The organism is Nitrincola alkalilacustris (assembly GCF_008973755.1).
Classification (GTDB): domain Bacteria; phylum Pseudomonadota; class Gammaproteobacteria; order Pseudomonadales; family Balneatricaceae; genus Nitrincola; species Nitrincola alkalilacustris.
The window spans coordinates 1-57,671 of the sequence record NZ_WBOM01000006.1; the positions used below are offsets into that span (position 1 = coordinate 1).

The 57,671-nt window shown below is 52.4% G+C and carries 55 protein-coding genes (1 of these 55 running past the window's edge); 41 read left to right on the forward strand and 14 right to left on the reverse strand.

Annotation, left to right across the window (positions count from 1 at the left end):
* Positions 1–236 precede the first annotated feature (236 nt).
* The 13 genes from F7R27_RS18610 (at position 237) to F7R27_RS11915 (ending at position 6,889) form a co-directional block, all read left to right on the forward strand.
* Positions 237–410, forward strand: coding sequence for a hypothetical protein (locus F7R27_RS18610; RefSeq protein WP_168927491.1), 174 nt, complete (start codon positions 237–239; stop codon positions 408–410).
* Positions 411–585: 175 nt separating this feature from the next.
* On the forward strand, positions 586–867 hold the full coding sequence (locus F7R27_RS11860) for a type II toxin-antitoxin system Phd/YefM family antitoxin (protein WP_151704488.1): 282 nt from the start codon (positions 586–588) through the stop codon (positions 865–867).
* A complete protein-coding gene (locus F7R27_RS11865; protein ID WP_151704489.1) occupies positions 864–1,175 on the forward strand; it encodes a type II toxin-antitoxin system RelE/ParE family toxin in 312 nt (103 codons plus the stop codon). The genes F7R27_RS11860 and F7R27_RS11865 overlap by 4 nt, the downstream gene beginning before the upstream one ends.
* Positions 1,176–1,312: 137 nt before the next feature.
* Positions 1,313–1,582: a type II toxin-antitoxin system Phd/YefM family antitoxin gene (locus F7R27_RS11870; protein ID WP_151704490.1), complete on the forward strand. Its 270-nt coding sequence runs from the start codon at positions 1,313–1,315 to the stop codon at positions 1,580–1,582.
* Complete coding sequence (locus F7R27_RS11875; RefSeq protein ID WP_151704491.1) at positions 1,583–1,822, forward strand: type II toxin-antitoxin system RelE/ParE family toxin; 240 nt, start codon at positions 1,583–1,585, stop codon at positions 1,820–1,822. It abuts the gene before it with no gap.
* Between the two features lie 94 nt (positions 1,823–1,916).
* The gene (gene rho, locus F7R27_RS11880) at positions 1,917–2,894 is read left to right on the forward strand and encodes a transcription termination factor Rho (protein ID WP_240776374.1); all 978 of its coding nucleotides are present in this window, start codon (positions 1,917–1,919) and stop codon (positions 2,892–2,894) included.
* A 270-nt stretch (positions 2,895–3,164) separates the two neighbouring features.
* Complete coding sequence (locus tag F7R27_RS18975; protein ID WP_338088403.1) at positions 3,165–3,272, forward strand: VOC family protein; 108 nt, start codon at positions 3,165–3,167, stop codon at positions 3,270–3,272.
* 54 nt (positions 3,273–3,326) lie between these two features.
* On the forward strand, positions 3,327–3,800 hold the full coding sequence (locus F7R27_RS11890) for a GNAT family N-acetyltransferase (RefSeq protein ID WP_206060497.1): 474 nt from the start codon (positions 3,327–3,329) through the stop codon (positions 3,798–3,800).
* A gap of 145 nt (positions 3,801–3,945) precedes the next feature.
* A complete protein-coding gene (locus F7R27_RS11895; RefSeq protein WP_012139018.1) occupies positions 3,946–4,227 on the forward strand; it encodes a type II toxin-antitoxin system RelE/ParE family toxin in 282 nt (93 codons plus the stop codon).
* A gap of 14 nt (positions 4,228–4,241) precedes the next feature.
* Positions 4,242–4,556 (forward strand): HigA family addiction module antitoxin, encoded by a 315-nt coding sequence (locus F7R27_RS11900; RefSeq protein ID WP_151704493.1) that lies wholly within the window; start codon positions 4,242–4,244, stop codon positions 4,554–4,556.
* A gap of 72 nt (positions 4,557–4,628) precedes the next feature.
* The gene (locus F7R27_RS11905; RefSeq protein ID WP_240776358.1) at positions 4,629–4,907 is read left to right on the forward strand and encodes a hypothetical protein; all 279 of its coding nucleotides are present in this window, start codon (positions 4,629–4,631) and stop codon (positions 4,905–4,907) included.
* 522 nt (positions 4,908–5,429) lie between these two features.
* Entirely contained in the window at positions 5,430–5,774 is a 345-nt protein-coding gene (locus F7R27_RS11910) for a cupin domain-containing protein (RefSeq protein ID WP_151704494.1), read from the forward strand.
* A gap of 329 nt (positions 5,775–6,103) precedes the next feature.
* Positions 6,104–6,889 carry a Crp/Fnr family transcriptional regulator gene (locus F7R27_RS11915; RefSeq protein ID WP_151704495.1) on the forward strand — a complete coding sequence of 262 codons (786 nt, stop codon included), beginning with the start codon at positions 6,104–6,106 and terminating at the stop codon, positions 6,887–6,889.
* Between the two features lie 98 nt (positions 6,890–6,987).
* Here the strand turns inward: F7R27_RS11915 and mfd are convergent, their stop codons facing one another.
* Positions 6,988–10,437: a transcription-repair coupling factor gene (gene mfd, locus F7R27_RS11920; protein WP_151704736.1), complete on the reverse strand. Its 3,450-nt coding sequence runs from the start codon at positions 10,435–10,437 to the stop codon at positions 6,988–6,990.
* Between the two features lie 123 nt (positions 10,438–10,560).
* A complete protein-coding gene (locus F7R27_RS11925; RefSeq protein WP_168927492.1) occupies positions 10,561–12,546 on the reverse strand; it encodes a sensor histidine kinase in 1,986 nt (661 codons plus the stop codon).
* 397 nt (positions 12,547–12,943) lie between these two features.
* Here F7R27_RS11925 and F7R27_RS11930 point away from each other — a divergent pair, with 397 nt between their 5' ends.
* Both F7R27_RS11930 and F7R27_RS11935 read left to right on the forward strand, forming a co-directional pair.
* The gene (locus tag F7R27_RS11930; RefSeq protein WP_276612563.1) at positions 12,944–13,639 is read left to right on the forward strand and encodes a DUF6498-containing protein; all 696 of its coding nucleotides are present in this window, start codon (positions 12,944–12,946) and stop codon (positions 13,637–13,639) included.
* Between the two features lie 27 nt (positions 13,640–13,666).
* Positions 13,667–14,716 carry a DUF3137 domain-containing protein gene (locus tag F7R27_RS11935; RefSeq protein ID WP_151704498.1) on the forward strand — a complete coding sequence of 350 codons (1,050 nt, stop codon included), beginning with the start codon at positions 13,667–13,669 and terminating at the stop codon, positions 14,714–14,716.
* 41 nt (positions 14,717–14,757) lie between these two features.
* Here the strand turns inward: F7R27_RS11935 and dapA are convergent, their stop codons facing one another.
* Entirely contained in the window at positions 14,758–15,621 is an 864-nt protein-coding gene (gene dapA, locus F7R27_RS11940) for a 4-hydroxy-tetrahydrodipicolinate synthase (RefSeq protein ID WP_151704499.1), read from the reverse strand.
* A gap of 394 nt (positions 15,622–16,015) precedes the next feature.
* On the opposite strand from dapA, the gene F7R27_RS11945 reads away from it, so the two are divergent.
* Positions 16,016–16,729 carry a CTP synthase C-terminal region-related (seleno)protein gene (locus F7R27_RS11945; protein WP_151704500.1) on the forward strand — a complete coding sequence of 238 codons (714 nt, stop codon included), beginning with the start codon at positions 16,016–16,018 and terminating at the stop codon, positions 16,727–16,729.
* Positions 16,730–16,737: 8 nt separating this feature from the next.
* Here F7R27_RS11945 and F7R27_RS11950 read toward each other — a convergent pair whose 3' ends face one another.
* Together F7R27_RS11950 and F7R27_RS18615 are read right to left on the reverse strand one after the other, a co-directional pair.
* Positions 16,738–17,769 (reverse strand): metal-dependent hydrolase, encoded by a 1,032-nt coding sequence (locus tag F7R27_RS11950; protein ID WP_168927493.1) that lies wholly within the window; start codon positions 17,767–17,769, stop codon positions 16,738–16,740.
* A 7-nt stretch (positions 17,770–17,776) separates the two neighbouring features.
* Complete coding sequence (locus F7R27_RS18615) at positions 17,777–18,388, reverse strand: TetR/AcrR family transcriptional regulator (RefSeq protein ID WP_168927494.1); 612 nt, start codon at positions 18,386–18,388, stop codon at positions 17,777–17,779.
* Between the two features lie 303 nt (positions 18,389–18,691).
* Between F7R27_RS18615 and F7R27_RS11955 the strand changes: the two genes are divergently transcribed.
* Together F7R27_RS11955 and F7R27_RS11960 are read left to right on the forward strand one after the other, a co-directional pair.
* Complete coding sequence (locus tag F7R27_RS11955; protein ID WP_151704502.1) at positions 18,692–19,159, forward strand: OsmC family protein; 468 nt, start codon at positions 18,692–18,694, stop codon at positions 19,157–19,159.
* Between the two features lie 108 nt (positions 19,160–19,267).
* Entirely contained in the window at positions 19,268–21,217 is a 1,950-nt protein-coding gene (locus F7R27_RS11960) for an SLC13 family permease (RefSeq protein ID WP_151704503.1), read from the forward strand.
* 2 nt (positions 21,218–21,219) lie between these two features.
* Here the strand turns inward: F7R27_RS11960 and secD are convergent, their stop codons facing one another.
* Together secD and F7R27_RS11970 are read right to left on the reverse strand one after the other, a co-directional pair.
* Entirely contained in the window at positions 21,220–23,550 is a 2,331-nt protein-coding gene (gene secD, locus F7R27_RS11965) for a protein translocase subunit SecD (RefSeq protein WP_151704504.1), read from the reverse strand.
* A 96-nt stretch (positions 23,551–23,646) separates the two neighbouring features.
* Positions 23,647–24,096 (reverse strand): hypothetical protein, encoded by a 450-nt coding sequence (locus F7R27_RS11970; RefSeq protein ID WP_151704505.1) that lies wholly within the window; start codon positions 24,094–24,096, stop codon positions 23,647–23,649.
* Between the two features lie 210 nt (positions 24,097–24,306).
* Here F7R27_RS11970 and F7R27_RS11975 point away from each other — a divergent pair, with 210 nt between their 5' ends.
* The 9 genes from F7R27_RS11975 (at position 24,307) to sthA (ending at position 33,950) form a co-directional block, all read left to right on the forward strand.
* A complete protein-coding gene (locus F7R27_RS11975) occupies positions 24,307–25,743 on the forward strand; it encodes a glyceraldehyde-3-phosphate dehydrogenase (RefSeq protein ID WP_206060498.1) in 1,437 nt (478 codons plus the stop codon).
* 271 nt (positions 25,744–26,014) lie between these two features.
* A complete protein-coding gene (locus F7R27_RS11980) occupies positions 26,015–27,355 on the forward strand; it encodes a Na(+)-translocating NADH-quinone reductase subunit A (RefSeq protein ID WP_151704507.1) in 1,341 nt (446 codons plus the stop codon).
* An 11-nt stretch (positions 27,356–27,366) separates the two neighbouring features.
* A complete protein-coding gene (locus F7R27_RS11985; RefSeq protein ID WP_151704508.1) occupies positions 27,367–28,575 on the forward strand; it encodes an NADH:ubiquinone reductase (Na(+)-transporting) subunit B in 1,209 nt (402 codons plus the stop codon).
* Positions 28,565–29,413 carry a Na(+)-translocating NADH-quinone reductase subunit C gene (locus F7R27_RS11990; protein ID WP_151704509.1) on the forward strand — a complete coding sequence of 283 codons (849 nt, stop codon included), beginning with the start codon at positions 28,565–28,567 and terminating at the stop codon, positions 29,411–29,413. Before F7R27_RS11985 ends, F7R27_RS11990 begins: the two co-directional genes overlap by 11 nt.
* A gap of 2 nt (positions 29,414–29,415) precedes the next feature.
* Positions 29,416–30,075 carry an NADH:ubiquinone reductase (Na(+)-transporting) subunit D gene (locus F7R27_RS11995; RefSeq protein ID WP_151704510.1) on the forward strand — a complete coding sequence of 220 codons (660 nt, stop codon included), beginning with the start codon at positions 29,416–29,418 and terminating at the stop codon, positions 30,073–30,075.
* Positions 30,076–30,078: 3 nt separating this feature from the next.
* Positions 30,079–30,687 carry an NADH:ubiquinone reductase (Na(+)-transporting) subunit E gene (gene nqrE, locus F7R27_RS12000; protein WP_151704511.1) on the forward strand — a complete coding sequence of 203 codons (609 nt, stop codon included), beginning with the start codon at positions 30,079–30,081 and terminating at the stop codon, positions 30,685–30,687.
* 36 nt (positions 30,688–30,723) lie between these two features.
* On the forward strand, positions 30,724–31,950 hold the full coding sequence (gene nqrF / locus F7R27_RS12005; RefSeq protein WP_151704512.1) for an NADH:ubiquinone reductase (Na(+)-transporting) subunit F: 1,227 nt from the start codon (positions 30,724–30,726) through the stop codon (positions 31,948–31,950).
* Between the two features lie 220 nt (positions 31,951–32,170).
* Positions 32,171–32,416, forward strand: coding sequence for a (Na+)-NQR maturation NqrM (nqrM, locus tag F7R27_RS12010; RefSeq protein WP_151704513.1), 246 nt, complete (start codon positions 32,171–32,173; stop codon positions 32,414–32,416).
* A 133-nt stretch (positions 32,417–32,549) separates the two neighbouring features.
* A complete protein-coding gene (gene sthA, locus F7R27_RS12015; RefSeq protein WP_151704514.1) occupies positions 32,550–33,950 on the forward strand; it encodes a Si-specific NAD(P)(+) transhydrogenase in 1,401 nt (466 codons plus the stop codon).
* Positions 33,951–33,974: 24 nt separating this feature from the next.
* Here sthA and F7R27_RS12020 read toward each other — a convergent pair whose 3' ends face one another.
* Positions 33,975–34,310, reverse strand: coding sequence for a hypothetical protein (locus tag F7R27_RS12020; protein ID WP_151704515.1), 336 nt, complete (start codon positions 34,308–34,310; stop codon positions 33,975–33,977).
* Positions 34,303–34,866: a PilZ domain-containing protein gene (locus F7R27_RS12025; protein WP_151704516.1), complete on the reverse strand. Its 564-nt coding sequence runs from the start codon at positions 34,864–34,866 to the stop codon at positions 34,303–34,305. The genes F7R27_RS12020 and F7R27_RS12025 overlap by 8 nt, the downstream gene beginning before the upstream one ends.
* Before the next feature lie 99 nt (positions 34,867–34,965).
* Here F7R27_RS12025 and F7R27_RS12030 point away from each other — a divergent pair, with 99 nt between their 5' ends.
* Positions 34,966–36,213, forward strand: a complete 1,248-nt coding sequence (locus F7R27_RS12030; RefSeq protein ID WP_151704517.1) for a lipoprotein-releasing ABC transporter permease subunit — start codon at positions 34,966–34,968, stop codon at positions 36,211–36,213.
* A complete protein-coding gene (locus tag F7R27_RS12035; RefSeq protein ID WP_151704518.1) occupies positions 36,206–36,892 on the forward strand; it encodes an ABC transporter ATP-binding protein in 687 nt (228 codons plus the stop codon). Before F7R27_RS12030 ends, F7R27_RS12035 begins: the two co-directional genes overlap by 8 nt.
* Here F7R27_RS12035 and F7R27_RS12040 read toward each other — a convergent pair.
* Positions 36,884–37,435 (reverse strand): DUF2062 domain-containing protein, encoded by a 552-nt coding sequence (locus F7R27_RS12040; RefSeq protein ID WP_151704519.1) that lies wholly within the window; start codon positions 37,433–37,435, stop codon positions 36,884–36,886. The two genes, F7R27_RS12035 and F7R27_RS12040, sit on opposite strands and share 9 nt — an antisense overlap.
* Positions 37,436–37,543: 108 nt before the next feature.
* Here F7R27_RS12040 and F7R27_RS12045 point away from each other — a divergent pair, with 108 nt between their 5' ends.
* From F7R27_RS12045 to murB, 8 genes are all read left to right on the forward strand, one after another.
* Positions 37,544–39,787: a DNA internalization-related competence protein ComEC/Rec2 gene (locus F7R27_RS12045; RefSeq protein ID WP_151704520.1), complete on the forward strand. Its 2,244-nt coding sequence runs from the start codon at positions 37,544–37,546 to the stop codon at positions 39,785–39,787.
* Positions 39,788–39,873: 86 nt separating this feature from the next.
* The gene (locus F7R27_RS12050) at positions 39,874–40,494 is read left to right on the forward strand and encodes a MotA/TolQ/ExbB proton channel family protein (protein WP_151704521.1); all 621 of its coding nucleotides are present in this window, start codon (positions 39,874–39,876) and stop codon (positions 40,492–40,494) included.
* Positions 40,495–40,509: 15 nt separating this feature from the next.
* On the forward strand, positions 40,510–40,932 hold the full coding sequence (locus F7R27_RS12055) for an ExbD/TolR family protein (RefSeq protein WP_151704522.1): 423 nt from the start codon (positions 40,510–40,512) through the stop codon (positions 40,930–40,932).
* Complete coding sequence (lpxK, locus tag F7R27_RS12060) at positions 40,932–41,939, forward strand: tetraacyldisaccharide 4'-kinase (protein WP_151704523.1); 1,008 nt, start codon at positions 40,932–40,934, stop codon at positions 41,937–41,939. The genes F7R27_RS12055 and lpxK overlap by 1 nt, the downstream gene beginning before the upstream one ends.
* A 2-nt stretch (positions 41,940–41,941) precedes the next feature.
* Complete coding sequence (locus tag F7R27_RS12065; protein ID WP_151704524.1) at positions 41,942–42,133, forward strand: Trm112 family protein; 192 nt, start codon at positions 41,942–41,944, stop codon at positions 42,131–42,133.
* Positions 42,133–42,900, forward strand: a complete 768-nt coding sequence (gene kdsB, locus F7R27_RS12070) for a 3-deoxy-manno-octulosonate cytidylyltransferase (RefSeq protein ID WP_151704525.1) — start codon at positions 42,133–42,135, stop codon at positions 42,898–42,900. The genes F7R27_RS12065 and kdsB overlap by 1 nt, the downstream gene beginning before the upstream one ends.
* A gap of 57 nt (positions 42,901–42,957) precedes the next feature.
* On the forward strand, positions 42,958–43,452 hold the full coding sequence (locus tag F7R27_RS12075; RefSeq protein WP_338088400.1) for a low molecular weight protein-tyrosine-phosphatase: 495 nt from the start codon (positions 42,958–42,960) through the stop codon (positions 43,450–43,452).
* Positions 43,452–44,489, forward strand: coding sequence for a UDP-N-acetylmuramate dehydrogenase (murB, locus tag F7R27_RS12080; RefSeq protein WP_151704527.1), 1,038 nt, complete (start codon positions 43,452–43,454; stop codon positions 44,487–44,489). Before F7R27_RS12075 ends, murB begins: the two co-directional genes overlap by 1 nt.
* A 19-nt stretch (positions 44,490–44,508) precedes the next feature.
* Here the strand turns inward: murB and F7R27_RS12085 are convergent, their stop codons facing one another.
* From F7R27_RS12085 to rne, 3 genes are all read right to left on the reverse strand, one after another.
* The gene (locus F7R27_RS12085) at positions 44,509–46,692 is read right to left on the reverse strand and encodes an EAL domain-containing protein (protein ID WP_151704528.1); all 2,184 of its coding nucleotides are present in this window, start codon (positions 46,690–46,692) and stop codon (positions 44,509–44,511) included.
* Positions 46,689–48,026 (reverse strand): response regulator c-di-GMP phosphodiesterase, NosR family, encoded by a 1,338-nt coding sequence (gene nosR, locus F7R27_RS12090; RefSeq protein WP_151704529.1) that lies wholly within the window; start codon positions 48,024–48,026, stop codon positions 46,689–46,691. The genes F7R27_RS12085 and nosR overlap by 4 nt, the downstream gene beginning before the upstream one ends.
* A gap of 233 nt (positions 48,027–48,259) precedes the next feature.
* Entirely contained in the window at positions 48,260–51,466 is a 3,207-nt protein-coding gene (gene rne / locus F7R27_RS12095; protein WP_151704530.1) for a ribonuclease E, read from the reverse strand.
* Between the two features lie 464 nt (positions 51,467–51,930).
* Here rne and rluC point away from each other — a divergent pair, with 464 nt between their 5' ends.
* Positions 51,931–52,902, forward strand: a complete 972-nt coding sequence (gene rluC / locus F7R27_RS12100) for a 23S rRNA pseudouridine(955/2504/2580) synthase RluC (protein WP_151704531.1) — start codon at positions 51,931–51,933, stop codon at positions 52,900–52,902.
* 45 nt (positions 52,903–52,947) lie between these two features.
* On the opposite strand, the gene F7R27_RS12105 is transcribed toward rluC, so the two are convergent.
* The gene (locus F7R27_RS12105) at positions 52,948–54,705 is read right to left on the reverse strand and encodes a methyl-accepting chemotaxis protein (RefSeq protein WP_168927495.1); all 1,758 of its coding nucleotides are present in this window, start codon (positions 54,703–54,705) and stop codon (positions 52,948–52,950) included.
* 348 nt (positions 54,706–55,053) lie between these two features.
* Here F7R27_RS12105 and F7R27_RS12110 point away from each other — a divergent pair, with 348 nt between their 5' ends.
* The 3 genes from F7R27_RS12110 to thrH all read left to right on the forward strand — a co-directional run.
* Positions 55,054–56,157, forward strand: coding sequence for a DNA-binding protein (locus F7R27_RS12110; RefSeq protein WP_151704533.1), 1,104 nt, complete (start codon positions 55,054–55,056; stop codon positions 56,155–56,157).
* A 122-nt stretch (positions 56,158–56,279) separates the two neighbouring features.
* The gene (gene cysB / locus F7R27_RS12115; RefSeq protein ID WP_151704534.1) at positions 56,280–57,254 is read left to right on the forward strand and encodes an HTH-type transcriptional regulator CysB; all 975 of its coding nucleotides are present in this window, start codon (positions 56,280–56,282) and stop codon (positions 57,252–57,254) included.
* Positions 57,255–57,327: 73 nt separating this feature from the next.
* Positions 57,328–57,671 carry the 5' portion of a bifunctional phosphoserine phosphatase/homoserine phosphotransferase ThrH gene (thrH, locus tag F7R27_RS12120; RefSeq protein WP_151704535.1) on the forward strand. Its footprint extends 274 nt past the window's final position, so only the first 344 of its 618 coding nucleotides appear in the window; the start codon lies at positions 57,328–57,330; the stop codon falls past the right edge of the window.

Here is a 57,671-nt window from a genome sequence, read left to right on the forward strand (position 1 = left end):
TGAATACAGGCTGTTTGAATGGGTGATTGAGTTTATCAGTTCGAGCAGAAAATAATCATCAGAATAAAGGGCGGGCTGTTGATGCTGGGGATTTTGATTTCAAAATGTCTAATCCGACAGGCTCGTTATAAGTGCTCAACGAGGTGCCAACTTTGATTCACAATTGCTCTTCCTGTTAGCTCGTGGAGATATGGTTTGAAGAAGACGGATCCGATGTTTATTTAAACCTGAATAGGGTGGCGACAGAAGAAGATCTTGAAAGCGACCATTATCTTGAGTACGAGGGGCAGACCATTGAGGCAGTTCAGATACAGGTGGCATTCTGCCCTTACTGCGGCCAAAAGCTTGCAAGCGGTAAGGAGGCTGTTGTGCCACAGTTCCGGCACTACTCCTTTGGTGGCAGGAAGTGAGCACTTATAACCAGGCCAATCACGGTGACGGCTACTACATTGTGGCTTCACCTCCATTCCATAGCCGCGTGTGCTGAACGGCGTTATGTGCACAGCGGGGCTCCCTGAGAATCTTGCCAAGCGGTCATCATGGTAGTACGCTGTGCTGTACAGTTAAACGTACGTGGAGAATATTATGACACAATTGCGAGCAGTAGAGGACATCCGTCCTTTATCAGATTTTCGGGCTAGTGTTGCTGCTTTTGTGAAGCAGGTTAATGAATCCCGCCGTCCAATGGTGTTGACTCAGCGCGGGCGGGGGGTTGCGGTGCTTGTCGGGGCTCATGAATACCAAAATATGCAGGAACGACTGGAATTACTGGAAGACCTCTATACAGCGGAAGCGCAAATAGAAGCCGGTGAAGGCATCTCTCACGATCAGGCAAAGGACATGATCCTGAGGAAACTGGGTAAGTGAGAGTGGAATGGTCCCCTCTTGCATTGGAGCGAGTCAGTGATATTGCTGAGCATATAGCCCTTGATAATCTTGTGGCGGCAGAAGCATGGGTAGAAGGTATTTTCCAGTGCGTGGATCGATTGCGGCCACACCCACGAAGCGGACGGAAGATGCCTGAGCTTGGCATCGACCGCATTAGAGAAGTTATCTATGGTGCATACCGGGTGATTTACGGAATAGATGAGTGTAAAAATAAAGTTACTGTATTGACCGTTCGCCGTGGCAGTGAATTGATCAAACCCGATGAACTGAAATCAGAAGGCGCATAACCAAGTCATAAACTACGCGCCTTTGGCACCGGACGTCTCCTTCGTAGTCGCCTGTTATGAACGGCGTTGTTATGTTTTTGATCGCACCTGTTAACTGGTGCTATTAATAGCACTAAATTGCTGGCTAGGTAACCACTATGCAAGTGAAATTTTCCGAGGATGTCATTCCTCTATCAGACCTGAAGATCAATCCCGGAAAGGTGATTGGTCGATTCCAGGACACGCATCGCCCAATCCTGCTAACCAGCCGCGGCCGCGGCGTAGCGGTTGTGCAGGGGCTCGAGGATTATGAGAGAACCGCAGAGGAATTGCGGTTTGTAAAGGCGGTGGCACAGGGGCTTATGGATGTTCGCGAGGGTAACACCGTATCGTTGGAGGACGCCAGGAAAACGTTGGGCATCAAGTAAATGGAATTACGCATCGCACAGTCCGCTCTTGAGGACTTACAGTATTACAAAGAGCAGGATGTGCCACATATCGGTGATGATTTCGTGGCTGCTATCCTGGAGCATAGTGAAATGCTTCAGCTCCACCCAGATGCTGGCCGTATTGTTCCTGAATTCAACCTGGATCATATTCGCGAATTGATTCACGCGCCATTTCGAGTCGTCTATCTCAGGCAAGCTAAAGAGGTTGTGCTCATATGAGTCTGGCGAAGTGAGAGGCAGCTTGAATTACCAGCAAACGAAAAAACATAACCAGGCCATGCACCGGATGCCAAACAAGAGCTATCAAACAGCTATGACGAGAAAGATATTAGGATTAACCCGGAAACCAAATAAAGACGCCAAACCAGTGGATAAGGAAGCCGAAGCTATAGTTGAGGTTGAAGGTGAGGCTGATCCACAAAAACGTTTTTTAAACGGTGTGGCTATCAATCCAACGCCGGGGATTCGCTTGGAGTCAGGTTCAGAAAAGCTCACGGTGCGCGCGATGGATTTGATCACGCCGATTGGAATGGGGCAGCGGGGTTTGATAGTTGCACCGCCGGGGTCTGGAAAGTCGACGATTTTAAAAGATATTTGTCAGGCGGTGGGAAAGGCGTATCCCGATATTAAACTTTACGCGTTATTGATAGATGAGCGACCCGAAGAGGTGACTGATTTCAAGCGTAGCGTCCCGGCTGAGGTACACGCTTCTTCTTCGGATGAAAGTTATGCTCATCACGCTCGCGTTGCCGATGAGCTTCTTGATATCGCTCGCCAACAAGCTGGAGAGGGTCACAACGTCATGATTGTGATTGATTCTCTCACGAGGCTTGCGCGTGTGCACAATGCGGAACGAAAGAGCAGCGGTCGTACTATGTCTGGCGGGGTTGATGCTCGAGCGATGGAGATTCCGCGGAGGTTGTTTGGCTCTGCACGAAACCTTGAGAATGGCGGCTCGCTTACCATTTTGGCAACCGTTTTGGTTGATACCGGCAGCCGTATGGATCAGGTTATATTTGAGGAATTTAAGGGTACGGGGAACATGGAGCTGGTTTTATCAAGAGACGTTGCGAATCAGAGAATCTTCCCCGCGCTGGACATTTCGAAAAGCAGTACACGCCGTGAAGAACTGCTGTTGGATCCGAAAGATTTGGGCAAAATAAGAGCATTGCGCCGGGCGCTTAGCGGTCTCAAACCGCTAGAGGGCACAAAAAAGCTGGTTGAGCTGCTTGAGAAGTACCCAACAAATGCCGAGCTTCTGGAAAACATCCCTGGGACGCCCATCGATTGAATCCGCGCTACGGGGGGCAGACCCTGGTTGAAGTTGATGGGTCATGGTGGCCGATATGCGTCGTCTGGCGCAATTGCCGGGCCGATCACCACCATCTGCGCAACAGGAAATTCTCAAGAAGACGCATTTTGGAAACTTTGTACTGGTGCCTGCTGGCGTTGTACCTCAAAGGAGGATTCTGAATGAAGCCAAGGGTCAGCATGATCACGCTGCGTCAGTGATCTGGAAGTGTCGGTACGCTTCTATGAGCAGGGGCTTGGCCTGCCGAGGATGGATTCACCGCCAGAGGTCGCGTTCTTCACACTCAATGGCAGCTGGCTCGGACTATACGGGCGGAAATCGTTGGCGGAAGACGCGGGGATACCTGCCGAAGGCTGATTTCAGTGTCCGTAATCATTGAACCACTACAGAGATAACTAGAATGGAGTGTTGATGAATTTAGATGGATTGATTTTGCGGGAAGCAAGCGTTGACGACTATCGTTCTCTCGCGGCATTGGAACAAAAAGTGATTGACGCTGAGCGTCCGTATAATGCGTCTCTGAAAGAAAAAGGCGCCTACTACTATGACATCGAAAAGCTGATTTCTGATCGTGATAGCAGGTTGGTCGTTGGCGAAGTTTCTGGCGACATTGTTGCTACTGGGTACGTTCAGCTCCGCCACTCGAAGCCTGCCTTGGATCACGACAACCATGGGTATTTGGGTTTCATGTATGTGGCAGAGGAGTACAGAGGGCTCGGGTTAAACAAGGTGATCTTGAATGATCTGGTCAGTTGGGGTCAACAACGAGGGGTCACCGACTTCTATCTTGATGTGTATGCGGAGAATAAATCCGCTGTTCGAGCGTATGAGAAGTTTGGCTTTCGAGGTTCGCTGCTAGAAATGAAGTTGCAGCTGGAGAGTTGATTCAAAACATAGCCAAGCCAGTCACGGAGACGTCTACTACATTGCGGCTTCGCCTCCATTTCGTAGCCGCGCGTGATGAGCGACGTTAGACAGTCAATCCCTGATCATGTTGACAAGTGTCACGTGACAGAATACACTTCTTTTTATGATCAAATCCTTCGCTGATAAACGAACCCAAGAGCTCTACTCCAAAGGCAAGTCAAAGAAATTTCCTGCGGATGTTGCACCGAGAGCCGCCAGAAAACTTGAATATGTGGATCTGGCTGTGCAACTGGAGGATTTGAAGGTGCCGCCCGGTAATCGCCTTCACCCGCTGTCGGGAAACAGGCAGGGGCAGCACGCAATATCAATAAATGATCAGTGGCGTATCTGTTTTCGTTTCGAAGATGGCGATGCGTACGAGGTCGAAGTGTGTGACTACCACTGAGTGAGGTGATAACTATGGCTATTCTTAACACTGCCGGCATGCAGCGCAAACCGACTCATCCTGGCGAAATGCTTAGAGAAGATTTTCTTCCGGATTACGGTTTGACCGTTGCTGGGTTGGCTGAATCTTTGGGTGTCTCACGCCAGTCAGTTAATGAATTACTGCGCGAACGTCGTGCTGTCAGCCCTGAAATGGCGCTCCGGCTTGCCCGTTTGTTTGGTAACTCGCCGGAATTCTGGCTGAATGCGCAGCGATCTGTTGATCTATGGACTGCCGCTCAGTCGGTCAAGGAAGAAGTGGAGCGGATCAAGCCGCTGAATGCTGCATAACCAGGCCATGCACCGGGTGACAAACCCTCCACTTCACTGTGGTTTTATCACCGGTGATGGCGCGCGTTATAAGTGCTCAACGAGGTGCCTACTTTGATTCACAATTGCTCTTCCTGTTCGCTGGCGGAGATATGGTTTGAAGAAGACGGATCCGATGTTTATTTAAACCTGAATAGGGTGGCGACAGAAGAAGATCTAGAAAGCGACCATTATCTTGAGTACGAGGGGCAGACCATTGAGACAGTTCAGATACAGGTGGCATTCTGCCCTTACTGTGGCCAGAAGCTTGTAAGCGGTAAGGAGGCCGTTGTGCCACAGTTCCAGCACTACAACTTTGGTGGCAGGAGGTGAGCGCTTATAACTAGGCCAGTCACGGCGACGACTACTACTTTGTGGCTTCGCCTCCATCCTATAGCCGTACGTGCTGATCGGCGTTAACACTCGCATTCATCTAAATTTCTTATGACTCGAAAAGATCAGTTGAAAACACAAATCAGATTTGCATTTGGAAAGGTGGCTTTTCCTAGCCATTGTGGATGGAATGCGGCTATTGCGAAGGATGATTGGATTTCGGACCCAAAGGCCTTGCTGCAAATAACGAACGCAAGAGACATTTAGGGAGATTGGTGGGATATTCCCTTCGAAAGACTCAAGGACTGTTCAATGGCACAGTGCTATTTAGATGCCACGGCCCTGCGAGCGTGGCTGGACAGCCAAACCAATATCAAGCCCCTGCGCCAGTGCAGACAGTGCAGACAGTGCTTTACCTTTAGTCATGCGCTTCCAGACGAGTCCGAGTCGGTGGTAGGCAAGCCCATGTAGGGTGATGGACTTAAGGTAGAGGCCTCTTTTACCCGATTGTTTGGAGCTTACATGTCCGACTTCATTACCGTTTTGCGCGAAACCTGCCCCACCCCGGTTGTTGATGCTACCAAGTGGAAGCGTATAGCAGGCGACCCGCACACTGTGAACCTCAATGCGTACCTCTCCAAGGATGGCAGCAAGATCATGGGCACGTGGATCTGCACCCCGGGCAAGTTTGAGGTGGACTATGATAAGTGGGAGTACTGCCATTTCCTTGATGGCTACTGCATCATCACTCCGGAAGGCGAGCAACCGGTGCACCTGAAGGCTGGGGATGTGTTCGTGATTGAACCCGGCATGAAGGGGACGTGGGAAGTGGTAGAAACGGTGCGCAAGTACTTCGTCTTCGCCTGAGTCACCGACCGGTGGGATGCTGGTGATGGTTCGCCGTCACCGTTCCCACGGGATTAGCGATGCCTCAGATGAATCTCCAGGCAATACCCTCGTAATATTATTTCCCCGCTTCATCTCTATTTCCCGTATACCAGTCCCTGAGCCAGAGATCCTACCTCATCTGTTATCGTTGGCTGTTGGTGATTTACAGCAAACATCTATTGAGGCTCACTTAATGTGCGGGATCTGTACTGTTAATTGAACTGACTCAGATAACAGTATCTACGTGTTACGCAGGACAGAAGTGCTATGATGACGTAACCTCTACCTAGCCTGTTCCAAAGGAATAAATGTCCACCAAATCAAAACCCAAGCCTAAGCCAGAGGATAACCATCTCCTGGCAGCCTTAACACCTGAAGTTCAAGGCCGTTTGTTTCCTCATCTGGAGCTGGTGCCATTGCCTTTACGTGCAGTCCTGTATGAATCCAGAAAGCCCATGCGTCATGTATATTTCCCCACCGATTCTATTGTCTCGCTGCAGTATCTGTTGGCAAATGGGACGTCGACTGCACTATCGGTTGTGGGTAACGAGGGGTTGCTAGGCATCACTTTGTTCCTCGGTGGAGAAAACGTATCCAGCCGGTCGTTGGTACAGAGCGCTGGCTACGCATATCGGCTTCCCAGATCAAAAGTGAAAGAGGAGTTCAACCGCCACGGCCAGTTGTTGCTGCTGATGTTGCGCTACACGCAGGCCCTGATCACCCAGGTTTCTCAAACTGCCGTTTGCAACCGACATCATACGATCGCCCAGCAGCTCTGTCGCTGGCTCCTGCTATCCATGGATCGCCTGCCGAATAGCAACCACTTGACGTTGACGCAGGAGTTCATCAGCAACATGCTCGGTGTTCGCCGCGAGGGCGTCACGCAAGCTGCGTTAAAGTTACAGGAGCTGGGTGTAATTGCATATTCGCGTGGGTTGATCAAGGTACTGGATCGGGATCAGCTTGAATCACTGGCTTGTGAGTGCTATAGCGTGGTCAAGAAGGAAACAGATCTGCTCCTTGATTACCTGCCGCAGCGTCAGGTAATCAAGAATGTAGACGAGATCCCTACTGCGAAGCTTGAAACGCAGTAGGTGTGAGGGTGATGGCTTAGTGCCGCGCCCTTGGCTGTCGCGGCAGATAACGGTTAAAACAGGACTACAGAGCTTTACCGCACAGTGAAAGAGGGCTATCAGCCACTCCTCCCAGCCAGATGATCCAGCAGCTTATCAACGATTCTGATACGTACTTCGTTCTGTTCCATCTTCAGGTTGAATCTGAGCGCATTGGCACCGTCCAGCTTATAAGCGCCCGGCTGTTGCTGTACCAGCCTCACCAGTATCATCGGCTCGACCAGTGGCTCGGTGTCAAACTCGATCTTGCCTGATTTTGCACCGGCATCCAGCTTGACGATACCCAGTGCCTGAGCCTTGAGTTTCAGCTCAGTGATGGCGATCAGGTTTTTCACTGGATCGGGCATCATGCCGAAGCGATCGATCATCTCCACTTGCAACTCATGCAGCGCCTTTGAGTCCTGTGCGTTGGAGATACGCTTGTACAGAATCAGGCGGTTATGCACATCCGGCAGATACTCCTCAGGAATCAGGGCAGGCAGGTGCAGGTTAACCTCACAGCCATGCTGCAAAGGTTTGTCCAGATTCGGTGTTTTGCCTTCACGGATCGATTTGATCGCCTCTTCAAGCATCTCCATGTAAAGCCCGAAGCCGATTGTCTGCATCTGGCCGCTCTGCTCCTCGCCCAGCAGTTCGCCGGCGCCACGAATCTCAAGATCATGTGTGGCCAGGGTAAAGCCTGCGCCCAGGGTGTTGGCTTGGCTGAGGGCCTCCAGGCGCTTGCGGGCATCTTCGGTCATGGCGCGGGCAGGGGGCGTCAACAGATAGGCATAGGCCTGATGATGCGAGCGCCCGACACGGCCACGTAGCTGATGAAGCTGTGCGAGGCCGAACTTGTCGGCGCGCTCGATGATGATGGTGTTGGCGTTGGGAATATCGATACCGGTCTCAATGATCGTGGTGCAGACCAGTACATTGAAGCGCTTGTGATAGAAATCGCCCATCACCTGTTCCAGCTCGCGCTCGCGCATCTGGCCGTGGCCGATAGCGACACGGGCCTCTGGCACCAACTCCGACACCTCTCGTGCCAGCTTCTCGATGCTCTTGACCTCATTGTGCAGGTAATAGACCTGACCACCACGTAATAGCTCACGTAGAATCGCCTCTTTCAGCAGTGGTGCAGTGGATTCACGAATAAAGGTCTTCACCGACAGGCGTCTTGCCGGTGGTGTGGCGATGATCGACAGATCGCGCATGCCCGACATCGCCATATTCAGCGTGCGCGGAATCGGTGTGGCGGTCATGGTCAGGATATCGATCTCGGCGCGCAGCGATTTGATCCGCTCCTTCTGCTGTACACCAAAGCGGTGCTCTTCATCGATAATCAACAGGCCCAGATTCTTGAACTTGATATTGCCCTGCAGCAGCTTGTGCGTGCCGATCAGGATATCCACCTGCCCGGACTCCACAGCAGTGGTAATCTCTTGCTGCTGTTTGGCGCTACGAAAACGTGAGATCAGTTCGACATTGACCGGCCAGTCGGCAAAGCGATCACAGAAGTTATCATAGTGCTGCTGTGCCAGCAGGGTGGTGGGCACCAGAATGGCAACCTGTTTGCCCGACTGCACGGCGACAAACGCAGCGCGCATGGCGACTTCCGTCTTGCCAAAGCCGACATCACCACAGACCAACCGATCCATCGGCGTCGGGGCGCGCATATCATCCAGTACCGCCTGTATCGAGCTGGCCTGATCCGGTGTTTCTTCAAACGGGAAGGCGGCGGCAAAGCGGCGGTAATCATCTTCTGGGCACTCAAACGCAAACCCCTTGCGGGCAGCCCTTCGTGCATAGATATCCAGCAGCTCGGCTGCGGCATCTCTGACTCGCTCAGCGGCTTTGCGACGGGCCTTGAGCCACTGCTCGGTACCAAGTTTCTGCAATGGCGCGGCATCCTCACTGCCGCCGGTATAGCGGCTGATCAGATGCAGTGACGAGACAGGCACATAGAGTTTGGCCTGGTTGGCGTACTCCAGCATCAGGAACTCACTGCTCTGGCCATCCACGGAGATCGTCTGCAGGCCACGATACCGGCCCACACCATGATCAAGATGGACAACCGGTGCATCGATATACAACTCAGACAGATGGCGAATAACCTGATCCGATTGCTCTTTCTCACGCTGTCGACGACGGCGCTGGAACACCTGACGCCCGAATAACTGAGTCTCGGTGACGATATGGAACTGGCCCGGTATCGACAGACCGGTTTCCAGCGGGTAAACCGTAATCGCTAAGCCTGCTGGTGCTTGCAGGAAACTGGCCCAGTTATCATGTTCCTCAGCTTTCAGGTTACTTTTGCGCAGCAGATCCAGCAGCGCCTCGCGGCGGCCTGCCGATTCTGCGCAAAGTAGCACCGGTGTTTTACTTTCAGTGACAAAACGGTGGAAGTGAACCAGCGCATCCGCAGCCCCAGGTTCTGCCGTCAGGTCCGGTGGCGCCACGCAGGGCAGGTTGTCGCGCCCGGGCTTGACCTCTTCTGCCTCACTGTTGAGGCGCAGTCTGGGGTATTGCTTGAGCGCAGCCTGCAGTATATCCACCGGCAGATAAAGCTGCTCGGGTGACAGGATAGGGCGCTCGACATCATGGGCGCGCTCACTGAAGCGATCCTGTATCTCCTCCCAGAAGTGTTTGGCCGAAGCCTCAAGCCCTGACTGTTCCAGCAGAAGTGTGGATGCCGGCAGATAATCAAAAAGCGTGGCGGTCGCTTCAAAGAACAGGGGCAGGTAATACTCGATCCCGGCCGGTGTCAGACCCGCCGACACATCCTGGTAAACCGAACAGCGTTTGACATCGACATCAAATTTCTCTCGCCAACGCTGCTTGAAATCACGCAGTGCCTGCTCGGTAAAGGGAAACTCTTTGGCTGGCAATAGCCGGATGCGCTCTATCTGCTCGACCGAGCGCTGGGTATCAGGATCGAAGGTGCGAAGGGTATCTATCTCATCATCAAACAGATCTATGCGATAAGGGGTGTCGCTGCCCATCGGGAAGATGTCGATAATCGCACCGCGAATCGCGAATTCACCATGCTCATAAACCGTATCCACTGCCTGATAACCGGCACTGGTCAGTTGGGTACGCAGTGTCTCCGGCACCAGCTTCTGGCCCAGCTCCAGATGCAGGCAATTACCGGAAATGAACTGTACCGGCGCCACGCGCTGCATCAGTGTGGTGGCAGGCACGATGACGATGCCCTGCTCAAGCCCGGGCAGCTTGTACAGAGACTCTATGCGCTGCGAGATGATGTCCTGATGCGGCGAAAAGGTGTCATAGGGCAGGGTTTCCCAGTCTGGGAACAGCATCACCGGCAGTGAATCACCTATGTAAAAGCCTATCTCCTGATGGGCTCTGAGCGCGGTTTCATTGTCATTACAGACCAGCAGAATCGGCCCACGGCGGTACTCACGTGCTATCTGCTCCAGCAATAACCCTGTTGCACTGCCCACTACCTGTCCCAGACGTTTGAGATCACCCGGACGTTGCGGCAGTGAATAGGAAAATGAGCTCAGCACCTTGTTGCTCCCTGAAGCTGTTCATACCATGACTAAGACAAGCCGCATATGGTACCTGCTTGGGCTGGAAAAGGCAGCTTGTTCAGTCGCTTGTTGGTGGGGGTTTTGTAATTTCTGGAGTCATTTCATCTCGGGAGAATCCAACGGAATATTGATAAGTACCCGACAACCTTGATTATTATCGCTCTGTACGCAGATTTTCCCACCCAGCACGTGAGTGACAAGGTTGAAGACGACATACATCCCTAAACCGGATCCGCCTTGCCCAAATCGTGAAGAGTAAAAAGGTTCGAAAACTCGGGGTAAGGTATCAGCAGAAATACCTCTGCCTTGATCACATACGGTGATCAAAACCTGGCTGTTTTGCTTCATGGTGCTGATTGTCACGATACCACCCTCACTGTCATAGGCGTGGGTAGCTGCGTTTTCGAGAACAGATGTTATCACTTTGGTAAGACAGGCAGGGAAGGAGTTCATCTCTATGTTTGGCTCCAGTTGCAAGTCTATCGTGCAGTTTCTTGCCTTGCAGTTGCTCTCAACCAGCATCACGGCGTGGTGTATTGAGTCTTGTAGATTAAATTGGCGACGTATTTCGTGGTTTTGAGCGGTGGCTATCTGTCTGAAGTCATGCACGAGCTTTGTGGCTTTATCAAGATTTGTGCTCAGAATGGTCTTGACTCTTATCAGCTCGTTGAGATGTTTTTCAAGACTTGAACGCCTCATGTTTCCTGACTGCAGCTCATCACCGAGCTTGGCTGCCTGTTGCTCCAGCGTGGAGCTGACCAGAAGGCAGTTGCCCAAAGGGGTGTTCAGCTCATGTGAAATACCGGCTACCAGCGAGCCCAGCGCAGCAAGTTTTTCCGCTTCTATCAGCTCATTCTGTGCAGCGGTCAAACGATCAATTGCTTCTTCTAATTCCTGATTGGAGTTTTCAAGCTCAGATGTCCGTTGCTTAACCAGCAGTTCCAGGTTGTGGTTAAGATTTCGTATTTCGGCCTCTACCTGCGCCTGTTTTTTCTGCTGTGCATCGATGTGTGCGATCATCTCATTAAAAGATGAAACCAGTTGACCTGCCTCTCCGGTTGCCTTGAGCTGAATCTGGCGGCTACCTTTGATCCTCGGAAGTCTTGTCAGGTGCTCTGAAAGTGTTGTCAGTGGGGTCAGTGCACGATGAGATACCAGCCAGACACCAATAGACAGTATTCCCCCAAGCAGAGCAGTCATCCAGTAAAGGCCATGCAGGGCTGATTTGAAGGGTCTTTCTGCCTCATCATGTGGATAGTTGGCCGCAAGGATCCAGCCAGCATGCCTTACCTGGTGGAAAGCTACCAGCATATCCACTCCGGAAGAGTTGATGGTTCTTCCATATCCCTCATAGTTATCTGATAAGGCTCTATCAAGCAGGTAGTTTGCGCCTGGCTGGGCTGCAATTTTCATCACTCTGTCCTGATCAGGATGCATCAACATGATGCGATCTGTCGTGACCAGATACAGGTAGCCATTGTCTCCTACTTGTACATCACTGAGGGAGGAGAGTAGGTTATCACCATTCAACTTCAGGGCACCGGCGAGATATCCTCTGAAGGTGTCTGACTCATCAAAAACAGCCATTATCATCACTATGGCAGGGCATCCTCCACAGGCCGGTGAGGCATAGGGTTTGGAGATCTCGACCTGACGTGTCTGCTGGGCAAGAAAGTTTGTTTCAGAGGCTGTGCTTTTGCCTCCTCTGCGTTGTTTGGCTGCTTCTGGGTCTGTCAGGAATACGCCATACAGTAGCTCATCTGCAGAGGCAATGAATAAGCCAAGATCAAAAATAGTCAAAGCACTTTTTTGCTCTTCGAGATAACCTTGAGCAATGTCCGGATCCAGGTAGCTTTGCATCGGCACCGACTCAGCAATCGCCTGAAGAGCCAATTTTGCCGCACTCAGGCGGTTATCGAGCACTTTTGCATGTGTCGATACCAGTAGGGTGATATTTTCCCCGATAGTCTGCTCAAAGCGCTTTTCAAGTGATGATAGGACGACTATCAATGTTGTCAGAAGTGTCATAACGAAAATGGCTGATACACCCAGCGCAAATCGTGTCTTGATAGACCAGTTCATCACAGTATTCCTGAAATAAGTGCCCCACCGCCGGATTCTCAGATGCATTCCGGTTTCATGCGTCCTGCACTATCAGTCAAGCGAACGTTGATCTTTATCTACTGATCAACATTAGTGTTCTGCCATGACTCATACAAGATGTGATTTGAGTTAGATCACATGCACAACTGAAGATAGAAACATTTGTGATACATTCGTCGTCAACTGTGCTGATGAACAGCTCCATTTAACCTTCCGAAGATTTTGCGTTGGATCTTGCATGGACGTAATTAGCGATGATGGCGCTTGTAAATGGCACCATACAGGTCTAAAACTCAAAGGATACTGGAGGATTAGCTATGATCAGCAAAGGAGTCTATATGCAGTTGCCTGTCTGGAAGCCTGAGCAGGCCTCAGAATGTTGGTAGTAACGGGTAATAAGTCCCTCTCTGTTTTGTTCCTTGTTCTCATGAACCTTATACCGATAGGGGGCGTGCTGTTTTTTGGCTGGTCGGTTTATGAGGTGCTTTTTCTCTTCTGGGCCGAGAGTCTGATTATCGGCGGCTTTAATTTGGCCAGGTTCTGGACGCTGTACAAGCGTCGCAATGACGGCATGATGCTGATCATGATCCCTTTTTTCTGCATGCACTATGGCACCTTCCTGTTGGTGCATCTGGTTTTCCTCAACACCTTCTTTTCACCTGATGACTCAGTCGAACGACTGCCATTCTATGGTTACCTTTTGCCGTTACTTGGGTTGATTGCCAGTCATGCCTACTCCTACTCGGTTAACTTTCTGCGTGCAGGAGAGTATCAGAAGGCATCCTGGAAGGAGCTGATGGTGGCTCCTTATCAGAGAATTTTAGCCATGCAGGCCACTTTGCTGGTAGGTGGTGCGTTGGTGATGTTTCTTGGTGAACAGGTTATTGCATTGGCTATCCTCGTGGCGATCAAGATTGTTATTGATATTTCAGCGCATCGAAAGGAGCACCTGAACAAGGCCAGTCAGGAGTTAAATACAGCAGAGCAAGGGGAAGCGGCTGAGCGCTCATCTGTTTTTCCCGGTTGGGAGTCTGACACTACCTCAAAAAGCCGCGCAGATAAGCGTGAGTAGATAATCTGTTCAGAAGGGCCGTTCATCATGTCAACATCTACAGCTGTAAAGGGTTCGCGAGCTGAAGCAGTTCTGCATGCCACAGCGGGCCGTTTTCCTGCGTTGGAAGCCGAGCGCGAGGCATTGCGTCAAAGGGTAAAACAGCAACTGAAGGTGATAGGGACAGCTGCGGTGCTGATCTCATTGATCCTTTGGGTACTGTTAGGCGAACCGGGTGAGGGGCTGGCGATATTGGTGATTGTGATGGCTACCGCCTATGCAGCGTATCTGTTGTATCGTGGCCAGAAACAATGGGAACAGCGGGTGTTGGATGAGGTGATACCCGAGGTCTGCTCGGCTTTGCACGGGCTCGAGTATCAGGCGGTTGTTACATCTAAGGATTACCTGGCTCCCTATGAAACGCTTGGGCTAGTGGGTGAGTCGAATGATCCAAAGTTGACTCATTACTTTAAAGGCAGTCATCACGGTGTCGGTTTTGAGTGTGTTCACGCGAACCTGCAAAACACTAGTGGTAAGAGTAAACATACAACGCCTGTTTTCGAGGGGTTACTGTTCCGAATACAGGTGCCAGTCAATATTGATGCCAGAATATTGATCCTGCCTAATGCGGGAGTATTCTCGAAGCGCCGTGACATGGCCATTGTTCCTTTGGGCAATCCAGCTTTTGATGAAAAGTTTGTCGTCAGTCATGAGATGTCCAACTCTCATGGCGAGGCGCTTATCCGCTCTGTCATTACCCCGGAGTTCCAGTCAGCCTTGCTCCGAATCAACGCTCGTGAGAGCGATCTTGCCTATGGCCGTTCTGCAATCACTGCCGGGATGATTTATGACAGCCTTTACCTGGCGTTGACTCGGTTTAAACTCAGCTCATCCATCGGTCCTGTCAAAATCGAGCGTCCACAAGCCTTTCTGAGTATGGGGTTTTTCATGCGCGCAAACTCTGGCCTTGAAACGTCGGTCAGTGAGATGGTCAAGGATATAGAGACGGTTTACAGAATTATCGAAGAGTTGGACGCCGCTTTTGCTGTACCAGATATCCACGTTGCCGGTGAGTCAGTTCAGTGGCCGGAGAGGTAGTCATAGACTATGAGTCTACCTCCCCCTCTCAACCGCCTCTGTCAGCGCAATTGCAACGCTTGCCTGATGGCCTCACGTGTGACATCGCTCAGCGGCACCATCGGCAGACGGCACTCCTCTTCACAAAGCTCCATCAGCGATGCGGCATACTTGATACCCGCCGGATTCGGCTCACGAAACAGCGCCGTATAGAACGGAACCAGCTGTTCATGGATGGTCAGTGCAGCAGCAAAATCATTATCCGCACACAGCTCCTGGATACGTGAACATTCGGCTGGCAGTACGTTGGATGCCACCGAAATACAGCCATGACCACCGCTGGCATTGTAAGCCAGAGCGGTGATGTCATCGCCCGACAGATAGCTGAAGGGCTTCTGAATCCGGCTGCGCTCATGGTTGATTCTTCCCAGTTCTCCAGTGGCATCCTTGACCCCGATCACTCTGGGCAGTTCTGCCAGTCTTGCCATGGTATCCGGCAGTACATCGACTATGCAGCGGGGCGGTATGTTATAGATCACGATCGGGATATCGGTGCTGTCATGCAGGGCACGAAAGTGCTGATACAACCCCTCCTGAGACGGGCGATTATAGTAGCCGGCCACCGCAAGCACTGCATCTGCACCCACTGACTGAGCGTGACGAGCATAAGCGATCGCTTCTGTCGGGTTGTTGGAGCCTGCACCCGCCACGACCGGTACCTGGCCAGCGGTTTCCTGCACCACCAGATCCACTACCCGTTTATGCTCGCGCTCTGACAGAGTGGGAGACTCGCCAGTAGTACCGACTACAACCAGCCCGTGAATACCGCCATCAAGCTGATGACGGATCAGCTTGCTCAGGGCGGCCTCATCCAACTGACCATTTCTAAACGGGGTAATCAGGGCCGTCAGGCATCCGGCTAACATGGTATTTCCTCTTGTGTGAATTGCAGGCAATAAAAAACCCGGTGGCGAGTGTCGCGACCGGGTTTAGGAGTGTTCGAATCTTACGTTCTACACACGCACCACCAAGCCGCAGACAGGTTTCTTCTGTTTGCGGTTTTTGAGAGCTTTGGTGTTGACGGTGTAGTTCACGTAACAATCCTGAATCAGATATGTAGTATCAGAGATACTGTATAAGTTAGGCATCGAAGTTAGCACGCAGTATTCTACTGGTCAATCCAGTATTTCAATTATTTTTTTGTTTAAAAGTGCCTACCAGGAAATATGACTTTTTGATGTATGTCTATGGCGATTTACAAATTAAAGATCATACTCATACATTAAAGGAATGATCTTCAGCGCATATCAAGGAGCATATATGAGCTGTGCCATAGGACTGATAGGGGAGTTTGATCCCACAATACCCGCTCATCAAGGCATCCCGCCCTCGCTCGAGCGAGCATCGAAAAAACTGGGTAAAGTCGTTCGTTATGAATGGGTGCCCACGACAGAAATCACCACTGTTAAACGCCTTTGTGCCTATGATGGTATCTGGTGCACGCCGGTTACACCCTATCAAAACATGGAAGGTGCATTGCTGGCGATAAACTGGGCCAGGGAACGACATATTCCGTTTCTGGGCACCTGTGGCGGCTTTCAGCATGCAATTGTCGAGTTTGCCCGCCATGTGCTGGGCTGGGAGGATGCGGATCATGCTGAATCCAATCCCGGTGCAACCCGCGCTGTGATAGCACCACTATCTTGTGCACTGGTCGAAACCACCGAGTCAGTGAGTCTGTTTCCGGATACGATGATATTCAGAGAGTATGGGGTATCTGAGATACTGGAAGGCTACCGTTGCCGCTATGGCTTGAATCCCGACTTCCGGCAGGCGCTGCTGAAAGGGCCCATGAGGGCCAGTGCAGATGATAAGACAGGCGAAGTCCGAGCCATCGAGTTGGATAATCATCCCTTTTTTGCAGCCACTCTGTTTCAGCCTGAGCGACAGGCGCTGAAAGGCGATGAAGTATCGCCTCTGGTGACGGCATTTGTCAGAGCCTGTATCGGGCGAGGAGCTGGTGCAGCTTCGTAATACGCTAACTACCAGAATCCGGCGCGTGTGTCGTACCAGTGCCCGCTGGGATCACGGCAGATGCCGAATCGAAACGGAGGGGCATCGAAGCCCTCTGTTCTGAAGCGCAGGTCGCTGAACAGCGCGCATGGGTTTCCATCCTGTTGCTGCAGCTGCCAGAGGTAGGGCAGGGTTGCGAAGTCACGAAACTGTTTGAGCTCGGGTTGCAACCAGGCCTCCTGCACGAAGGCTGATTGTGAGTCGTCACCATAGCGCGGGTATGCCTGCCAGTGAAGACTGTCGGGTGGCCGAAATGCCTGCCAGTGCCTTAAAACCGGATTGGCTGATGTGGGTTTCTCACCTGTGCCGCGAAAAAGTCCAACATGTGCCTCCAGTTGCGTGGTGTCGGTGGTGATGATGATCCGCCTGTGTAAGGGGTTGATGGGGGCGGGCAATATCTGTACCTGTCTGGCTGGTTTGCTGAGACTTTTTGCTGCCGCCTTGCCAATATCCAGTACATGCAGATGGATGACACCATAAAACAAGATGACAACTGCTACCGCACCCAGGCTGATACTCGCTCCGGTTCGACTGCTGCTGAGCCAGGCAGAGATCACACCAGCCAGCAGGATGGCCGTTATCCAGGGATCAACCAGAAAGACAACTGGGAAGGAGTACCTGGCATCCGACAGCGGCGACAGGATACGGGTGCCGTAGTTGGTGATCAGATCACCGGCGATATGCATGCCGATACCTATGGCGATGATGCAGGCAGCGTCGCGCCAGTCTCGCTTATGTTTCCACAGTGGCGTGATGATCCAGCTCAGTATCAGCGCCCAGATGGGGAGCATGATGATGGAGTGTGTGATCCCCTGATGCAGCTCAAGAAACACCAGCGTGTCAACAAAGGGACGGGTGAGCCAGTCACTGTCCGGGAACATGGCGGCACCGGCCCCCAGCAACAGGCGCTCATGATGAGTGAACTGTTGTGGGCCGGGGTGTTTGGGCGACACTAAATGACAGGCAACGGCACCACTGAGCGCATGTGTTATGAGATCCATGGGTGGGTCATCTGTTATCAGAACTGTTATCGACAGTGCTATCAGGCCACAGGCGCCCCAGTCTGACGGCCTGGCGGATGGCAAAGGCCAGATTGTGTCGAGTGCGACGGGCATCCTCACTGTCATCATTGATCCAGCCGGCGGCACTGGTGACAAAGATCGTGGAGAGTGCAATCTCTTCGGAGGCGCGTTTCAGGAAGGTGGCTTCACGCCCGCAGAGTTCACGCATCCACTGGACGGTGCGGCTGATGCGTAACAGTGTCGGTAGCTGTATATGCAGATGCCCCGGCTCAAGTCGAACCTGCAGCATCTGCCTGACGGTTCGTCTGTGTGGCGCCAGACAGGCCAGCCAGCTCATCACACACTGCTCGTACTGAGCAGGAAAATCGAGTGCATCAAACTCTGTGCCCCGGCAGGTTGCAAGCATATGCGCGTCTGCTCTGTCCCAGAGGAGGTCAATCAGGTTTTCCTTTTCGCTTATCAGCTCATGCACCTCAGCAAGGCTGATATTCAAATGGCGTGCCACATCGTATAGGCGCACCGCTTCCCAGTGCCGATCTGCAGCCAACATGAGCGCAGCGTCGAGAAGGGTATCCGGCGTGAGTGTGTTGCCCTTCATGAGTGCCTCCATATCCCCACAATTGAGACTCCATGTCCACTCTGCTGCAGAAGTGAAGGTTTCCGGTGCGAGTCGAACAGTGGAGTCAGATAATTGATATCTCTACTCACAGTGTAGTTGCTCAGATCGCCTTGTCCCGTTCCACTATCACTTATTCTAATACTAGCGCTTAAGCGTTTGTGATGGTGTTTGCCTGGCTGGTCGGCTGGAACTAGTATCGGCGCTGAAAGGTTCCTTGTGTCATCAGCAGGAACAACAGAATTTCCGTGCTATTCACAGCCAATAGGTGTTCGGGAGGGATGTATGTCGGATTATTTTGCCAGGGTTGTCTGGACGCGCAAAGCAGGGGAGCACTTCACGGACAACAAGTACAGTCGCGGTCATCTGTGGATGTTTGATGGTGGCGTCACGGTACCTGCTTCCTCATCGCCTCACGTCGTGCCTTTACCCTATTCCGTTGAAGAGAACGTCGATCCTGAGGAGGCGTTCATTGCCTCTCTCTCAAGCTGCCATATGTTGTTTTTTCTGGCAATTGCAGCCAAACGCAAATTCCAGGTGGATGAGTATATTGATAATGCCGTGGGTATCATGGCGAAAGGGGATGATGGCAAGGTCGCGATGACACGCGTGACTCTCCGTCCGAGGATCACCTTTTCGGGTGAGCATCAGCCCGAAATTGAACTACTGGAGCAGATGCACCATGAATCACATGAGCTATGCTTTATTGCGAATTCGGTTAAAACTGAAGTGGTGACAGAAATCGTGACATAATCAGTCGGGAAGGTTAGCCGCTCTGGTCTGATCAGCACTCAAGGAGAGCCACATGAATGAACGGGATACATCAATCATGTCATTCAGATCCTCTGTGAAAAGCACTGCATGAATCTGGATCAGCTGGCTGTTTTTCTGATACTTGGAGCATCCATCACGCTGTTCCTGTCTGGCAAGCTGCGGCATGATGTTGTAGCGCTGATGGCCTTGCTGGCCTGTGTACTGACGGGTTTGATTCCTCACCAGCAGGCTTTCAACGGGTTTGCGCAGCCAGCGGTGATCACAGTCGCTGCCGTCCTTATCCTCAGCTACGGCCTGCAAACCACCGGCGCGGTTGAAACCTTGGCGCAGAAAGTCTTGCCACGAAATGGTGGCGTGCTTCTGGGTATTGCTGTGCTCGTTCTGTTGGGCGCCACGCTGTCTGCCTTCATGAATAACGTCGGTGCGATGGCACTGTTGATGCCAATTGCGATACAGATGGCTCAGCGTAAGGGCATTCCTCCCGGCAAAGTGCTGATGCCTCTGGCGTTCGGTACGATTCTCGGTGGCATGACCACCTTGATCGGTACGCCCCCCAACCTGATCGTTTCCGACTTCAGGGCTGTCGAAACAGGCAGCGGCTTCTCTATGTTTGACTTCACTGCTGTGGGTATTGCCGTTGCTCTGATTGGCATCGTGTTTGCGGTTCTTGCCGGACGCTGGCTGGTGCCGACACGTGAAAAGCAGGATGCCGAGAGTTTTGATACCGGCACCTACCTTACAGAGATCAGGGTGGACGACAAAGCGAAAGTGGTTGGCAAACGATTACGTGATATTGAGTCGCTGTTGGATGACGAGGATGTTCAGATAGTCGGCATGGTGCGCAATGAGTTTCGTGTCATGACGCCGCTGGCCGGGCGTATCATTCAGGCAGGGGACATTCTGGTGATCGAGGCCGAGCCTGAGTCCCTGGGTTCTGCCTTATCCAGACTGGGGTTGCGCCTGGAGGAGGCGGGCAGCGCCGAGTCTGAATCAGATGAGGCTGAAACGGATGAGTCTGAAAGAGAGGAGCCTGAGGTCGATGAGTCTGATGATAAGGCTACCGATGCCGATCAGCGTGACGAAACAGATCAGGGGGCTGTTGTTGAGGAGTCTGCAGGTGAGGCGTCAGAGTCGTCAGGTCCCACCGAAGAGATCAGTAAAAGCGAAGAAAAGTCTGATGGTGAGGTGGTTTTGCTTGAACTGGTGGTTCAGCCGAGTAGCCATCTGATCTCACAGAATGCGACGACCCTGGATATCCGCAGCCGCTTTGGTATCAATCTGCTGGCGATATCCCGCCAGGGGCGTCGCTCCATTCGGCGCTTGCGCCAGACAGATCTGGAGGCTGGAGATGTGTTGTTGATGCAGGGTACGCAGGAGGCGATTCATGGCTTCAGTTCATTGTATAACTGCATTCCACTTGCACAGCGCTCCATCATGATTCCAGACAAACGTAAGGCTTATACAGCACTGGGCATTATGTTTATTGCCGTCATTCTAGCTGCGACCGGTGTGTTGCCTGCAGCCATTGCCTTCACTCTGGGTGTGCTGGGCTACATGCTGACCAGCGTGATAGCGCTGAGAAGAATCTACGAAGCCATCGATTGGCCAATCATCGTATTGCTGGGGGCATTGATGCCGATAGCGGTTGCGATGTCCGAAACCGGTGCGGCAGACCTGCTGGCGGGGACACTGCTGGATCAGGTGGCTCAGGGGCATCCTGTTATTGCCCTGGCGATGGTACTGGTGATCACCATGACGCTGTCGGATTTCATGAACAATGCGGCTACTGCTGCGGTAATGTGCCCAATTGCGCTGAGCATTTCAGTGCAATTGGGCGTGAGTCCGGACAGCTTTCTGATGGCGGTTGCGATCGGTGCATCCTGCGCTTTTCTCACACCGATCGGGCACCAGAACAATACTCTGATCCTGGGGCCCGGTGGCTTTCGCTTCTCGGATTACTGGCGACTCGGCCTGCCGATGGAGCTGCTGGTTGTTCTGGTCAGTATCCCCATGCTCCTCCTCGTCTGGCCGCTGTAATGTCAGGCGGCAGCCTGAGTCTGAGTCTGAGTTTGAGTCCAGCCTTTTCTGATGGCTCGCTCGTGCAGCCTCTGAAGAATCGGGGCAGCAATGAAAAGGGATGAGCTGGTGCCGGCAACTATTCCGAACAGCATCGGCAGTGCAAAGCTGGCCACTGCATCCCCTCCGGCGATCCCCATGGGCAAAATAGCCAGAAAGGTAGTCACTGATGTGAACAGGGTGCGTGTCAGAGTCGAGGTCAGGCTCTGATTTATCAGCTCTTTGAACGGCATATCCGGGGTCTGGCGAAGGCTCTCACGTATGCGATCAAAAATGACCACCTTGTCATTTACTGAGTAACCGATCAGCGCTAATAGTGCGGCAATCGCGGTGAGATTGAACTCAATGCCGGCCAGCACAAAGAAGCCCAGTGTCTTGCTCAGATCAAGCGCCAGGGTTGCCATGATCGCCGTGGCAAAGTGGTGCTCAAATCTGAACCAGAGATAGCCCAGCATCCCCACACCGGCAAGCAGGACAGCCAGCATGCTGGTTTCAAAGAACTGGTTGCTGACACTGGGCCCCACCATCTCAACCCGTGGAAACTCCGCCTGCGGTGCAATACTCAGTACGGCCTCTTTGACCGTTTGAATGCCTGACGAGGTGTCAGATGAGTTGTCAGATGAGTTGTCTGGGGCGTTTTTCAGCTGCGGCAGGCGCACCAGATATTGCCCCTCATCACCAAAAGATTGCACGGCCGCATCGCCAACAGCGGTCATGGATATGGCGTGGCGGATCTGTTCGGCATCTGTCTCTTCACTGGTATGAACCTCTACCAGTGTGCCGCCCTTGAAGTCGATGCCGGTGTTCAGTCCGGGAGTGACGAGCAGGGCCAGAGAACCGGCAGAGAGGACGATAGACAGCAGGATACCGACGGCACGCACTTTCATGAACGCCAGCGTGCGGGTATTCCTGAGTTTATCAAACAGGGACAGACCACCTGGATTCAAGGGTTGGCGGCCCAGTTTGCGCACACGCCACTCCATGACCAGTCGTGTGACGGTAATCGAGGTGAACATTGATACCACAAGCCCGACAGCCATGGTGACAGCAAACCCGCGCACAGGACCGGCACCGAACATGAACAACAGACCTACAGCGATCAAGGTGGTGATATTGGAATCAAGTATGGTGCCGAATGCACGTTGAAAGCCCAGATGCAGGGCATACATGCCACTGACGCCATGCTTGCTCTCCTCTCGGATACGCTCATTGATCAATATATTGGCATCCACCGCCATGCCAAGGCTGAGGATCAACCCCGCAATACCCGGTAGCGTCAAGGTTGCACCCATCGCAGCCAGTACGGCCATCACCAGCGAGATATATACCAGCAGCGAGAGATTGGCGATCAATCCCCAGGAACCATAAGCGAGCAGCATGAAACCCAATACCAGCAGCGCACCCAGCAATCCTGTGGTGATCCCCATATCGATGGCGGCCTGACCCAGTTCAGGCCCGACAGTACGCTCCTCCACCACGCTCAGCGGGGCTGGCAGGGAGCCCGCTCTCATCAACAGCGCAAGATCACCCGCTTCGCGTGCTGTGAAGCTACCACTTATCTGCCCGGAGCCGCCACTGATAGCACTGCGGATCACAGGTGCGGTGATCACGGTATCATCCAGTACGATGGCAAATGCACGGCCGATATTGTGACGAGTGATGTTTGCGAAGGTCTCTGCACCCTTACCATTCAGGGTGAAATTGACAACGGGCTCCTGGCTGGTGGCGTCGAACCCCAGGCGCGCATCGCTGAGATCTCCACCCTCGAGCAGCGGGTTTTTTTCCAGTGGATAGACTTCGCCCTCCTGGCTGCCCGGCACCTGAATCAGGGAGCCGGGTTCATTGCCTGCCTGTGCCACCAGATGAAATGTCAGCCGGGCGGTTCTGCCCAGAAGCTCCTTAATGCGTGCCGGGTCCTCCACGCCGGGGAGCTGAACCAGTATGCCGTCAGCACCCTGACGAGTGATCAGGGGCTCAACCACGCCGGTCTCGTCCATGCGCCTGCGAACGACTTCCAGGGTGCGCTCAATCACATCATCTTTAAAGTCTTTGCGCGTCTGTGCGCTGGTGTCGGTTAAGCGAAGCGATTGTTCGCGGAACAGCTCGTCGGTTTCGACGCGCAACAGCAGGTGCGAGCCACCGCGAAGATCCAACCCGAGAGTCGGCTTGTGTTCGGAGTACCAGTTGGGTGTGGCCTGCAGAAGTGTCGATGGCAGCAGGCCAGGCAGTGCAGAAAGAATGCCAAAAATGACAATGGCGATGCACGCCAGTGCCTTCAGTCGATAGTGACGCATGATATATCCTCTGTTAAGGCAGCGAGCAAAGCTTATGACTTAACATGTTCATCGAAATTAATAGATGTAATGATTTCAGCCGAAGCTGACAGAAGATCAGATGAACAGAGGAGGGGCGCGGGCCGTCAGGGTCGACAGAAACGGAGTGTCGCGTCTGTCTGGCCGGTGGGTCAGGGTCAACAGGCGGGTGGTTGTTTGAGCCGATTGACTGAGTTGATGGCTCAGAGCCAGGTGATCAAGCAGATCCTGAACAGGGTCAGAGCTGTGATTATCTCGCTCGGGGTGAGGTGTTCCGGGTATCGATCCAGGAAGTACTCTGGATAATCCAAAGGTTTCCTGCAGCAGTACAGGCGCAAGACCTTGCTGGAAATCAGCTGTGGCGGGGCTTTTGTGTACCGCAGATTTTACATGTTGTAACCCCAGTTGCTGTCCGGCCAGCAGGGCAAACATCAGGAAAAAGGCAAACAGGAAACCGGTACTCTGACGACTGTTGGAGAGGTGGTGTTGAACCGCGCTCTTGAAAGCGCTGATGTCAGGTGCTCGCATGTTTTGGGGTGTGTCAGAGAGATGGTGATTGTAGATAATCACTAATGTATAACTATATTATGCAATTGTCATTCAGATTGTGCATGAGCAGCCTTAAAACAGGGCGAGAAGTGTTTTACCCAAAAGTCTACCGCTTGTGATTTGCTACCGGGCGATGAAAAAGAGATAATACCGCACGCAAATTGAGCCATCACAATTTCGGAGTATCCCGTGAGCCAAGACCTGATATTTGCCGATTGGAAAGCGAGAGAATCCATTGCTGAAGCGATGGTCCCACTGGTTGGGCATCTGTATCGCGATCGCAACGTTGAAATCTCTATTTTTGGGCGTCTGATCGTCAAGCGTTCAGTAATCGATATCCTGAAAGCACACCGTTTCGTGCGTCAGGTTGAAGGAGAAGAGCTATCGGTTATCGATACCTTCCCCGTACTGGAAGCCGTAAATGATCTGGATGTGCACAATGCGCACATCGATATCGGTAAACTGGCGGTCAGTTTCCGAAAGAATGCTGGTGGAAAATCACTGCAGGATTTCGTTACGGAAGAGCTTGCTGAAGCGGTTGGTCCGGCAGATGATCGCCAGCCTACTGATGTCGTACTCTATGGCTTTGGTCGTATCGGCCGACTGTTGACGCGGCTGCTGGTCGATCGTGCAGGTGTCGGGCATACGATGCGTCTGCGTGCCATTGTCGTTCGCAAAGGCAAGGCAGATAACGATCTGGAAAAGCGTGCCAGCCTGTTACGTCGTGACTCTGTGCACGGCTCTTTCAAGGGTACGATTCAGGTAGATGAAGTCAATCAGGCGATCGTTGCCAACGGTGTCATGATCAAGGTGATCTTTGCTGATTCGCCGGAAGAGATCGATTACACCGAATATGGCATCAATGACGCGCTGATTATCGATAATACCGGTATGTGGCGTGATCATGAAGGTCTGTCACGTCACCTGAAGTGCAAAGGTGCTTCTCGTGCACTGCTGACGGCGCCGGGCAAGGGCATGAAAAACATCGTCATGGGTGTCAATCACACTGATATCACTGACGAAGATCGTGTGTTGTCTGCTGCTTCCTGCACCACTAACGCGATTGTGCCTGTGCTGAAGGCCATGAATGACCGCTATGGCGTCATTAACGGTCATGTTGAAACCGTTCACTCCTATACCAATGACCAGAACCTGATCGATAACTACCACAAGGGCAGTCGTCGTGGTCGTGCGGCTGCGTTGAACATGGTTATCACGGAAACAGGTGCGGCCAAGGCGGTTTCCAAGGCGTTGCCTGAGCTTGAAGGCAAGCTGACCGGTAATGCCATCCGTGTACCTACGCCGAATGTATCCATGGCTATTCTGAACCTGAACCTGGAAAAGGGTGTTGAGAAGGAAGAGTTGAACAACTACCTGCGTGAGATCGCTCTTTATTCAGATCTGCAGAAGCAGGTTGATTTCAGCAACTCCCCTGAAGCCGTATCGTCTGACTTTGTCGGATCGCGAGCTGCGGGTGTTGTTGATGCCTTGGCTACCATCGCAGAAGATAAGCGTTGCGTGCTGTATGTCTGGTACGACAATGAGTTTGGATACAGCTGCCAGGTGGTTCGCATGGCTCAGCATATGTCCAACTGTACGCTCAGAGCCTTCCCGAAGAGGCACTGATTAAGCGGATGGTTTGATAAGAGAAGAAAGGGTCGCATTTGCGGCTCTTTTTTTTTGATCGGCAGAAGTGCAGGCATGATTGAGTGCGTCGTTTTCGGATACTTCGGTAGAAAAACTACATCCATATCAGGTACAATAGCGCAGTTTTTTGGTGGGATTTTGTAAAACTGGCCGCAAGAAACGTCTGTGCTGTGCCTGAATGGGTGATGTGCTGCTGCTTGCCGGAAAGTAAACAGGATTCTGGACATTTTTGGGTAAATGGGTGAGGCAGATGATCAAGATCAATAAGGGTCTGGATCTACCTATCACTGGCGAACCGGAGCAGCGCATCTCGGATGCGGCTAAAGTGCGTTCGGTTGCCGTGGTGGGCTATGATTATGTTGGTCTCAAACCAACAATGGCGGTCAAGGTTGGTGACCGGGTCAAACTCGGCCAGATAATCTTTTCCGATAAGAAGAATGAAGGTGTGGTCTACACAGCTCCCGGTGGCGGAGTGGTCAGCGAGATCAATCGTGGTGAGCGCCGTGTGCTTCAGTCTGTTGTCATCGAACTGGATGATCAGGAAGAGGCCGTTGAGTTCAATAAATATGATGCTGCGCAGCTCTCATCGCTCACGCGAGAGCAGATTCAGGAAAGCCTTGTTCAGTCCGGCCTCTGGACTGCGTTGAGGACACGTCCTTTCAGCAAGGTACCGCAGCCAGGCAGCGTGCCAAACTCCATCTTTGTTACAGCCATGGATACCAATCCACTTGCGGCAGATCCGCAGGTTGTGATTGCCGATCAGGCAGACGCGTTCAAGCAGGGTCTTGCACTGCTGACCAAACTGACTAATGGCAAGGTGTTCCTCTGCAAAGCACCAGGGGCTTCCATCCCTTCGATCGATGGTATCACCAGCGAAGAGTTTGATGGACCTCACCCTGCGGGTAACCCCAGTACTCATATTCACTTCCTTGATCCGGTCTCCCAGAAGAAAACTGTCTGGCAGATCGGGTATCAGGATGTTATCGCTTTTGCCAAGCTGTTTACTGAAGGCAAACTGCCTGTTGATCGGGTGGTTGCACTGGCCGGCCCTCAGGTTGAGAAGCCCCAGCTTCTGCGTACACGCATTGGTGCCAATCTGAATGACCTGACAGCAGGACTGTTGCGTACTGGTAACAACAGGGTTATCAGTGGTTCTGTCTGGAATGGCCTGGCAGCCAGAGGGCCTTTGGGCTACCTTGGGCGTTATGCCAGTCAGATCAGCGTTCTGCTGGAAGGTAATCAGCGCGAGCTGTTGGGTTGGATCGTACCTGGCAAGGAGAAGTTCTCCGTGCTGAACATGTTCCTGTCAACCTTCAATGCCGGCAAGCGATTCAACTTCACAACCACGACCAATGGCTCTGAACGAGCGATGGTACCGGTTGGTCAGTTTGAAGATCTGATGCCACTTGATATCCTGCCGACCCAGCTGCTTAGAGCACTGGCTACCGGTGACATAGTCACAGCGATGCAGCTGGGCTGTCTGGAGCTGGATGAAGAGGACCTCGCACTGTGTACTTTTGCCTGTACTGGCAAGTATGAGTACGGTCCCATTCTCCGCGACAACCTGACACGCATTGAGAAAGAGGCGTAAGAGAGGCTGGCATGAGTTTAAGAACCGTTCTGGACAAAATTGAGCCGCACTTTCATAAAGGCGGCAAATATGAAAAATGGTATGCCCTCTTTGAAGCGGTAGATACTATTTTCTATACGCCTGGCAGTGTCACTCGCACCGGTGCGCATGTACGTGATGGTGTTGACCTCAAGCGTATGATGATCCTGGTCTGGCTGTGTACTTTTCCCGCTATTTTTCTGGGTCTGTACAACGTTGGTCTGCAGGCAAACCTTGCGATGGCCGATATGGGCATCAGCTCAGCTCCCGGCTGGCGTGGAACCATCATCTCTGCACTGAGCAGTTATAACCCCAACAGTATCTGGGATAACCTGATTTACGGTGCTGTCTACTGGCTGCCGATCTACTTCGTTACCTTTGTGGTAGGTGGTTTCTGGGAAGTGCTGTTTGCGATGAAGCGTGGGCATGAAGTCAACGAAGGTTTCTTTGTTACTTCTGTGCTCTTCGCGCTGATCCTGCCCCCTGATATTCCTCTGTGGCAGGTTGCTCTTGGTATCTCCTTTGGTGTCGTGATCGGCAAAGAGGTGTTCGGCGGCACAGGAAAGAACTTCCTGAACCCGGCACTGACTGGTCGTGCCTTCCTGTTTTTCGCCTATCCGGCTCAGATGTCGGGTGATTCGGTCTGGACAGCGGTGGATGGTTTCTCCGGTGCAACGCCTCTGGGTCTGGCTGCTGAGGGTGGTGTGCAAGCGATTCTGGCTGCCAATGTTACATGGTTTGATGCATTTGTCGGACATATTCAGGGCTCGGTGGGTGAGGTATCGACGCTGGCACTGATTATCGGTGGCTGTATCATCATGTTCGCCAAAATCGCGGCATGGCGAATCGTGGCGGGTGTCATGGTTGGCATGATTGCGACCACGCTTCTGTTCAATATGATCGGCTCTGACACCAACCCGTTGTTTGCCATGCCTTTCTGGTGGCACTTCGTACTGGGTGGGTTCGCGTTCGGTATGTTCTTCATGGCTACCGACCCTGTTTCCGCATCGATGACCAATACCGGTAAATGGGTATTTGGTGCACTGATCGGTGTCATGGTTATTCTGATCAGGGTTGTCAACCCGGCTTTCCCGGAAGGTATGATGCTGGCAATCCTGTTTGCCAACCTGTTTGCGCCTTTGATTGACAACTTTGTTGTTCAGGCGAACATCAAACGGAGGATGATGCGCAATGTCATCTAATAAAGACTCTATTGGAAAAACAGTTACAGTTGCGTTGGTGCTCTGCGTGGTCTGCTCCGTGGTGGTTTCCACCGCAGCAGTCATGCTGAAACCGATGCAGCAATACAATATGGATCAGGACCGCAAGTCCAACATCCTGCGTGCAGCGGGCATTATTGACCCAGCCAAGAGCGTTGATGAACTGTTTGAACAGATCACCACGCGCATCGTGGATATGGAAAGCGGTCAGTTCGCTGAGGAGTTTTCTCCTGAAGCGGAAAACTTCCGCCGTGCCGCGAATGATCCTTCTCAGTCACGCTCACTGAGTCGACAGGAAGATGTGGCATCCATCAAGCGTCAGCCGCTGCAAATGCCTGTGTATATCGTTGAAGCGGAAGATGGCTCCATTGATACACTGATTCTTCCGGTTCATGCCTATGGGTTGTGGTCTACCATGTATGGATTCCTGGCGCTGGAGGGCGATCTGAACACAGTTGCCGGCCTTGGTTTCTACGAGCATGCAGAAACACCGGGGTTGGGTGGTGAGATAGATAACCCCTCTTGGCGTGCATCCTGGATCGGTAAGAAGGTCTATGCCGATAGCGCTACGACCGAACCCAGCTTACGCGTAATCAAGGGATCTGTTGATCCGTCTCAGCAGGGTGCGCAACATCGTATCGACGGGCTGGCAGGTGCTACCCTGACAGCGAATGGTGTGTCCAACATGATCAGCTTCTGGATGGGTGATTCGGGTTTTGGTCCGTTTATCGCTAACCTGCGTGCTGCGAGTGAAACCGGTTCTGCTGATCAGGTCGAGTCAGATGCAGATGCCGACGTGCTTGAAGTGGATGAGGTGTAATTATGTCGAGTACTAAAGAGATCGTAGTATCGCCACTGTTCAAGAACAACCCGATTGCTCTTCAGGTATTGGGTGTCTGCTCTGCACTGGCGGTGACCACAACCATGAACAACGCAGTGGTGATGACGCTGGCGGTTATCGCCGTGGCAGCATTGTCCAACATGTTCATATCCGCTATTCGCCATCACATTCCAAGCAATATCCGCATTATCGTGCAGATGACCATCATTGCATCACTGGTTATTGTCGTGGATCAGGTGCTGAAGGCGGTGGTGTATGATATTTCCAAACAGCTGTCAGTGTTTGTAGGTTTGATCATTACCAACTGCATCATACTGGGCCGTGCGGAAGCCTTTGCCATGAAGAACCCTCCGATTCCGAGCTTTATAGACGGCGTCGGTAACGGTCTTGGTTATGGTGTCGTGCTGCTGTTCGTAGCGTTTTTCCGTGAACTGTTTGGCTCAGGCACCTTGTTTGGTTTTGAGATCCTGCCGCTGGTGACTAACGGAGGGTGGTACTACAGCAATGGTATGCTTCTGCTGCCGCCAAGTGCGTTCTTCCTGATCGGTATCATGATCTGGCTGATTCGTACCAAATACCCCGAGCAGGTCGAAAAACCAGAGTTTGTTATCGCTCCGAACACCAGTAAGGAGGCTGTGTAAGTCATGGAACAGTATATCAGTCTTGCTGTACGTGCTATTTTCGTTGAAAACATGGCGCTGGCCTTCTTCCTGGGGATGTGTACGTTTCTGGCGATCTCCAAGAAGATTCAGACCTCTTTCGGTCTGGGCGTTGCGGTTGTCGTGGTCCTGCTGATCACTACACCGATCAATAACCTGATCTACAATTATCTGCTGCGTGAAGGCGCACTGAGTTGGGCCGGTTATCCTGATGTGGATCTCAGCTTCCTGGGCTTCATCTCCTATATCGGTATTATCGCTGCGATGGTGCAGATCCTGGAAATGTTCCTGGATAAGTATGTGCCGGTGCTCTACAACGCCCTTGGTGTGTTCCTGCCGCTGATTACAGTGAACTGTGCGATCCTGGGTGCAGCACTGTTCATGGTGGAACGTGATTACACCTTCGGTGAAAGTGTGGTGTATGGTGCGGGCGCCGGTATCGGTTGGGCATTGGCGATCACTGCTTTGGCCGGTATCCGTGAAAAGCTGAAGTACAGCGATGTACCTGCAGGGCTACGTGGTCTGGGTATCACCTTCATTATTGTCGGTCTGATGTCTCTTGGCTTTATGTCGTTCTCCGGCGTATCGCTTTAATCCACTGGAACAACTGTAGAAGGGTGGAATAAGCTGATGAATGCAGAAATTATTCTGGGCGTCGTGATGTTTACTGCCGTCGTACTGGCGATGGTGGCGGTAATCCTTGTGGCACGCTCAAAACTGGTGAGTTCCGGTAACGTCACCATTGAAATCAATGGTGATCCGGAGAAAACGATTACGGTTCCTGCAGGTGGTAAACTGCTGGGCGCATTGTCCGATCAGGGCGTTTTCCTGGCCTCTGCCTGTGGTGGCGGTGGTACCTGTGCGCAGTGCAAGTGTGAGGTTCATGAAGGTGGTGGCTCCATGCTACCAACCGAAGAATCTCACTTCACACTGCGTGAAGCGAAAGAGGGCTGGCGTCTTTCCTGTCAGGTACCGGTCAAACAGAACATGAAAATTCAGGTCGAAGATGATGTCTTCGGCGTGAAGAAGTGGACCTGTACGGTTGACTCGAACCCCAACGTTGCGACGTTCATCAAGGAGCTGACGCTGCGTCTGCCTGAAGGTGAAAACGTTGACTTCCGCGCGGGTGGCTATGTACAGCTGGAGTGCCCACCGCACACGGTTAACTACAAGGATTTTGATATCCAGGAAGAGTACCGTGGCGACTGGGACAAGTTCGATATGTGGCGCTTTGTATCCAAAGTCCCAGAGACCACTATTCGTGCCTACTCCATGGCTAACTATCCGGAAGAGAAGGGTGTCGTCAAATTCAACATCCGTATCGCATCACCCCCACCGGGAACCAACTTCCCACCGGGTATCATGTCATCCTATGTGTTCAACCTGAAACCGGGTGACACGATAGATGTTTATGGTCCGTTTGGTGAGTTCTTTGCCAAGGACACCGACAACGAGATGGTATTTGTCGGTGGTGGTGCCGGTATGGCACCCATGCGGTCACACATTTTTGACCAGCTGATGCGTTTGAACTCCAAGCGTAAGATCACCTTCTGGTATGGTGCCCGCTCACTGCGCGAAGCCTTTTATGTGGAAGAGTTCGACAAGCTGGCTGAAGAGCATGATAACTTCACCTGGCATCTGGCGCTGTCTGATCCTCTGCCGGAGGATAACTGGACAGGCTACACAGGATTTATCCATAACGTACTGTATGAACACTATCTGAAGGAGCATGAAGCGCCTGAAGACTGTGAGTACTACATGTGCGGACCACCAATGATGAACGCAGCCGTGATCAAACTGCTGCACGATCTTGGTGTAGAGCCGGATAACATTCTGCTTGATGACTTCGGTGGCTGATGCCATGAAGGGTGTTTTGCTGTAATCGTAAACGGCCAGTAGCCAACACTACTGGCCGTTTTTATGCACAGGGATGTGCAGTATGCTGGCAATGCAGGAGCAATTGCCAGCGATTATGGCGGCCTCATAGCATTCACGCAATAAGGTGAACTGTTATCAGAGTTTGTTTTCAGATGCTTTACAGATCTGATCTCTTGAAAAACTAATAGGGGGACAAATTATGGAAGTCATGATTCTGACTTTTGTTGTACTGACGCTTCTGGTTGTCGGCATGTCCGTTGGTGTCATGATGGGACGCAAGCCGATAGCCGGCTCTTGTGGTGGCATGAGTGCGGTGGGTATGGATACGGCCTGCGATATCTGCCATGGCGATAAGGATATCTGTGACGAGGAGCAGGAAAAGAATAAATCCATGCGAGAAGATGCAAGCCATGAGCTGGCGTATGAGGCTAAGGCTAAAAGATAATTGTATTTCTGGTTCAATAAGTTAGATTGCCTGTTTACTGGAATTTTATTTTGGCTGGAGCACTTTTTCAAGTTGGGCATTACCGGAATCAAAGCTGTCTGCATTTAAACTAAATGATCTGAAGGGGAAACGAATGGCTGAATATGACTACGATGTCATTGTGATAGGTTCTGGGCCTGCTGGAGAGGGTGCTGCACTCAATGCCGCGAAGAACGGCCGCAGAGTGGCTGTGATCGAAGAGCAGGATACCGTTGGCGGTAACTGTACGCACAAAGGTACTATCCCATCCAAGGCGCTGCGCCATTCAGTCAAGCAGATCATTGAGTTCAATACCAACCCCATGTTCAGGGATATCGGTGAACCCCGTTGGTTCTCCTTTCCCAAGGTACTGCGCCGTGCCGAGAAGGTCATCTCCAATCAGGTCATGCTGAGGACCAATTTTTACGCGCGTAACCGTATCGATGTTTTCTTCGGTCGGGCAACATTTGTAGAGAAGGGTGTTGTTCAGGTTAAAAGTACCAAGGGTGAGCCGGAGCATCTTCGTGGTAAAAACGTGATCATTGCAACAGGTTCAAGCCCCTGGTGTCCGGATGATATTGACTTCAAGCATCCGCGAATCTATAACTCCGACTCCATCCTGAAATTGAACCATACGCCACGCACCATGGTGATTTACGGTGCCGGTGTTATCGGTTGTGAGTATGCGTCCATCTTCAGTGGATTGGGTGTCAAGGTGGATCTGATTGATAACCGTGATCGCCTGCTCTCCTTCCTCGACGTCGAAATTTCGGATTCTCTGAGCTACCATCTGCGTAATAATGCTGTGAAAATCCGCCACAACGAGGAGTATGCCTCTGTTGTGGGTGATGATAAGGGCGTGATGATGGAGCTTAAATCGGGCAAGCGTATCCGTGCGGATGCTTTCCTGTGGTGTGCCGGTCGCTCTGGTAATACCAAAGGGCTCGGTCTTGAGAATATCGGTTTGTCTGCGAACAGCCGTGGTCAGCTTGAGGTAGATGATCATTACCGTACCAGTGCCGAGGGTGTTTACGCCGTTGGTGACGTGATCGGCTGGCCCAGCCTGGCATCTGCAGCGTTGGATCAGGGCAGGGCAGCGTCGTCAGATCTGCTCAGCGGCGATGATTTCCGCTATATCAATGAGGTGCCGACGGGGATCTATACCATTCCGGAGATCAGCTCTGTCGGTAAAACCGAAGAGGAGTTGACCGAGGAGCGTGTACCCTATGAGGTCGGCCAGGCTTTCTTCAAGGATACGGCCCGTGCCCAGATTTCAGGTGAGCCGGTAGGTATGCTGAAGATTCTGTTCCATCGCGATACCTTTGAAATTCTCGGTATTCACTGCTTTGGTGACCAGGCGTCCGAGATCATTCATATCGGTCAGGCGATCATGCGTCAGGAAGGTGCTGCCAATACCATCAAGTACTTTGTCAACACCACCTTCAACTATCCAACCATGGCTGAAGCCTATCGTGTGGCTGCAATAGCCGGCTTGAACCGTGTGATTAATCTGTAAGAGACAACTGGCAGAGGCGGGTCGCTACTCATCCGCCTGCTTCTGCCTGTTTTCCTTATCCTGGCCTTGATGATCTGCTTGGTTGTCAGGTTTCTGATAAACCTCATCTTCAAAAAAGCGGCCAGTGATTTTCAGGCGCTTTTCTATCCAGCGATTGCAGTACTTCCAGATCAGAAAAGCAGGCAGCATCATCAGCATGATGCCAATGGTCAGCGTTGCGCCGGCATGACTCATGGGTCCCAGCGTGACAAACCAGTCAAGAAATCCCAGTCGACGGCCGGTGTAGAACCATAAAATAAGGAACAGAAAGCCTGCAGCCGTAGCAAGGTGGTGCAGGGTTTTGGATTGTTGTTCAGTCATTGAGGTATTGTTTACGCTCTTTGGCCTGGGTTTCGATGATCAGTCTGGCCAGTTGCATACGGCAACTTTCCGGCATTTTCAGAAATTCGATACCGATTTCGGCACCATCACTGGCCGGTGTGCAGCGTTGCACTCTGGCATAAAGCAGTAGCCCCATCTCTCCCTCAGGGAAAACCAGCTTTACCGCCATCAGGCTGTTAAGTTCGATAGTGCGCTGATTGTGAAATGAGAGACCGCCTTCACTGAGATTGACTATCTCGGTCTTGATCTCATCCCCCATCAGTTGGTTGGCAGAAAGGGTCTGAGCGATCAGGTCGATCTTCTTGCTCATGAGCTGCAGGTAGGATGTCAGAATCGGCATAGATCGGCCCAGTTGGTTCAGCTTGGTAGTGGCCTCCTGATCCAGTTCCTGTAATTGACTCTGCAGCATGAAGTAGGGCGAAACCTTGAAGTGTGATGGTTGCAGCGAGTCAAGATTATCCGGTTCAGGAATTATCGTGAACTCTAATGCTACCGGGTGGTCAATGCGATAGAATTGGCGTCGTTCACTTTCCAAACTGTTTCTCCCTGAGTCAGATTTGCTTCGCTCAAGTATAGCGAAAAAAACAGCAGATCTGTTAGAGATAGAAACCTAACTGTGATTTAATTCAACCCCATGTTCAGACCCTTATCTCTATTTGTCGGACTGCGCTACACGGCAGCTAAACGCGGCAACCATTTCATATCCTTTATCTCGCTGGTATCGATGCTGGGCCTTATGCTTGGTGTTGCCGCGTTGATTGTCGTGTTGTCTGTGATGAACGGCTTTGACCGTGAACTCAAGCAGCGCATACTCGGCATGGTACCTCATGCCACCATCAGCGAATATGGCACCTCAATGAGAGATTGGCCATCGGTTGCCGAGCGTCTTGTGCTCTCCGATCAGGTTGAGGCTGCGGCACCCTTCGTGCAGGCGCAGGGGATGCTGACCAATGCCGGCAGGGTTCATGGCGTGCTGGTTAACGGCATCGACCCCGACTTTGAAACCGACGTTTCCATCATTGCGAACCACTTTACATACGGCTCTCTGGATAATCTCGCACCGGGTGAGTATGGCATCGTTCTCGGTGAGCTCCTGGCGCGATTTATCGGTGCCGGTGTCGGTGATAAGGTCACACTGGTTCTGCCTGAGGCATCCGTCAGTATTGCCGGCATAGTGCCGCGGTTGAAGCGTTTCGATGTGGTGGGCATCTTCTCGGTTGGCGCAGAACTGGATGCGAGTCTGGCTTATGTTCATATTGAAGATGCGGCGCGTCTTAAGCGACTTTTACCGGGCGAGGTGGATGGTGTGCGCGTCAAGTTTGACGACCTTTTCGCTGCTCCACGACTGATACGCTCACTCGCAGAGTCTTTTGATCGCCCGCTGTATGTGTCTGACTGGACACGCACACATGGCAATCTGTTTCAGGCGATTCAGCTGGAAAAGCGCATGATTGGCCTGCTGCTGTTTCTGATCGTATTTGTTGCAGCCTTCAATATCGTTTCAACACTGGTCATGGTCGTGACGGACAAGCGCAATGATATTGCGATTCTGCGTACCATGGGCGCTACGCCCGGTGGCATCATGCGTATTTTCATGGTGCAGGGTACGGTAATAGGTTTTATCGGAACAACACTGGGATTGATTCTCGGGATTATTCTGGCTCTGACGGTCAGCGATCTGGTTGCCTGGGTTGAACGAGCGCTGGGTATCCAGTTCTTGTCGGCTGACGTTTATTTCATCAGTTATCTTCCATCGCAGTTGCAGTTGAATGATCTGTTGCTCATTACCGCGACCGCTTTCAGCATCAGCTTCCTGGCGACACTCTATCCTGCCTGGAAGGCTTCAAGAACACAGCCGGCAGAGGCGCTTCGCTATGAGTAGTGCAGTATTGGAAGCGCGTGAGATCACGCATGTCTATAAAGAAGTGGGCCACGATCTCGTGGTGCTGGATGCACTCAATTTTACCGTTCAAAAAGGTGAGCGTGTTGCCATAGTCGGTAGCTCGGGCAGTGGCAAGACGACGCTGTTGAATATTCTGGGTGGGCTGGAAAAGCCTACCAGCGGCTCGGTAAGCCTGCTCAATGACTCTATCTATGATGTGGCCGAGTTACAGCGCTGTACCATGCGTAATCGCATGCTCGGTTTTGTGTATCAGTTCCATCACCTGCTTAACGAGTTCACGGCGCTTGAGAATATAGCCATGCCTTTGTTGATTCGGGGTGATAGCGTTGCTGCTGCAAGTAGTGCAGCAAATGAGCTGTTGGCTCAGGTAGGGCTGTCTGATCGTGCCGGTCACAAGCCGGGACAGCTCAGTGGTGGTGAGCGGCAGCGTGTGGCTATTGCGCGTGCCCTGGTGACCTCGCCAGCCTGTGTTTTGATGGATGAGCCCACCGGCAATCTTGATCACGTCACGGCTGATGAAGTACAGCAGTATCTAAATCGGTTGAATAAGGAGTTGGATATTGCGTTTGTGGTTGTGACGCATAATCTGGAGCTGGCCGGAAGTATGGGGCGGGCGCTTCAATTGACCAATGGTCGACTGGAGCCCTTCTCAGTCTGACGGTTTGTTATCTGTCTGGTTGCGGCGCTGGGCTCGTGCCTTGCCGCGTTTGATCCAGCTCCGGCGTACATGTATCAGCCAGACTATGCGTACTGTAATGAAGCCCATTATTCCGGCAATGATGCCGCATAAGACAGATCCCAGCAGCAGTGGTTGCCAGATCAGCTTGAAGTTGTCGTAAATACTGTCGAGAGTCCATGCCATCCTGGGGGCCTCCGGGTCGGAACCCAGAATCAACAGACCGATTCGATAGCAAAAGTAGAGCATGGCTGGCATGGTAATGGGGTTGGATATCCAGACCAGTCCGATGGATACGGGCAGGTTACTGCCAACCAATACAGCAATGACAGCAGCCACCACCATCTGGAAGGGCATCGGCAGAAAGGCGCAGAAGATACCTACCAGAAATGCCAGTGATACTGAACGGTGCGACAGATGCCAGAGGTTGGGGTTCTGAATATAGCGCCCCATCCAGCGTAAATGCTGGTGGTTTCTCACCCAGTGGGGGTCCGGCATGTATTTTTTCAGAAGCTTGCGTGGCATTAACGTTACTTTACACTAAGGGCTGCTCATTATGCCGCCTGAATGGATTCAAGCCAACAAGACATAAGTGATTACAAGGTGATTACAACGTGATTATAAGGATCAAGGATGATCTATTATCTCGCCGGACTACTGACTGTTGCGCTCTTGCCCAGTCTATCTTCTGTTTATTACATCTTTCCCGTATTGATGCTCCTGCTGCATCCGTTTCTACGATATCGTGCTCTACTCTATTGTCTGGGTGTGCTTGTGGCGACGCTTTATGGTGCCTGGCAGTTGCACCATCGGCTGCCACTGGCTCTTGATGGCACGGATGTTCGCCTTGGCGGTGTTGTTCTGGACCTGCCACAGCACAGTGATCAAAGAGTCAGGTTCGAGCTGGCTGTTGATCAGGTATTGACGGAAGAGCCCTCATTGAAGCGTTTGCGTCGGGTGCAATTGTCTCTGTATCAACCTGAACAGATCATTAAGGCAGGGCAATATCTTGAACTGGAAGTGCGTTTGCGATCGCCGCGCAGTTTGATGAACCCCTATGCGAGTGACAGGGAGCTTTACTATCTGCAGAATCGTCTTGATGCCACCGGCTATGTTCGGCAACTGTATCTTCAGAGTGATGTCACCGGCTGGTCTCTGCCGGGATTTCGGCAGGAGCTGTCGGACCGACTGCATCTTCGCTTCAGTGAGGGGCATTCCTCCTGGCTGCTACAGGCGATAGTGCTGGGTAGTCGCCTGGATATGAGCGCTGAGCACTGGGAGGTATTGCGCAGAACAGGGACGGCTCACCTGCTGGTCGTCAGCGGCTTGCATATCGGTGTTGCAGCAGGAGCAGGCTTGCTGCTGGGTAGGCTGTTGATGGCTGGAGTTCTGCTCTGCGGTTTTACATCTGTCTGGTTGAGGCGTATCCCTCTGCTGCTGGCATTACTGCTGGCCGTGTCCTACGCCTGTATAGCCGGGCTGGGTTTGCCGGTACAGCGTGCCCTGATCATGGTGACTATTTTCCTGATGGCCGAGTGGTTCTTGAAGCAGGTCAGTGGGTGGGCAAGGTGGCGCTGGGCGCTGGCTGCTATTCTGACCTGCCAGCCACTCGCGTTGTTGCAGCCGGGGGCCTGGCTCTCATTCAGTGCTGTGGCTGTTCTCTTGTGGCTCGCGCAGACATGCAAAAGGCCGGATACTTCTGCCTGGCGGCTCGCTGGACAGGCGCAATGGGCGATATTTGTCGGCATGTTGCCCTTGATGGCACTGCTGTTCAATCAATTTGGACTGCTGGCACCAGTGGTTAATCTGATTGCCGTGCCGCTGTTTTCGTTGTTGATTACCCTGTTGCCGTTGCTGATACCGGTATCATTGGCGGGATCTGAATCGGTGGTCTGGGGCGTTGCTCAGTTTCTTGATTATTTCTGGTCAGGATTGCAATGGAGTGCAGATATTCCGGGTGTGTTCATGCTCTTGGCACGTCCGGATCCCATCGTGGTAGCGATCGCAAGTATGGCCTGCTTCTGGCTTCTGATGCCGCTTCCGTTGCATTGGAGGTGGGTGAGTGTGATGGCTCTTTTACCATTGCTGTGGCCTCGATCGTCAGAGGTGCCGCCTGGCGAATTCCATGCTGTGGTATTTGATGTCGGACAGGGGTTGGCGGTATTGGTCGAGACTCATCAGCATCGTCTGCTATATGATACAGGCCCCGGCTTCGTTGGTGGTGGAAGTGCACTGCCATTTACCATAGCGCCGCTGCTTCGGGCGCAGAATGTTAATCATATGGAACACCTGGTAATCAGTCATGGCGACTTTGATCATGCCGGTGGCTATCCGTCGCTGAAACAGATGATGTCGATAGGGCTGAAAGAGGGGGGTAGCGAGGATCTGATCAGTCTGGGATTTCAGAGTTGCCATGAGCGACAGGAGTGGGTGTATGGCGGCGTACATTTTCGATACCTGACACCAGCTCCGCAGCCGGAGTGGAGCCGGAATGAGCAATCCTGCGTGCTGGAGGTCAGAAACGGAGCCTGCAGCCTGCTTTTACCGGGTGATGCCGGTTTGCCTGTTGAGTTCGGACTGGTGCGCACGGGCCAGTTGCGGCCTGTGACCTGGCTAGTGGCTGGCCATCATGGCAGCCGCAGTTCATCATCACAGGTTTTCATTGAACATCTGCAACCTGAGTACGTCATCTATACCGCCGGATACAATAACCGCTTCGGACACCCGCATGACGATGTTGTTTTGCGATTTGACAGGTTTGGCGTCAATGCCAGGAATACAGCTACTGATGGCGCAATCGTCTTGCACGCAAAGAAAGGCGGGTGCGAGACACGAAGCTGGCGCGAAGAGCGCCGTCGTTACTGGCACTCTCGGTGATTCGTGCCATAAAGTGTAAGAGAAACAATCTACTTTCCATGACAGGGCTATGATAAAGTTGTGGCAGGAAAAAGGAGGCTCACTGAGTGTTTGAACTGATTAAAGCGGGCGGCTGGTTGATGATACCGATACTGGCCTGCTCTGTTGTTTCGCTGGCTATCTGCATTGAACGCTTATGGTTTCTTAAAAAGAGACATGTTATCCCCGCCGGGTTGCTGGGCGATGTCTGGGAACTGGTGCGCGGTGGCAACATGACGCCTGAACATATGCGTCAGATCAAGCAGGGCAGCCCTCTGGGCAGCATTATCGTTGCCGGGTTGAATAATGCCAAACATGGTCGGGAGATCATGAAAGAGAGTATTCAGGAAGCCGCCAGTCATGTGATACACGACCTGGAGCGTTACCTGAGCAGTCTTGGATCCATTGCCGCGATCACTCCTTTGCTGGGGCTGTTGGGTACTGTCATCGGCATGATCAAGGTGTTCACCGAAATCATGATTCAGGGAACCGGTAACGTCGGCGTACTGGCCGGAGGTATATCAGAAGCACTCATCACGACAGCCGCAGGGCTTTCCATTGCAATCCCCACATTGGTGATGCATCGCTATTTTCAGCGTCGGATCGATACGCTGGTGGTGATCATGGAGCAGGAAGCCGTGAAACTGGTGGAAGTGATTCATGGCGAGCGTGATGTCAATTATGAGTAAGGGTGGACGGCTGCTGTGAAGTTTCCCCGCCAGCGCCAGGATGAAGTGAGTGTCAATCTGACGCCTTTGATCGATGTGGTGTTTCTGCTGCTGATCTTCTTTATGGTTTCCACCACCTTTACTCGCGAGTCTCACCTGGAGATCAATCTGCCGGAAGCCACATCTTCAGCCGCTGCGATAACCGAAAGAGTCGCCATCGATGTTGTTATCTCCTCCGAGGGTCTATACAGCGTCAATGGCAAGCCGCTGGTGAATGCTCAGGCGCTGACACTGCGCAGGGCAATCATGGAGGAGGCCGGTGATGCGCGTGATATCCCATTTGTTATTACCGCCGATGGGGAAACACCGCATCAGGCGGTGGTGACCGCAATGGATGTGGCAGGCCAACTGGGATTTGCCAGACTCAGCATCACAACACGGGAGTCGGGGCGTGAATAATGCGCCTGCTTGAGAGGAGTTGGTATCAGAAGGCTGTATGGAGCCCCCTGCTCAGGCCTCTGTCCTGGGTATTCGAACTTCTGGTAACACGCCGTAGAGCGCGTTACCTCAGATACCCCGAGCATCAGTGGCGAGCTTCAGTCCCGGTTGTGGTGGTAGGGAATATAAGTGTCGGTGGCACGGGTAAAACACCACTGGTGATCGCTCTGATAGCGCTGTATCGTGCCCAGGGTTTCAGACCGGGTGTGGTCAGTAGGGGGTATGGCGGGAAACCACCTCACTATCCTTTTCATGTGACTTCAAACGCCAGTCCAACTGAGTCAGGTGATGAGCCACTGTTGATTGTTCGCCATACTGGTGTCCCACTGGTGGTGGATCCGGACAGAGTGGCGGCGGCTAAATGGCTGCTGGCAGAGACAGATTGCGATATCATCATCAGTGATGACGGCTTGCAACACTATCGCCTGGCCAGGGATATCGAGATTGCGGTGATTGATGGTCAGCGGGGCCTGGGTAATGAACGCTGTCTGCCGGAAGGTCCTTTGCGTGAGCCTGTGAGTCGCCTGCAGCAAGTGGATATGGTGGTTGTTAACAGTGGTCAGGCACATAAATGGCCCGGCGCATTCCGGATGGATATAGTGCCGACTTCGCTGCGACATCTGCGTTCAGGAGCCAGTTACAGTATTGATGCGTGGCGTGCCGGAAAGGACGGCAGGGTTCATGCGGTGGCTGGGATCGGTAATCCGTCGCGCTTTTTCGAAACCCTGGAAAAAATCGGGTTGCAACCGATAGAACACCCATTTCCGGATCATCATCATTACCATCCGGACGATATTGAATTCAAGGATGAGTTACCTGTCATCATGACCGAGAAGGATGCGGTGAAATTTCACAACCCGTTGCCGGTTGATTGCTGGGCTTTGCAGGTTGAGGCCGGGCTTGCGCAGGAGTTTGAAGAGCGACTGCTGCAGTTGACGCAGCGTATCAATTTACAGAACAGGACTTGAGAATGGATCAGAAACTGCTTGATATACTGGTGTGTCCCGTATCCAAGGCACCATTGGAGTGGAATAAAGAGACCAACGAGCTGATCTGTCGGACCAGTGGGCTGGCCTACCCCATTCGGGATGACATTCCTGTGATGCTGGAGAGTGAGGCTCGCACCCTGTCGGCTGAAGAACGTCTGAAAGAGAAAAAATAATGAGTTTTTCAGTTGTCATTCCGGCTCGTTTTGCTTCTACACGCTTTCCCGGCAAGCCTCTGGCTGATCTGGCCGGTAAGCCGATGCTGCAGCATGTATATGAGCGCGCGTGCGAGAGTGAGGCCAGTAGGGTTATCGTCGCGACTGATAATCAGCAGATCGCTGATGTGGCATCGGCGTTCGGTGCCGAGGTGTGCATGACATCACCGGATCACCCATCCGGTACCGATCGCTTGCAGGAGGTTGTGAAGCGCCTTGGATTCTATGCGGATGATATCGTGGTGAATGTTCAGGGGGATGAGCCCTTGATACCGCCACGTATCATCAATCAGGTGGCGCATAACCTGATTGCGATGACCGAGGCGGGGATAGCAACCCTTTCGGAGCCGATTGAAGAGCTGGATGCCCTCCTTAATCCGAACGTCGTCAAGGTGGTAACTGATTGTAAGGGTATGGCACTCTATTTCAGTCGTGCGACTATTCCCTGGCCACGGGATGCCTTTGCCGGGAAGAATAAACCCGACAGCATACCGACAGGTTTCAGTTGGCAGCGTCATATCGGCCTGTATGCCTACCGTGTACGACTGCTGAATGAGTATGTTACCTGGCCACCTGCACCCTTGGAGCAGACAGAGTCACTGGAACAGTTGCGTGCCTTGTGGATGGGGGTTCGCATCCATGTCGCAGCAGCAGATGAAGCGCCACCGGCGGGTGTTGATACTCCTGAAGATCTGGAGAGAGTCAGGGCGTGGCTGGCGCAGCAATAAGCCATGCCGGTGCTGCAAGTATGTTGAACAAGTGGCAATACAATGATTGATACGGTTATGTCAAAACAGTTTCCTGTGAGTGTTCTTTTTGTCTGTTTGGGTAATATCTGCCGATCACCCACAGCGCATGGTGTTTTTTTGAAGTGCCTCGCTGATGAAGGCTTGCAACATCAGGTCGAGGTGGACTCTGCTGGAACGGCTGCATATCACGTGGGTAATCCTCCAGATCCCCGCAGTACCATGGTTGCGGCGCGTCGTGGTTATGACCTGAGCCCCTTGCGTGCCCGTGCGGTCGAAGGCGCTGATTTCGAGCAGTACCACTATATTCTGGCGATGGATCAGCAGAACCTGAACTTTCTTAAGGCGATGGCACCGGTCAACTTCACGGGGCATCTGAGTCTGTTTCTTGATTTTGCGGACTCAGTGGACGCGCGTGAAGTGCCTGATCCCTACTATACCGATGGTGACAAGGGGTTTGAGCTGGTGGTCGATATGATAGAGGATGCGTCTGCGGGACTGATCCGTCATATCAGGGCGAGGCATGCCGGTTAATGCTGTCAATTCAACGAAATGTTGCGCTTGATACGCTTAACACCATGGGATTTTCAGCCACTGCCGAGTACTTCACCCGTATTACAGAGGTGGCTCAGTTGCCGCTGCTTTGTGAGTATTGCAAAGAGCATGAGCTAGAGCTGCTGCTGCTGGGTGGCGGGAGTAATCTGGTACTGGGCGATAGTGTCTTCGGTATGGTGGCACAGATTGATTTAAAAGGCTGGGAGACAACCCGACTGGATGATGACAGGAGCCAGCTGCGTATCGCAGCAGGGGAGAACTGGCACGCAGCGGTAGACAGAATGCTGGAAGAGGGATTGTTCGGCCTCGAGAATCTGGCTCTGATTCCCGGTACGGTGGGGGCGGCGCCGGTACAGAATATCGGTGCCTATGGAGTCGAGCTCAAGGACCGGCTGCTGGAGGTTGAGGTGTATGATCGAACGCAGGCGTGTTTTTCCAGTTTGAGCTGCTCAGACTGCCACTTCAGTTATCGTGACAGTGTCTTTAAATCGATTGAAGCGGAGCGTTATATCATTACGGCAGTGACCTTTGTGCTTCAGCATCAGTTTAAACCAGTCCTGGCATACAGTGGCTTGCATGAACTGACAGACAAGGCTGATCTGACCGCTCGTGATGTGTTTGATCAGGTATGCTCCATTCGAAGCAGTAAATTACCGGATCCGAAAGTGCTGGGAAATGCCGGCAGTTTTTTCAAGAATCCAATTGTTTCTGCTGAGCAGCTTCAGCAACTGAAACAACACTTTCCCGATCTGGTTGCCTATCCAGATCAGGGGCAGTTCAAGCTGGCAGCCGGCTGGATGATTGATCGTTGCGGCTGGAAAGGCAAGCGAGAGGGGCAGATGGGTGTGTATGAACGGCAGGCTCTGGTGCTGTACAATGCCGGCGGTGGGACACGTGCGCAGCTGGAGGTTCTGATGACAAAAATCCAGCGATCGGTTCAGCAACGTTTCGGAGTCTGGCTGGAGCCGGAACCGCGCTTTTATCCTGCAGTGCATACTGCTTGCCATTTAACCTGAGAAGCCGGGTTAACTCTGGTCAGGTATCTTCCTCATTAGGTTGTGACAGCATTGCGGAGTGGTGCCTGAAGGCGCGGCGAATATTGGCTCGCAGCTCATCATCCACCCAGGGTTTGGTGAAGAATTTATAGGCACAGCCTTGATTGATCGCTTCTGTGACGGTTTTGAGGTCGGTATAACCCGACAGCAGAATACGAATAGTGTTCGGATGAATACTCTTGACCCTCTTCAGGAACTCTATACCGCTCATATCGGGCATGCGCTGGTCGGATATCACGACCTGAACCGGGTTGGTGGCCAGTAATTCAAAGGCGGTCTGGGCATTACTGGCGGTCAGAATCTTATAGCCATCCTGGCGCAGCACTCTCTTCAGCGCATTCAGAATGTTGGGTTCATCATCCAGTAGCAGTAATGTCTGAGTTTTGTCTGCTTCTGATTCCCTGGAGTTGAACAGCTGCTGTATTTTGTGTTGCTTGAAAAACGTGATCAACTCGTCAAATGGCATGGGGCGGGCAAAGAAGTAGCCCTGGAACTCATCGCAGAGGTGCTGGTTCAGAAAGCTCGCCTGGGCCTTGGTTTCTATACCTTCTGCCACGACCTTCAGCCCCAGATGGTGTGCCATTGAGATGATCCCTTTGGTGATAGCGGCATCATTCTGATTGCTGATGATATCCCTGACAAAGGAGCGGTCGATCTTGATCTTGTCTACAGGGATATTCTTCAGGTAGCTCAAGCCGGAAAAACCGGTTCCGAAGTCATCGATCGAAATGCTGATTCCGAATGCCTTGAGCTCATTGAGCATGTTCAGTGTTCGATCCGTGTTATCTACCAGCAGGGATTCCGTAATTTCAATGTCCACCAGCTCCGGGGGGATCTTTGATGACTGCAGTGCTCTGAGCATGCTTTTGACAAAATTTCCACGCTGAAACTGTATTGCAGACACATTGATCGAGACGCGATTACCGATATAGCCCATATCATAAATCAGTTTGTTGTCCTGACACGCCTGCTTCAGAACCCACTCACCCAATGGGATGATCTGGCCAGTATTTTCGGCTACCGTGATGAATTCATCTGGTGAGATGTGTCCCAGATCAGGATGATGCCAACGCAGCAGGGCCTCTATTCCGGTGATACGGCCAGTTCGCGAGTCAAACTGAGGCTGGTAGTAAACCTGAAAATCTTCATTCTCAATCGCTTTCTGCATCTCATTGCGCAGAAGAAACAGATGGCTGATCTTCTGGTTCAGATCCTCAGTGAAAAAATGATAGGTATTGTGGCCTTTCTGTTTGGCCTTATACATGGCTATGTCGGCCTGCTGAATCAGTTGCATGGGTTGATCTATGCTGCCATCGCTGATTCTGATACCCATACTGGCCGTGATGTGCAGATCTATGCCTTCCATCCGCATTGGGTCGGAAAGGCTTTCCAGAACACGGTCTGCAACGGTCATGACATGCTCTTCGTGGACCAGGTCCGGCAGAACCAGTACGAACTCATCACCACCGAAATGAGCCAGGATATCGCCGGGACGTATCTGCATTTTCATCCGATTGGCGATCTCTATCAGAACCTTGTCACCTACCTTATGGCCCATGGCATCATTAATTGCCTTGAAACCATCGAGGTCGATGAACATGACGGCAAGCTTGTGTCCACTGCGGCGCGCAACGCGACAGATCTGATCCAGTCGCTCCTCAATTGCTGCTCGGTTCGGCAGGCCGGTCAGAACATCGTGGTTGGCATTGTAGGCCAGGCGTGTTTCATAGTGTTTCTGCTCGGAGATGTCATTCTGAACACCGACAAAGTGAGTGATACGCCCTTGATCGTCAGGAACCGGAGCAATGTAGAGATCATTCCAGAAAGCGCGGCCATCCTTGCGGTAATTGCGCAGTACGACATGAACCTCTTTTTTCTCCTGCAGGTGTTGTCGAATTTCGGCTACAGCATCCTGATCCACATCACTGCCTTGCAGAAAACGGCAGTTGCGACCCAGTGCTTCGGCGGCAGTGTAACCGGTAATTTTTTCAAAAGCCGCGTTGACATAAATGATCGGCATATCCTGCTGCTGTGCATCCACTATCAGAATGCCGTTATAGCAGGACTCGAGACAGCGCTGCAGCAGGTGGGCTGAGTGCCTTACAGCGGTAGCGTGAGGGTCCAGACTTTTGAGCGTGTCAGTGTCGGTATTCTGTGCATTCATTCCATGAAGTCCTGCCGCTGAGCGGCATGTATGGCCAGCTCAAACTGAGATTGTTCAGATGCTTCAAACTCTCTGAGTTTATCGATCAGCATGCTATTCAGTATCTTGTCCTCATAGATGATCAATGTCCCTTTATCCGAATAGAGGTTGCGGGCCAGTCGCATCCCGGGCTTCAACTGATCTGTACGCAGCAGAAGCACATTGTTTTTTTCGTGATCACCTTCCTGCTTGCACAGCTCCATCAAACGGATGAACTGCCCGCAGAGGTGGGGTTCATACAGCTGGCCGGAATACTTTGTCATCATGGCCAGTATATCCTCATGGGCCATCGGTTTATTGAGTGTAACACCTTGGTGCAGCTCTACAAAATCGACTGCCAGACGGAGAATGCGTGCACCTGCTGGAATAGCCTTGCCCTTGATTCCGTCTGGAAAGCCGCCACCCGCCCAACGCTCCTGATGGTGGCGTATCAGCTTTGCTGCCCCCTGCATGGGTTCAAGGGCCATCAGCAACGACTCACCGATCGCAGGATACTGGCGATAAATATCTTTATAGTGCTTGTGCAACTGATTTGATGACTGCCGCAGCATTTCATCATCCCAGGTAAGCTTACCCAGATTATAGAGTGATGCGGCCATGCTCAGGTTGCGGGTCAGGTCGGCATCCAACTGATAGTGCTGACAAAAACGCTTGATGATGGCTATAACCTGGCTGTTGCTGTGGCGATCAGAAGGTAAGCGCAGGTCGATCAGGGATGAGAACACCATGGTTGTCTTGACGTAACTTTGTGATAGTTCCTGATAAGCGGCCTCAACCATCTCGGCGGTTTGTTCAAGTTCGGCGGTACGCTCTTTAACACGCTGCTCCAGTGTCCGGTTGAGCTCATGCAGGTTCCGGTTCTGCTCCTGTGTCAGGCGTTCGAGGCGCTTGCGCTCCAGTTCAGAGGTATGAAACTCCATCGCCTGTCGGATTGTCAGGCGCAGTTCATCGTCATCCCAGGGCTTACTGATATAGCGATAAATTTTGCCTTCGTTGATCGCTTTGACTGTTGTGGCCAGGTCTGCATAGCCGGTCATCAAAATGCGCATGCAGCCGGGCCAGCGCTTCTGGACTTCTGCCAGCAGGGTGGCACCATCCATGCCTGGCATGCGCGCATCAGATATCACCAGGTCGATCAGATTGTGTTCCAGTATTTCCAGAGCTTCTTCACCACGTCTGGCCGTCAATATCTTGTAGGGCTCGCGCAGTAAAGCACGCCTGATGCTTTTCAGGATGTTGTCTTCATCATCAACCAATAGCAGGTTAAGTGATTTCAGGGCTGGATTATCGCTCATCCATCTTCGCTCCTTGACTTGATCCAATACTGGATGAATGCAGCTAAGTATATGATGGATCACACATATGAGGATTTTCGATCACATCCTTACTGGAGTATAGTCTCCTTGAAGATTGCTGCAGGCAAGCATTTTTTGCGACAAGAAAAGGGAGGGGATGATGAGGGTATTGTTGATACAAAAAAGCAGGCCGTTCATGGCCTGCTTTTCGGGTATGTTGCAGATTTAATCCTTTACTGGGCTTTATCGCGCTTCAGTCGCGGATCATTCGGTGCACGACGTCTTGCACGGGGTTGTTCGGGTTCGGACTGCTGAGGCTGCTCCAGAGGTTGTGTTGGCTCCTCTGCAGCGGGCGTATCTTCAGTCTCCTCGACCAGGCTGTTATCCTGTCGGGCGATATCATCCTCTGCTACTGATGTTGCCGGTTCTTCTGCAGGCTCTTTGTCATCGACATCGGCACCTGAAACAGTGGCTTCAGATGCTGCGTTGGCGGTGGTTTCTGCTCCCGGCTTCTCTGCTGTTACGCTTTCTTCAACCACTTCAGCCACTTCAGTAGGCTCTGCAGGTGAATGAGAGGGTGTAACAGCTTCGGCATCCATTTCACGAATCAGATCCTGTTGAACCAGTTGTGTTGGCTCATCAGTTTGCCCGGAAACAGTGCTGACCTTTGTCACAGCATCGCTGCCTGTTTCGGATTCGCTTTCAGGCTCTGTACTCTCGCCAAGGGGAGCGGAGGACAAATCTGTTGCTTCCGCTTGATCAAACTCAATGCTGGATTGCTCCGGTGCACGTCTGCCTGATCTCTGACGCTGGTTACCACGGCGAGACCTTGCTGGTTTTTCAACGGGCGCAGCATCTGTCTCTGTTGTGGATACTGCTTCCGCTTGAGCATCAGTTGTGGCTTCGAGGGCTGTATCAGCCACGGTGCTGTCAGCGTCAGAAGCATCGGTTACGGAAGTATCAGCATTTGCCGTGAACTGAGGGGCATCATCTGCAGATACATTCGATTGAACAGGGGGCTGTTCAGGACTGGCCTCTGTGCGCTGTTCTGTAGCGTCAGAAGTTGGCATCTGCATCTCTGCCGCCTTTTCAGGTACATCTGCCTCAGCCTCAGGTTTGCTGCCCTCGGTTCCCTGCGCCTGGTTACTGTCCTGCTCTTCCATGCCTGGCATCAGTGTCCGCTTGGCGGTACGCTCACCACCGCGACGACGACGTCCACGGCGACGGCTCTGCTCCTGATCCGCCTCATTCAGCTTGTCTGTATCGATTTCTACAGTGTCAGGTTGAGCAGAGGTGCTGCTCTCATTTGTATCCTCAGCAGCAGTTGATGCTGGCTTGTCACTCTTTTCGCCACGTTTGCGATCCCCGCGACGGCGACGGCGCGTGCGCCCGCCTTCAGCACCTTCCTCACGCTTGTCGGTGGATTTTTCTCCAATTGGTGGCAGGTTGTGTTCCGGCTCAATCGTGATGATCTCGTCCTGGCGCTCATCACGGCTGTCTCTGCGCCGGGAATCACTATCACGTGGCTTGCTGCGACCACCGCGGCGTTTATCACCACCTCGGCTGTTTGATGAGCGGCTTTCACTGCTGCGCGCTGGTGCTGGTGCCGGCGCTTTTGCAACAGGTGGCTTTTCAGGGGCTGGCTCAGGTTTGGCGGGAGTACCGGCAAACAGTGAGCGCAGAGAGGAGATAACCCTCTTTGCAAAGGATGGTGCTTCGACGGCCTTCGGCATATGGTGATAAGGTGCGGATGCCTGAGCTTCCGCCTTTGGCTTGCTGGCCAGGTCGGAGGCGTCTTCGTTGGTTTTGCTTACCACTTCGGCAACAGGCTGTGGTGCAACCCGTGTCGGTGGTGCAATAGCCTTGACGGCAGCTTCTTCGCGTTTGGGTGGGCGAGTAACTGTCGAGGGCTCTTCGGGAGCGGTTTCAGGCTGAATGGCGTAGCTCAGGTCATCAATGGTGGCAACGGTGTGATCATCGCGCAGCCTGACCACCTCATAGTGTGGTGTTTCCATATTGGGGTTTGGAACGATGACAACTCGAACCTTGTGGCGCTCTTCAATCGCATGGACTTCATTGCGCTTTTCGTTGAGCAGGAAGGTTGCCACGCTGACAGGCAGGATCGCACGAATCTGTGCGGTACGATCTTTCGAGGACTCCTCTTCGATCAGGCGCATGATCGACAGAGCGAGTGATCCTGTGTCGCGAATGACACCTGTACCACTGCAGCGAGGGCAGACACTGCCACGGGTTTCGCTGAGTGATGGACGCAGGCGCTGGCGTGACATCTCCAGCAGACCAAAGCGGGAAATGCGGCCCATCTGCACGCGTGCGCGATCCAGCTTGAGGGCATCGCGCAGGCGATTTTCCACCTCACGCTGGTTTTTAATCGGCGTCATATCGATAAAATCGATGACAATCAGGCCGCCGATATCACGCAGTCTGAGCTGTCGAGCAATTTCATCGGCTGCTTCAAGGTTGGTATTCAGTGCCGTTTCTTCGATATCGCCACCACGGGTTGCGCGTGCCGAGTTGATATCGATGGAAACCAGCGCTTCGGTCGGGTCGATGACAATCGAACCACCAGATGGGAGCTGGACTTCGCGCTCAAACGCGGTTTCGATCTGGCTCTCAATCTGGAAACGATTGAAAAGCGGTGTGGATTCCTTGTAGAGCTTGACGCGATTCTCAAACGTCGGGATCACCTGACGTACAAACTGCATCGCCTGCTCATACACAGCAGGGTGATCAATCAGCACTTCGCCGATATCGGCACGCAGATAGTCACGGATGGCGCGAATGACGACGTTGCTTTCCTGATAGACCAGGAAGGGGGCCGGGCGATCCTTGACCGCCTGCATCGCATCCCAGAGGGTGGTCAGGTAGTCCAGATCCCACTGCAGTTCTTCGGAACTGCGACCGATACCGGCCGTGCGGATGATGACGCCCATCTGGTCAGAGATCTTGACGCCGCTGAGGGCTTCCTTGAGCTGGTTGCGATCCTCGCCCTCAATCCGGCGGGAGATGCCACCGGCACGCGGGTTGTTGGGCATCAGCACCAGATAACGTCCGGCCAGGCTGATGAAGGTGGTCAGGGCTGCACCCTTGTTTCCACGCTCCTCTTTATCGACCTGAACGAAGACTTCAGTCCCTTCACGGATCACATCGCGGATGTTCGGGCGCTGGCCACGTTCCGGCTGCTTGGAAAAATATTCCTTGGCAATCTCTTTGAGGGGGAGAAAACCGTGTCGATCAGCACCGTAATCAACGAAGGCGGCTTCCAGGCTGGGCTCAACGCGGGTGATTTTACCCTTATAGATGTTGGCTTTTTTCTGTTCCCGGCTGTCTGACTCCATATCGAGATCAAACAAGCGCTGTCCATCGACAAGCGCGACACGCACCTCTTCGGGTTGAGTTGCGTTAATCAGCATTCTTTTCATGTTGTTATGCGTTCTCAGCAAACGCAACGCATTCCACTCCAGTCAACCAATGTGTCTGGTGTGTCAGTGTCCAGTCTTTGTGACCGATTGCTGCATCTGGCATGCAATCGCCTGGGTAGCTTCTGGCTACCTTGGTGTCGGCAGTGGAGGAAACGATGACCAATGTCGTTATTTTCTATGGCTGTGGCTGCTGTCTAAGGCAGGTTCCGGGTCAGCGTGCATCTCCACCTCCAACTGGACCCTCGCACTGGCGAAGGTGGTGGAAGCGTTACTTCAAATTCGGGTTTATATCGTTTGATATAGCATGTTTGCCACAGGCCGGACTACGCCAGTAAAGAGATCGTATTCAGAGTAAATTGACTGGTCGTGCGGTTTTGCAAAATTAATAAAGCCAACCGTCCTCGGCAACGCTAGAATATAACAGTAAAGCCATTGAGCATCAATCGGGTGTTAAACAACTTACTATGACAAATTCAGATGCGAAGTCGCGTCCTCAGGTTCGTTATGTCACTGTCGAGCCGGAACAGGAGGGGCAGCGAATCGATAACTTTTTGCGCACACAACTCAAGGGTGTACCCAAGACGCTGATCTACAGGGTATTGCGGAAAGGGGAGATCAGGGTCAACAAGAAACGGGCCAAACCGGATTACAAGCTGGTATCGGGTGATGAGGTGAGAATTCCGCCTGTCAGGGTATCCGAGCCGAATGCGCCTGATATTATCGGTCGGGGATTTCTGGATCGCCTGGAGTCGGCCATCCTGTACGAAACCGATGCGCTAATGGTGATCAATAAACCATCCGGGCTTGCCGTACATGGTGGCAGCGGGATCACCAGCGGCCTGATTGAAGCGGTCAGGCAGATGAGACCGGATGCACGTTTTCTCGAACTGGTTCATCGCATAGATCGTGATACCTCCGGCTGCCTGATGATTGCCAAGAAGCGCAGTATGCTGCGCCACTTGCATGAAGGACTCCGTGAGCGTCAGATCAAGAAAATCTATCAGGCCCTGGTTGTCGGGCGCTGGGATAAGCGTCAGCAGCGTATCGATGCACCTTTGCTGCGTAATGAGTTGCAGTCAGGTGAGCGCATGGTTCGTGTTGATAACAGCGGCAAGAGCTCGATAACGGATTTCAGGCTGCTGCGCCGTTTCGGTGATCTGGCAACGCTGGTTGAAGCCAGCCCCTTGACGGGGCGCACACATCAGATTCGTGTTCATTGCCAGTATGCCGGTCACCCGATTATTGGTGACTCGAAATATGGCGATGAGAGCATGAATCAGCGTATGAAGGCCTATGGTATCCATCGCTTGATGCTTCATGCGGCGGAAGTCAGGGCGAGGTTGCCTGACGGTGAGATGTTGGTTGTGAAGGCAGAGATGGATCTGGATCTTGCTGATTTGCTGTCAGAACATATATCGGACAGTGTTTCTGGCTAAAGCGACCCGCCCCTATACATTACTCTGTAAGGGGCGGGTAAAGGTTCAGCTTTGTTGTGGTAGCTGAAAGTGACTGATGCTGATCATCATCTCATCTGTCAGATTTGTCAGGGAGGCTGCCGATTCGGCAAGCTGTCTTGCTGACAGGGCGGTTTCGGTGACAGAGTTGCTGATGTTATTGAGATTGACGTTGATCTGCTCAGCGACAGCTTCCTGCTGCTCGGCTGCAGTGGCGCTCATGACATTCATATCATTCAACTCATTGACCGATGAGGAGATGGTATTGAAGGCTGCGCTGGCGGAGGCTGAAAGTTGAACATTGCGCCTTGCCCGGTTGCACCCTTCGGTCATCGCAGTGACGGCGTTTGATGCACTCAACTGCAACCGTTCAATCATGGAGTGGATCTCATTGGTGGATCCCTGGGTTCTGCTTGCCAGCGTGCGGACCTCGTCAGCAACTACTGCAAATCCTCGACCCTGCTCACCAGCACGTGCGGCCTCTATGGCAGCATTCAGTGCCAGCAGATTGGTCTGCTCGGCAATACCATTGATGACATCCACCACCTGAAATATCGCCTGGCTGTCGGCCCTGACGGCTTCGATCACTCTGGCGATCTCCTCGATTTCACTTGCCAGCGTGCCGATGGCATCTGCACTTTCCGTCATGATACCCAGGCCATCCCTTGCATGAGCATCTGTCGCTTTACTCAGTTCTGCCACCTTGGAAACACTGAGCGCAACATCCTGCACAGTTGCCACCATCTCAGTCATGGCCGCCGCTACCTGTTCGGCCTCTTTCTGCTGATGATCAACGCGCTCACTGGCCTGCTCACTGTTATGGTGAAGTGTCGCTGCCGCTCCCGTGATTGACTCTGCTGCTTTGCGGGTGGCCGCAATAACATGCACCAGACTACTGCGCATCGCTTCAGCGCTGGCCATGATGCTGCCATGAGTGGCGCTTGGCAGGGTGTTGGAAATGTCACCCTCGGCAATATCCTGCAAGGCTCTTGCAACTATGACCGGCTCGCCACCTATTGTTCGCTTGAGGAATACATAGCTGAAGTAGAGTCCGCCCAGCAATACCAGCAGAATGATGAAAACAATGCCGATCAGAAGAGTGAGCCACGCAGTGGCCTGATGGTTCGCCTCGGTGACCGCTGCCAGTGTGCGTTGATCAAGGAGTTCGAAAAAATCATCCACAGGCTTCATGATCTGGGCTTTAAAGCGGTGATAGTCATCGCTGTGCATTAGGCCGCGGGCCAGCTCCAGATCCGGTTCTCCTCTCAGGGTATAAGCGCCGTTGCTGTCGGCAAACAGGCCCTTAACCGCATTCATGGCTTTGGTTTCAAGTGCGACGAGGGCATCCGAGTTCTGCTGTGCTTCGGTCAGTTTCGCAAGCTCTTCATGGCTGAAACCTGCCTGGCGCATCAGTTGTGTCAGCGCAATCGTTTCTCCCGGAGGCTGAGGGGCCGGCTCTCCGGCAGCGACAAAGTCCCAGTAGATGCGGTGATAGTTTTGCGGGCGAGGTTTTTCTCCGTTGCGGATGGCGAGAATATCAAAGTATTGTTTTTCCCATTTTGGATCCCCGGTCACGGCATAGGTACGCGCCAGGCGAGTCAACTCATCGGAACTTTGACGTAATTCGTCTGCCAACAGGTAGGATTGATAGCGGTTATGACTGGATTCAGCCAGCTCCTGCCCCAGTCCAAGCTGGCGAACTGTGGCTAGTGCAAGGAGTATCATGAGAGAGGCAACGGCAAATGCAAGGAGGAAAAACAGCTTTCGAACAGTCAGGTTTTTCATAATCAGTCCCTTTTTCCTTTTATGAAGTATCAGCTCTCCTGAGGCAGGCTGATTCTGCATGCAGAACATCTGCCTACTCTGGAGAAATCCTGTTTGCTGCAGGTTCAGATCCATTCTGATTGTATTGTTGTTCTGTTACAGATCTGCCTGATGCAGATAAAGTATGCACCAGAAAGGGGCTATGTCCAGATATTGCTGCACCGATCCAGTGCTTTAATTTCATTGATTCCAGCACTGTCAAAAGCTACGAAGCATAGGGTATGCTACGCAGGTTGGGCTTTTGCGGGCGTGTTGCAGATTTGTGGTTTTGTTTTTTTTCGTTTTTCAAGTCAGTGGTTTAGTGTGTAAATGGATATTGAAACTATCAGAGTTCAAGTGTTTGAGGTGGCTGACCAGTTGTTATTGTCAGGTCAGTACCCAGACGTTGCAGTGATCGCCTCCAGGCTGCGCATTTCGCCGGAAGAGATAACTCAGAGTCTGGATGAGTGGTGGAAGGCGTTGCCTGAGCGGGTAAACATCAAAGGCGATCACCACTTCGAAATACCCGGAATGCCGGATGTTCTGGCACAAGCCTTCACGCGCGTATGGCAGCAGGCGGTTCAGGAGGCGCAGTCACATGTCATTCTTTCCCGGAAGAAGCTTGATGTCGGCGAGGAAGAGGATCGGCGGGTCAATGATGACGCGGTACAGAAATCGCATAATCTTTATGTTGAACTGGAAGCTCGTTACCGGGATCTGCAGCTCAAGCTTGAGGAGAGTCGTGAGCAATCCCGTGTGCTTGATGCTGAGTTGACGGTTCTGAAGGGTAATCTGGCTAACGAGACCAACCATCGTAAAAAAGAAGAGCAGAAACGCTCTACCCTTGAGCATGAGCTGGCTCAGCTGAGAAAAGTGCATGATGATGCCAAGCGCGTCTTTGATCAGCGCATCAAGGAAGAGCAGCGTCATATGCTTGAAGCGCTGGCGAAGGAGGAGGTCGAAACCCGCTTCTATCGTAATGCACTGGAAAAAGCGCGGGAGGAGGCCAGTAAGAGAGAGTCTGAGTTTACCCGAGAGGCGCACGATCTGCAGACGCGCCTGGCCAGACGTGATGTCAATGTTGACACGCTGAAGTCTCAGACCAAGGGAATGGAAGCGGAGCTGCAGAAGTTCAAGCAGGAGGCGGCTTCTCAGCAGCGCGAGTTGTCCAAACTGAATAATCAACTGCTGGCTGAGTTGAATAAAACCAAGCGTCTTGAACAGAAGGTCAGAGAGCTGCAGGAAGAGTCGCGTCGAACCAATCAGAAATTGCTCTCCCAGTCCAATGAGAGTGCCAAGCGCGAAAATGCATTGCGTCTGCAGCTGAAGGATAAAGAGGATAACTTGATCAGAGCAGAGGCCAAGGTCAATTCGCTGGAGAAGCGGATGATCAGCTATGAAGAGGAAGTCAGGCGCCTTAGCTCACGTATTTAGTTGATCTGATGGCTGATAACTCAGTATAAAGTGATACAGTTAATATCAATACCTGTTCTTTTTTGAATTTAGTTATATCATGGTGTTATATTTGAGTTTGTTTATGTAATCAGGATATCAAGATGAAACTGCAGCAATTGCGTTATATCTGGGAAGTTTCCAGGCACGATCTGAATGTATCTGCCACGGCTCAGAGTCTTTACACCTCTCAGCCGGGTATCAGTAAACAGGTTCGTTTGCTTGAAGACGAGCTGGGTGTTGAGGTGTTTGCCCGCAGCGGCAAGCATCTGACACGAGTGACGCCCGCAGGTGAAGCCATTCTGCAGATAGTGGGTGATATTCTGCAAAAGGTTGACAGCATCCGCCAGGTTGCTCAGGAGTTCAGTGACGAGAAAAAGGGCACGCTGAGTATCGCCACGACTCATACCCAGGCTCGCTATGCCTTGCCCCCGGCGATCAATGAGTTTATCAAGATGTATCCGGATGTCTCTTTGCATATGCAGCAGGGAACGCCGATGCAGATTTCGGAAATGGCTGCCGATGGCGAGGTGGATTTTGCCATTGCCACAGAAGCCATGTCGCATTTTTCTGACCTGATCATGATGCCCTGCTATCACTGGAATCGTTCGGTGGTGGTACCCAAGGACCACCCGTTGGCTCAGGTCTCCAAGCTGACGCTCGAAGAGCTGGCACGTTACCCTATCGTCACTTATGTATTTGGTTTTACCGGCCGCTCAAAGCTGGATGATGCATTTCGTGACCGAGGCCTGACGCCACGAGTGGTTTTCACTGCAGTGGACTCTGATGTTATCAAAACCTATGTACGCCTCGGTCTTGGTGTGGGTATTGTGGCGACAATGGCTTTTGAGGCGGAGCAGGACAGTGATCTGGTAGCGCTGGATGCCAGTCATCTGTTCGAGGCCAGCACAACCCGTATCGGCTTTCGCAAAGGGACTTTTCTGCGTGGCTACATGTACGATTTCATCAAGCTGTTTGCGCCGCATCTTACGCCCGAAGTGGTACAGAAGGTTCAGGCATGTGCAAACCGTCACGAAGTGGAAGAGATGTTCAGTGGCTATGATCTTCCTCATCATTGAGGTGGATATCCGACTGTATCGTTAATTTATCAATGATCACTCATGCCGCTTTGCGGCATGCTGAGGAGGGTATGTGGAACTGGCTTGTCTGGATCTGGAAGGGGTGCTGATTCCCGAAATCTGGATTGCGTTTGCAGAGGAAACCGGAATTGAGGAACTCAAGGCAACAACGCGTGATATTCCCGATTACGATGTGCTGATGAAACAGCGTCTGCGTTTGCTGGATCAGCATGGTCTGACGTTGCCCCAGATACAGGACACGATCAGTCGTCTGACGCCGCTGGAGGGCGCAGCAGAGTTCCTGGATTGGTTGCGAGAACGGTTTCAGGTAGTAATCCTGTCGGATACTTTCTATGAGTTTGCTCAGCCATTGATGCGTCAGTTGGGTTTCCCGGCGCTGCTTTGTCATAAGCTGGA

Bases quoted from the DNA above. Each gene is read 5' to 3' on its own strand.
- F7R27_RS11860 (WP_151704488.1), top strand. From the start codon at position 586: ATGACACAATTGCGAGCAGTAGAGGACATCCGTCCTTTATCAGATTTT.
- F7R27_RS11870 (WP_151704490.1), top strand. From the start codon at position 1,313: ATGCAAGTGAAATTTTCCGAGGATGTCATTCCTCTATCAGACCTGAAG.
- F7R27_RS11875 (WP_151704491.1), top strand. From the start codon at position 1,583: ATGGAATTACGCATCGCACAGTCCGCTCTTGAGGACTTACAGTATTAC.
- rho (WP_240776374.1), top strand. From the start codon at position 1,917: ATGACGAGAAAGATATTAGGATTAACCCGGAAACCAAATAAAGACGCC.
- F7R27_RS18975 (WP_338088403.1), top strand. From the start codon at position 3,165: ATGGATTCACCGCCAGAGGTCGCGTTCTTCACACTCAATGGCAGCTGG.
- F7R27_RS11890 (WP_206060497.1), top strand. From the start codon at position 3,327: ATGAATTTAGATGGATTGATTTTGCGGGAAGCAAGCGTTGACGACTAT.
- F7R27_RS11895 (WP_012139018.1), top strand. From the start codon at position 3,946: ATGATCAAATCCTTCGCTGATAAACGAACCCAAGAGCTCTACTCCAAA.
- F7R27_RS11900 (WP_151704493.1), top strand. From the start codon at position 4,242: ATGGCTATTCTTAACACTGCCGGCATGCAGCGCAAACCGACTCATCCT.
- F7R27_RS11910 (WP_151704494.1), top strand. From the start codon at position 5,430: ATGTCCGACTTCATTACCGTTTTGCGCGAAACCTGCCCCACCCCGGTT.
- F7R27_RS11915 (WP_151704495.1), top strand. From the start codon at position 6,104: ATGTCCACCAAATCAAAACCCAAGCCTAAGCCAGAGGATAACCATCTC.
- F7R27_RS11925 (WP_168927492.1), bottom strand. From the start codon at position 12,546: ATGAACTGGTCTATCAAGACACGATTTGCGCTGGGTGTATCAGCCATT.
- F7R27_RS11930 (WP_276612563.1), top strand. From the start codon at position 12,944: ATGTTGGTAGTAACGGGTAATAAGTCCCTCTCTGTTTTGTTCCTTGTT.
- F7R27_RS11935 (WP_151704498.1), top strand. From the start codon at position 13,667: ATGTCAACATCTACAGCTGTAAAGGGTTCGCGAGCTGAAGCAGTTCTG.
- dapA (WP_151704499.1), bottom strand. From the start codon at position 15,621: ATGTTAGCCGGATGCCTGACGGCCCTGATTACCCCGTTTAGAAATGGT.
- F7R27_RS11945 (WP_151704500.1), top strand. From the start codon at position 16,016: ATGAGCTGTGCCATAGGACTGATAGGGGAGTTTGATCCCACAATACCC.
- F7R27_RS11950 (WP_168927493.1), bottom strand. From the start codon at position 17,769: ATGGATCTCATAACACATGCGCTCAGTGGTGCCGTTGCCTGTCATTTA.
- F7R27_RS18615 (WP_168927494.1), bottom strand. From the start codon at position 18,388: ATGAAGGGCAACACACTCACGCCGGATACCCTTCTCGACGCTGCGCTC.
- F7R27_RS11955 (WP_151704502.1), top strand. From the start codon at position 18,692: ATGTCGGATTATTTTGCCAGGGTTGTCTGGACGCGCAAAGCAGGGGAG.
- F7R27_RS11960 (WP_151704503.1), top strand. From the start codon at position 19,268: ATGAATCTGGATCAGCTGGCTGTTTTTCTGATACTTGGAGCATCCATC.
- secD (WP_151704504.1), bottom strand. From the start codon at position 23,550: ATGCGTCACTATCGACTGAAGGCACTGGCGTGCATCGCCATTGTCATT.
- F7R27_RS11970 (WP_151704505.1), bottom strand. From the start codon at position 24,096: ATGCGAGCACCTGACATCAGCGCTTTCAAGAGCGCGGTTCAACACCAC.
- F7R27_RS11980 (WP_151704507.1), top strand. From the start codon at position 26,015: ATGATCAAGATCAATAAGGGTCTGGATCTACCTATCACTGGCGAACCG.
- F7R27_RS11985 (WP_151704508.1), top strand. From the start codon at position 27,367: ATGAGTTTAAGAACCGTTCTGGACAAAATTGAGCCGCACTTTCATAAA.
- F7R27_RS11990 (WP_151704509.1), top strand. From the start codon at position 28,565: ATGTCATCTAATAAAGACTCTATTGGAAAAACAGTTACAGTTGCGTTG.
- F7R27_RS11995 (WP_151704510.1), top strand. From the start codon at position 29,416: ATGTCGAGTACTAAAGAGATCGTAGTATCGCCACTGTTCAAGAACAAC.
- nqrE (WP_151704511.1), top strand. From the start codon at position 30,079: ATGGAACAGTATATCAGTCTTGCTGTACGTGCTATTTTCGTTGAAAAC.
- nqrF (WP_151704512.1), top strand. From the start codon at position 30,724: ATGAATGCAGAAATTATTCTGGGCGTCGTGATGTTTACTGCCGTCGTA.
- nqrM (WP_151704513.1), top strand. From the start codon at position 32,171: ATGGAAGTCATGATTCTGACTTTTGTTGTACTGACGCTTCTGGTTGTC.
- sthA (WP_151704514.1), top strand. From the start codon at position 32,550: ATGGCTGAATATGACTACGATGTCATTGTGATAGGTTCTGGGCCTGCT.
- F7R27_RS12020 (WP_151704515.1), bottom strand. From the start codon at position 34,310: ATGACTGAACAACAATCCAAAACCCTGCACCACCTTGCTACGGCTGCA.
- F7R27_RS12030 (WP_151704517.1), top strand. From the start codon at position 34,966: ATGTTCAGACCCTTATCTCTATTTGTCGGACTGCGCTACACGGCAGCT.
- F7R27_RS12035 (WP_151704518.1), top strand. From the start codon at position 36,206: ATGAGTAGTGCAGTATTGGAAGCGCGTGAGATCACGCATGTCTATAAA.
- F7R27_RS12040 (WP_151704519.1), bottom strand. From the start codon at position 37,435: ATGCCACGCAAGCTTCTGAAAAAATACATGCCGGACCCCCACTGGGTG.
- F7R27_RS12045 (WP_151704520.1), top strand. From the start codon at position 37,544: ATGATCTATTATCTCGCCGGACTACTGACTGTTGCGCTCTTGCCCAGT.
- lpxK (WP_151704523.1), top strand. From the start codon at position 40,932: ATGCGCCTGCTTGAGAGGAGTTGGTATCAGAAGGCTGTATGGAGCCCC.
- F7R27_RS12065 (WP_151704524.1), top strand. From the start codon at position 41,942: ATGGATCAGAAACTGCTTGATATACTGGTGTGTCCCGTATCCAAGGCA.
- kdsB (WP_151704525.1), top strand. From the start codon at position 42,133: ATGAGTTTTTCAGTTGTCATTCCGGCTCGTTTTGCTTCTACACGCTTT.
- F7R27_RS12075 (WP_338088400.1), top strand. From the start codon at position 42,958: ATGTCAAAACAGTTTCCTGTGAGTGTTCTTTTTGTCTGTTTGGGTAAT.
- murB (WP_151704527.1), top strand. From the start codon at position 43,452: ATGCTGTCAATTCAACGAAATGTTGCGCTTGATACGCTTAACACCATG.
- F7R27_RS12085 (WP_151704528.1), bottom strand. From the start codon at position 46,692: ATGAATGCACAGAATACCGACACTGACACGCTCAAAAGTCTGGACCCT.
- nosR (WP_151704529.1), bottom strand. From the start codon at position 48,026: ATGAGCGATAATCCAGCCCTGAAATCACTTAACCTGCTATTGGTTGAT.
- rne (WP_151704530.1), bottom strand. From the start codon at position 51,466: ATGAAAAGAATGCTGATTAACGCAACTCAACCCGAAGAGGTGCGTGTC.
- rluC (WP_151704531.1), top strand. From the start codon at position 51,931: ATGACAAATTCAGATGCGAAGTCGCGTCCTCAGGTTCGTTATGTCACT.
- F7R27_RS12105 (WP_168927495.1), bottom strand. From the start codon at position 54,705: ATGAAAAACCTGACTGTTCGAAAGCTGTTTTTCCTCCTTGCATTTGCC.
- F7R27_RS12110 (WP_151704533.1), top strand. From the start codon at position 55,054: ATGGATATTGAAACTATCAGAGTTCAAGTGTTTGAGGTGGCTGACCAG.
- cysB (WP_151704534.1), top strand. From the start codon at position 56,280: ATGAAACTGCAGCAATTGCGTTATATCTGGGAAGTTTCCAGGCACGAT.